Genomic DNA, 57671 nt, shown 5'->3' on the forward strand with positions numbered 1-57671 from the left:
ACAGGAAATCCGTCAGTTTTAGGACAATTAGCGACGTCAAGTTCTGGACAATATAGAACTTCATTAACAGTTAGGGATGAAACTATGTTCAAAACATATATGGATTATCTCAATAAAACCGCTTTAACGTTTTCTGAAACCTTCATTGATGTAAAAACCGGCAACAATACGCCCGTATCACCCAAAGTTAAGGAGCAAATCGAATACCATGCAACAAATCAGACATTGATGCATCTTGTCCTTTCAGCTCTTCATAATTACCTGCATCCTAAAACATCAAACAGCAACAATGAAAAGATTTTAGCGGAGATAGCTGAACTGAGAAGGCTTATAGAGGGAGGTTCCATTCCATCCAATCGTACCAGGAATCATGAGTTTACATTTAAAAATAATACAGAAAAAGCAGATTTAGACATTAATGAAGTAGTAGATGTTCTTGAAGCATTTGGCGGATAAAGTAAAAAGGTGTACTCAACTAAGGTACACCTTTTTACTTTATTTCTCATTTTTTTATTCAAACAGATTTTATGAATGGATTTTTTGCAAAATAGCTGCAAGATTCTTTTAAAGACGGACTGCAGGCAGACATGTTACTGCACAGAAGCATGAATGATCCACATTAATGCAAATACCAGTACGAATCAAATCTTCTACATTTTCATAATCAACTTGGGCACAAGGAGAACAAAAATCTTTTAATGTGTTTTTAAATGGATCCTTTGATGATTTGCATTGCTTGAAAGTTAGCAATTCAAGAACTGCACATTTGCCATCAAATTCTTTTATCATAAAAATAAATGAAGTTATACAGGCAAACTTTTTCTCCTTAGAATGGTGGGTAAAGGTTGTAACACCTGTAGCCTTAAACGGCTCACAGTCTCCACAATAAAGGATAAACGGAATTATGTTCTTCTTTGGTTTTTTCGACCCGCCCAAAATCTCATCTATAGAATCCTTACATGAAGTCTTGCAGTCATTCTCTTTTTTCACCCTTTTCTGTGCTTTATGGATAGCCTCAAGTACCTCACCTACGCAACTCTCATGAAAATTGCCGTGATCTTTCTTTTCCTCATATTTATCTTTCTCAGGTTTCCAGGAACATTCGCAGCCAAAGACTGGATCTTCGCAATGGTCCTGATGCTTTTCATAATCTTTACATTTATTTTTGCCGTACATACCCATGTTTTTCTCACTCCCTTAAGTGTTTTTCCTTCATTAGCATACGGTTCCGACCGCTTTTTGGAGTGAGAATACAGCCTAAAGAAATTAAAATATTTAGTATCATATTAAAACAGAATTGAACCTTATATTTGACCAGCCTACGATGGACACTCCTTAAAATAGGTTTTAAAAAAATATTTATTTTTATCCCTGTGTTTGCATCTGCAATTCGGAACAATAAATAGCAATTAGATAGATTGTGCTTTTTTCCTAATGAAATAGTACAAGCTATTTTTCCAAACAAACATAACATATATAAAACTTGAATTGAGAGTTAAATTTAAAATAAAAGATCTCTTACTTTGTTAAAACTTTGAAAAAATATATAAATTTGTCCTGCAGTATCCTTACTCTAAGAAAATCAGGTAAGTAAAAATCAAAAAAGGATGTGAATAAACATTGAAACTATATTTAGATCCAGGGCATGGTGGATCAGACCCCGGTGCTCAAGGAAATGGATTAAAGGAAAAAGATATTACTCTTGATATAGCAAAGAATATTAGGAATATATTAGAGCAAGGTTATGAGAATATTGATGTAAGAATGAGCAGAACCTCCGATATAACAAAAAGCTTAAGCCAAAGGACAGAAGAGGCAGACAGTTGGGGAGCCGACTTTTATCTTTCCATTCATTGTAACGCTTTTAACGGTCAGGCTCGTGGATATGAAGATTATATTCACAGCAGCCTTAGTGATACTTCCCTGACAGGTAAGTATCAGGATATTATCCATACAGAAGTCACTAAGCTGAACAATCTTATAAATAGAGGACAAAAAAAGGCTAATTTCCATGTTCTCCGTGAAACGGCTATGCCGGCACTTTTAAGCGAGAATGGCTTTATAGATAATCCAGATGATGCAGCATTTATGAAGGATCCTTTATGGAGGCAAAAAGTAGCTCAGGGACATGTAAATGGGATAGTCAAAGCATTTAAATTAAAACCTAAAGAAGTAATGCCATCTGCTATTTATAAAGTAATATCTGGTTCGTTTAAATCGAAAGAAAATGCAGATGAACGGGTAATTTTCCTAAAGGCTAAGGGGATAGAGTCGATTGTTGTCACAGCTTCAATAGCGGGTGCAGTATGGTTTAGAGTTCAGGCAGGTGCTTTTAATGAAAAAGAAAATGCGGAAAAACGCTTAGCTGAAGTTAAAAGTGCAGGCATTATAGGTGCTTTTATACTTAAAGAGAATACAGCCTCTTTACCTGCAGAGTCAAAAGATTATCCAATTGTCGGTAAAACCCTTCTATCACCAGAACAAATGAATAAGTATGCTAAAAAGGTAAATCCAAATGCTATTAATCTGGGGTTTTACTATACTTCTTTTGGTGAACACTACGGAATTAGAGGGGATATAGCTTTTGCTCAAGCTATGCTTGAAACAAATTTTCTCCTATTCACTGGTGATGTAAAGGCAGGACAAAATAATTTTGCTGGGATAGGTGCTACAGGTGACGGAGCATCAGGTGCAAGTTTTGATTCGCCAAAAGATGGAGTTCTTTCTCATATCCAGCATCTTTTCGCTTATTCTTCTTCTAAGCCATTGCCTCCTGGGTATCCGCTTGTGGACCCTCGTTTTCATCTTGTTGAGAGAGGTGTTGCTTCAGCATGGACAGGGCTAAACGGAAGATGGGCTGTTCCCGGTAAAAACTATGGTGAATCCATTCTTAATATTTACAAATCAATGTTAAGTGACTCCATACAAGACCTGGGAGATGTTTTAAAGGAGATAGACAGGTAATCCCTCTCCTAATAAAAAAAACTGGAGATACTTTAATTTAAGATGAGTCCGGTTTAGCAACAGTCGTTAACAGTCTTAGAAACCATTCGTTTTGAAGGATAAAAATGACTCCAGAGCATTTGCTGGAGTCATTTTTATTAAAGATAACTTCATAAAACATACATAAACACACAAAGAAAATGCGCCATACTCCCCATCATAATAAAAATGTGAAAGATCTCATGAAACCCCAAAAGCTTAAACTCCAGGATTTTAGGTTTTACAGCATAAATAACTCCGCCAATTGTGTACAGGATTCCGCCAAGAAGCAATATACTAACGCCAGCTGTGCTTAATATCTCAGATAGGGGAGAAAAGGCAAATACAATGATCCACCCCATAGCAATATAAAGCATTGTAGACAGCCAGCGCGGACAATTAAACCAGACCATTTTAAACAGAACACCTGCCACAGCCACCGCAGTTACGATTGAGAATAGTACCCAGCCAGTCACTCCATTTAAGGTAATAAGGCAGAAAGGTGTATAGGATCCAGCAATTAAGACAAAAATCATGGAATGGTCAAGTTTACGTAAAAAGGCAATGACTTTATGCTTCGCAATCACCATATGATAGGTAGCTGAAGCTGAATACAGCAGGATCAAACTGATGCCAAAAATCGCGACAGATGCAATGGCAAGCGGTGAAGACGTCGTCAGCGAAGCCTTAATCACCATGGCAAGCAGACCAACAAAGGATAAAATAGCGCCAGCTAAATGGGTAAGGCCATTAATGGGCTCCCGAATGTAAGAATTCATTAATTTTCCCTCCTAATGTTCCGGTATGTAGTTTTTATAACTATATTTAATAATATAGATAATACGTAAGGTAGTCAACATTTACATCTTGTCCTTTTTCCAGTAAAATCTAAGTAACTAATAGCAATGATTTGAGGGATCGAAATGGATTTGGAAAAATGGATCGCGGATAGTCAAATTCAATTGGAAGACATACCACAACTAGATTTATATATGGACCAGGTCATTCAGCTTTTTGAAAACACATATAGCAGCGCCAAACGCAATGAAGATGAAAAAATTCTGACGAAAACGATGATTAATAATTATGCGAAGGGGAAGGTTTTTTTTCCTGTTAAAAATAAAAAGTACTCAAAGGAGCACTTAATTCTTATTGCCCTCATTTATCAATTAAAAGGGGCTTTATCGATTAGCGATATTAAAACATCCTTGAGTGTAATTAATGAGCAGACAGCCCATGGCGATTTTGATCTTGAGCATTTTTATCAACTATATTTGGATTTGTGTAAAATCAATCTTGAATCGTTTAGGGAAGAATTGCAAAGCCAATCGAAAAGGGTAGAAGACGAAGCGAAGGGACTCAATGAGACTGCATCAGTCAAGGCTGAAAAAGTGCTCCTTTTAACTTCATTAGTCCATATGAGCAATTTATACAGAAAAGCGGCTGAACGACTGGTTGACGAAATAATTGATGAATCAAATCAAAAATAGACAAGCGGGATTGAAAATAGACAAGAAATACCAAAGAGTAAAAGGCCTTTTTCGGTCACTCATTGATGAGGTCCGTGATTCAGTCATTTTTTCTGTCATAGCAGAGATTATTTTCTGGATTCTAAGGGGATTTATAAGGCTTTTTAAAAATTTTTTTTAATATGAGAAAGGAGAACCAGCATAAAGTGGCTCTCCTTTTTTACAATTCTCCAGACTGACCGGTCCAATTCTATAAAAATACGAAATAAATCAATCCTGCCAGCACAATTCTGTAGATGGCAAATGGAATTAATTTTACTTTATTAATCATCTTCAAAAAGAAGCGAATGGATAGCAGCGCAAACACAAAGGCGCTAAGAAAACCTGCAGCAAAGAAGGGCAGGGCATCAATCGAAAAATACTCAAGATTTTTTACCAGTGAAAGCAGACTTGCTCCAGCCATGATTGGCACAGCCATTATAAAAGTAAAATCTGCTGCGGCACGATGGCTTAGGCCCAGCAAAACTCCTCCGGAAATAGTTGAACCTGAACGGGAGAATCCCGGCCAAAGTGAGAAACATTGAATCAAGCCAATCGAGAACGCTTGTTTATAGGTGATTTGGTCAACAGCAGTGGTTCTCGGATTTTTCCCTCCAACAATATCTGCAAAGATCATCAGTAATGCCCCAATAACCAATCCTATCAATACAGTCTCAGTAGAAAACAAATATTCATCAATATAATCCTCAAATAAAATCCCCAGAACTCCCGCTGGTATCAATCCAACAATTACTTGGGAAAGTTTTAATCGGCTTTGTCCATCTGATTTCTTCTTGCCGCTTCCCAGTCCAAGCATTTCTAAAAAACGGTCTTTAAAAATAATAACAACAGCCAAAATCGAACCAAGCTGAATGACAACCTTAAAAGTGTTAGCTTCATACTTTGATAAAAACTCCTTAGAGTGAAGCCACATATCATCCACAATAATCATATGTCCCGTAGATGAGACAGGTGCAAATTCTGTCATGCCTTCTACAAACCCTAGAATGATTGCTTTAATAATTGCTAGCAAATCCAGTTCCACGTATAATTTCTCCTTTAATAAAAATTAAAATCTCCATTCATTGATTATAAACATTTCAAGAAATAATAGGTATATTTTTTTGCTATTGTAACAATGTTTTAATCTGGCAAATCTAGTTAAAAAAATACGATCACTAATTCACAAACTCTTCACAGATAAATGAAGTCTTGTGAGAAATATCACCAAAAAAAATCATCCGTTTTCATATGATAAAAGCAGATAAACCAAAAGATTAAGAGGAGGACTAGAAGATGAAAAGAGGAGCAAAATATTTCGTTACTTCTGCAATCGGATTAAGCTTGCTGGCAGGATGCGCCCAGGGGGCTGTACCTGAAAAGACCCGGCAGCCGGAAGAAAAAGTACTGGCGGCAGAAACGAATAAAGCCGAAGCCATAGCACCACATAAGGACCTGAATCAGGAACCGATCCCATTGAAGGTGGAGAGGGCAGGACCCAATGAAGTAAACGTTGAAATGACATCCCAGATTACAGACATTGAAATTGACAAAGGAAAAATGTACAAAGCCTGGACCTTTAACGGTGAAGCTCCTGGTCCGGTAGTAGTAGTCAATGAAGGAGACACCATTAATTTCACGCTAAAGAATATGGACCCTGCAATCCCGCATAGCATGGATTTCCATGCAGTTCACGCGGCTCCATCAAAAGACTTTGCCAACGTGCAGCCTGATGAAACTGGGACTTTCAGCTATCCGGCTAATAAGCCTGGGGTATTTATGTATCACTGCGGTACATCACCAGTCCTATCGCATATTGCAAATGGAATGCACGGGACCATTATTGTAAAACCGAAAGATGGCTATCCGACGGATAAAGAGATTAATAGAGAATATACGATTATCCAAAATGAGTGGTATAAATACAATGATCTAGATGATTTCACAAATGGAGTTCCTGGCCATGTTGTCTTTTCCACAAAGGCTCTAAAAGAAGGAGATCCTAATACGAATGGGGATACGTTCACATTAAAAGACAAGCCGCTGCTTGCTAAGGTAGGAGATAAGGTGAGGCTATACATTAATAACGTAGGGCCGAACGAAGTAAGCTCATTCCATGTCGTTGGAACGGTCTTTGATGATGTATATATAGACGGTAATCCATTTAATCGATACAAAGGGCTGCAAACAGTTATGCTTCCGGCAAGCGGCGGTGCTGTTGTTGAATTCACCGTAACGCGTGTTGGCAGCTACCCTATTGTTACTCACCAGTTTAACCATGTACAAAAAGGAGCCGTCGCAATCTTAAAGGTAACAGAGACCGGAGAAGACGACGGCAAGGCTACAATGAGCCATTAAATATAAATAAAAAACTCAACTAAAAATAATTATACAAGAAAAAAAGAGAAATGTGAATCATTTTTCCGGACCTCCATCGAGAGCAACGGAGGTCCGGTTAATGGAAAGTTCCGGTTTCAGCTAAAAAGCTTCCCAAAGGACATGAAGATTCGAAAAAAGCGATTCCGGAATCAGGATCGCTTTTGCCTATTCTAGAAACTATTTTAAATAAAACGAATATCCTTCAACGTCCTTAGCCCATAATTTTGCCTGTTTGCCGTTAAGATCAGCTATCCAGATATCACCCTCTGCATCGGCAAGCTTCTTTCGAATCCATACAAGCTTATTTGCGCTTTTTATATATAGCGGATTATAGTCTCCAATAGATGGTGTAGGATAGGTGATACGCGTTTGATGAGTCTTTTCCAAGCTTACTAAACATAGTGTGGGCTCTGGCCGCTTCTGCGGATCGTTGGACCATTCGCTTTCATCTACTCTCGAGGCAATCAGCGTTTTATTATCCACCCATGTAAAGCCCATCTCTGCAAATTTGGGAGGAGTCAGATTCATGGTCTTATAAGCTGGCAGCTCGGTTACTTTCAGCTTTTTATTCTTGAAGCCCATTACAATTCTGCCCCCGCCTGCAATATAGCCCAATAAATTTTCAGATGGCGACCATTTAGGAATATCCAGATGAAGAATCATTTCATCCAGGACTTCAAAGTGTTTTCCATCTGCAGCTATGACACAAACCATATCGCTATCCATTGACAAAGATGCTGTGGGATTAACAATAAAAGAGATCCACTTGCCATCCGGCGAAAATTTGAGAGTCGTGGCATTAATGGACATTATGGTCGCTTTTCCGTTACCGATTTCCTTTGGTATGGTAAAAATCGGCTCGGCATTCTCAGTCAGATTGATCGCTTCCAAATCCTCTGGCAATGGAATCCTGTAAAGCTCAGGGCTTGTCCATCCATCAGGCCTCGGCACAGCACTTGAAGAAGCGATAAAGCTTTTGCCGTCAGGATACCAATTAAAATCATCAACCCCTAAAGCCACATTGTAAAATTGCTTCAAATCTGAAATATTTAATACCCCCCCAGCGGTAAAGGCGATTCTGTTGTCAACAGGAGACCATTTGGCATTGCCGCCGTCGCGAAAGATCAGCTTGTGCTTTCGTGTCTTGAGGTTATAAACCCAAATATCGAATTGTCTGTCCAAATTGGGGCTAATCGGTTCTTTCGCTTCTTTTTCATACAGAATCCATTGCCCATCATAAGACCATTTGGGTGAGTTATCGTATTCTGCAGATTCTTTTGAGATTTGTTCTTCTTTTTCTCCGGCTTTTACCCATAAATGCCCATTCCGTACAAAAGCAGCTTTAAGATGCTTTCCATCTGTTTGCCCCCATACCACAGCTGGAAAAAGGAGCATAATACAGCTGATTAGCAACCGCAGCTTTTTCATTTTTTCTTCCTCTTTTCTATAAGTTTTTCACACGCATGAATTAGTATTGGCTATGAAAAGCCTATTATTGAAAAATACGCTTGGAAAATGAAAAGGATTCATTCCTCGTATATAACTAGTCATTTCATTTTAATCCTGCCTTCATTTGATATATACTATTAATCATGATTTATCACCTCTATGAAGGTGTTAAGCCAATACAAAGTGGGTAATAAAGGAAAAGCGAAGGCGACTGCTTAGGGACGAAAAGCATAAGATGATTCTCGCAAGAATGGGTTTTTTTGTGAGAAGCGGCTTATGACCTCGAGTCCCTAGGAGCCGCTGCTGTACACTAAAATTACACGCGTACTAATATTGGAGGCAACGAACTTTGTTTATCGCTATTTTGTTTTTTATGCTAATGTCATTCTTTCTGTCAGGAAGTGAGACGGCATTAACAGCAGTCAACAAAATGAAATTGAAGTCAAAAGCTAAAAACAATGATAAAAAAGCACAAAAACTTTTAGAGCTTGTATCTAAACCGGATGAATTAATCACGGGAATATTAATTGGAAACAATGTTGCAAATATTATGCTTCCAACACTTGTAACAATCATTGCCATAGATTATGGCATTAACGTGGGTGTTGCAACGGGAATTTTAACTGTTGCGCTTATTATATTCGCAGAAGTAATCCCAAAGTCTATTGCGGCTACATTCGCAGATCGCATTGCATATTTGGTCTATCCGATTATCAGGCTTCTATTAATCATTCTAAAGCCTTTAACCTGGCTGTTATCGAAACTGACAAGGGGCATTATCAAAATATTGTCAAAGAATCAGATAGAATCTGTATCGGTATCAAAAGAAGAGCTTATTACCATGGTAGACATTGCTAGAAGTGAAGGTACTTTCCACGAGGAAGAAACGCAGCGAATCAAAGGAGTGATCGATTTTTATAAGCTGGATGTCCGTGATGCGCTGAAGACTCCGCGAATGGAAATAGAAGGCATTCCATTTGATGCAGCCATTGATGAGGCAAAAGATATCATTATGGACAATCGTTATACAAGGTATCCCGTTTACAAAGAAAACATGGATAATATCGTTGGTGTGTTTCATTCTAAGTTGTTGCTGGCCTGGTCAACCCAGCCCGATAAAACCTTAAAAGACTTTACAGATCTTGAACCTTTGTTTGTATATGAGTTTCACAGCATTGATAAGGTTTTTAAAATGATGATGAAGGAACGAAAGCACCTTGCGATCGTTCTTGATGAATACGGCGGTACAAAAGGAATTATCTCCCATGAGGATATCCTTGAAACCATGCTTGGACAGGAGATCGAGGACGAGACGGATGAAGACAGTGAGGTACTCATTGAAGAATTGACAGATCACCATATCATTGTTCACGCAAAATTGGCAATCCGCCGAATTAATGAAGCATTTAAAACAAAAATACCCGAAAATGAAGACATACTGGCAGGCTTCCTGTTAAAAGAGATGGGGCATTTTCCTGAAGAGGGAGAAACATTTGAGTATCATCATTTGCATTTTGAGATTAAATCAATTGAAGATAATAGGCTTAAACTGATAGAAATTAAAAAGAAAACACCACTTTAAAAAAGAAAGCATTATTTCCACTTTGGAGATAATGCTTTTTCATAAAAAGGAATATTGAGGGGAATATATAACCAGGAAAATTTATAAAAAAATTAATTTTCTGAATAAATAAGTCTATTTTAGTATATAATGGAAACAGTAACTTTTATGAGGTGATGATCAATGAGCCAAAAGCCTTATCATTATGACGGAAGCGTACAAATGAACTATGAAAAAAATGAAGAAACGAACACCAATATTCCTTTTGAAATGACTGATGAAATGAGAAAGAGCATTGGGCACAATCCATATGCTCCAAAGGATCAAGCTTAAGGGACCCTATATGGGTCTTTTTTTTGATTTCAGAATTATATCCCTTTGAACTTAGAGAACTGTCTAGCGCAAGCAGCCTTCCCCCTCGAGATCAAGGAGCCCTGCGCTTTTCTAAAATTTTTACTATTTAGGATTATTTTTCTAAATGAAGGGTAAATAAAGAAGGGTATAAGCAAATCATTTGAACTTATGATTTATTTCGAATAAGATTATCTCGAATTCAGAATAAAATTTGTTCAACCTGCAGGTGAATACATAAGGTGTTTCTGATTCAAACTAAACTATCTTAAAAATGGAAAGGTGATTGATTATGGCGCAAGTATTATATATTACAGCCCACCCGCATGATGATAAGATGTCATATAGCATGGCAGTCGGCAAGGCATTCATAGATGCCTATAAAGAAGCAAATCCAAATGATGAAGTGGTTCATATCGATTTATACAAAGAAAACATACCGCAGATTGATGTAGATGTATTTAGCGGATGGGGCAAGCTCCAATCCGGCAAAGGATTTGAAGAACTTTCCGAAGAAGAAAAAGCAAAGGTAGGCCGCCTATCTGAATTAAGCGAACAATTCGTGGCAGCTGATAAATATGTTTTCGTTACACCGCTTTGGAATTTCTCGTTCCCGCCGGTCATGAAAGCGTACCTTGACTCTGTTGCAGTAGCAGGGAAGACATTCAAATATACTGCTGAAGGCCCAATCGGCTTGCTTACAAATAAAAAGGCGATTCACATTCAGGCCCGCGGCGGATTCTATTCTGAAGGACCTGCTGCTGAAATGGAAATGGGACACCGTTATCTTAATATCATGATGAACTTCTTCGGTGTACCTTCATTTGAAGGAGTATTTGTAGAAGGCCATAATGCGATGCCTGATAAAGCAGAAGAAATTAAGGCAGATGCCATTGCCCGTGCCAAGGACAAGGCTCAAACATTCTAATAGTCATTAAAGCAGCGGATTCCGCTGCTTTTTATTTTTTCTCAAATCATAGGCATTCCCATTAAAGCCTCTTGTCCAAAATGAGTATAATAAAGGAGATTAAAATTGGATAAGAAAGGGGGAGGGCGAATGAAAATTTCTGAACTCGACCCTAATCATTTGAGTGATAAAGAAATTGCAGCGCTGCTATACTCTAATCTTAACGATGACATGAAAATGGGAGATTGCATCTTTGTACCTGGAAGCAGCAAAGCGGCTGAGTACCGGCTTCCAGAAGCAGTCAGACTATACAGAGCTGGCAGGGCAAAAAAAATTCTGTTCTCAGGGGGAGTAGTATGGCCAGGCAGCTCCTTATCAGAAGCAGAAGTGCTAAAAAATAAAGCCATTCTTATGGGTATTCCCGAAAAAGATATTTTAACAGAAGAAGGATCACGCCACACAAAAGAAAATGTGCTTGCTTCGATGCTAGTTCTGGACCGGGCAATAGGTCTTCATAATATCAGCCGCATCATCATCGTAACCGCTCCTTTTCATATGCGCAGAATGTTATTAACGATGAAGACCTATATGCCAACGTGGATTAATTATTCTTTAGTAATTGCCAACGATGGGACGACAAGGGCAGATAACTGGCATTCCAATCCCTGCGGGCGGAAAAGAGCAGAAGACGAGGCGAAAAAAATTATTCATTATGTCAGATCTGGTGTTCTGAATGATTTACTGATTTAATAACGTCTGAAAAAATCCTGCCATGTTGATGATGGCAGGATTTTTATTAAAAGGTATTATAAATGTTTTCACATTCCTGACCAGTAGGCTCATAAAAACAGTGAAGCTTAAATCTGCCAACGAGCGGCTGGTTATACCAGGTTGGCGGGCAATTACCAGGGGGCCTGAAATACCATAAAGCAAATTTGGAAGGCCATATCCTCTCACCTTTTACTGCTCTCCTTGCAAGCCTTTTCTCGACTTCTCTGGCCCTCTGATAAAAATATCCTTTTTGAACCGCTTCAAAAGCGTGTGGCTGATAAATCATTTCGGGAATCGTGCGCAGTCCTTCAAAATCTGAACAATTAGCGCGAATCCGGTTTATTCCCACATTTCCGACCATCAGCATCCCCTGTTGTCCTTCACCTTCAGCTTCTGCTCTAAGAAGGCGTGCCAATAAATCAATATCTGCTTCTCTCGCATTTACAACTGCCATTAACTCACCGCCATCTCGAAAAATTGTTCTGGGCTGTAATAGGTTATGCATGTAATAAAGGAAATGTTCTAAGTATGCATTTTGCCAAAACAAAAAAAAAGCTCCAAAAAGGGAGCTTTTTATTAATCAGCATAAAAGTTTTCAGTGTAGTATGGCTGTGACTGTTTATTGAAGGCAACTCCTACACCAAGGTATTCATATTCGGAACGCAGAATATTTTCTCTGTGTCCCATTGAGTTCATTAATCCTTCATGTGCAAAAATACTGCTGAATTGACCGGAAGCGAGATTTTCACCTGCTGCCATAAAGGAAACTTCATCAGCTTTCATGCGGTCAAAAGGTGAAAGACCTTCCAAATTGGTATGGTCAAAGTAATTATTTTCTGCCATATCGAGGCTATGTTTGCGGGCAGTTTCTCTCACGTGATCATCCCAGGTTAAAATTGGTACTCCATGATTTACTCGATCTGCATTCGTTAAATCAAACAGCTGATATTCCAAGCCCTCCTTAAGTGCATTGCTTGCCTCTGCATAGAAGGATGATTTCTGCTTCTCAAGGGATTTGCTGATGATTTGAATGGAGGTTACTGTGTTATCCCTGTGCTTATCATAAAAAACGGTGACATAATTATCATCCAGGTCAAATAAATCATAGTCCCTTTTTTCTTCCAGCTGGTAAAGGACAAATCCTTTTCTCATTTGATCCAGAGGCTTGCCTAGCTGTTCGGCAACAGCTTCTTTTGGTGTTCCGTACCCAATTTTCTTCGTTGAGGAAACGAGATCCTGATTTGTATACATCCCGGATACTTTATTGTCCTCGTCATAAGAAATCATGACGAAGTTTTGGTATTCAGAATGATAAGCATGCCATTCAGTGCCATATTCATTCAGTGATGATCTCTTTGGCTGGCCTAGCTGGCTTTCGACTTCTTCTTTGGCATCTCCTATTTCAAAATTGTGTATGGAAAAAATCTGCTCTTCCGGGGATTTCAAAACGGGCTTTTCTGTTTCTGCATGCGGTGTTTGATTTTTTTCTTCAGAGAGCATCTCAAATTTCTGTGTCAGTTCATTCGACCAGACCGTTACTTGATTAAAAAATTCATTCAAAGCTTCAGACACTTCAGAGTTGTTTTTCAACGATTTTATACGATCTATAACAGTGGGCGCATTCGAATTTTCAGCCATTTTTTCTTCTGGCTGTGAAAAAGCGAAACCCAGGAATAATAGAATAAAGATAAATAAAAACTTCCTCAAGCTGACCCATCCTCTCCATGCATACGTTGCCATTCAATTATCAAAAGGTATGCCCATTCATTATAGATTTTATAAACCCTCTTTGGCAAAGGATGAGGGCTTTCCTATTTTTACTACCCTATTTAATAGGCAGAATAACCGTATTTTTTGATTCCGACTTCGACAAAACCGTTTTTTACAGAAAAGTTTGGGTAATATAATATAAAAATGATGAGATGCTGAGCAGAACAAAAGGGGGAAGACAGTTGAAATTAACACAAGAACAAAGAATTGAACTGCATGGTTTTAATAACCTGACCAAATCGCTTAGTTTCAATATGTATGATATCTGCTATACGAAAACAAGGGAAGAACGTGAAGCATACATCGATTATATTGATGAAGAATATAGCGCTGATAGATTGACAAAAATATTAAAAAATGTATCGGATATTATTGGCGCACATGTCCTAAATGTGGCACAGCAGGATTATGTTCCACAAGGGGCCAGTGTGACAGTCCTAGTTTCAGAAGGGCCAGTTGTGGAGGTGCCGGATGAATCCTATATCGAATCTCCGGGTCCGCTGCCGGACAATGTTGTTATGCAGCTGGATAAAAGCCATATCACCGTTCATACTTATCCTGAATATCATCCAAATGAAGGCATAAGCACGTTCAGAGCGGATATCGATGTTTCAACATGCGGAGAAATTTCACCGCTTAAAGCTCTTAATTATCTGATCCAATCTTTTGATACTGATATCATGACCATTGATTACAGAGTCAGGGGATTTACAAGAGACAAAGACGGACAAAAGCTTTACATTGACCATGATATCAATTCTATTCAAAATTACATTCCTGATGAAGCCAAGGAGGATTTTGACATGATCGATGTCAATATTTATCAGGCTCATACCTTTCTTACAAAGTGCAAGATTCGTGATTTTGATCTGGATAATTATTTATTCGGCTACACCAAGGACAAGCTTGATCCCAAAGAAGCTGAAGAAATTACCGAAAGGCTAACGACTGAAATGGATGAAATTTTTTACGGAAAAAACATTATGCCCGGTTCTATACAAGAGTAAATATAAAGCAGAAGCTCCCTGCCATGGGGTCTTTTGTATAATATCAGAATTTATCTCAAGCCCCTAACGCCTGACTATGCCGTTAGTTCCAGTACGATTTCTCCCTTTTCAGAGCGCTTAATGATGCAGCTTATGTCGCTTTTAAGTGCACTTGAAACTGGCAACTGCGCTGCAGCAGCATTAGCGAGCCAGAGGAGTAATCTTTTCATGAACTATGAAAGATTGTCACTCGAAATTGCCCAATTTACCAAAGATGGGGCAGACGTCATGATCAAATATAAGTGGCTTGAACAGCCGCTTGCCTTCCCAAACAGAAAAGACCTTGCCAAGAAGGAAAACTAAAACCAGGAGAACAAACTCCTGGTTTTGTGTTTAAAAGAGGGAAGGGGCAGCAGTAGAACTGCTGCCCGGACGGAATACAATTTGAGCTGTACCGTTTTCTCCCATTATTGATTTTTATAATGACTTTATTCGCTTCCAAAAGGCTTCATGTATCATCTTACCTTAAGTATTAAAATCCAAATTACCATTTCAAGACATCATGCAAAGAGTTCTACACCAAGCCTTACTCCACACCTACAGCCGAATCAACCTGGATTACTTCCAAACCTCCCACCACTTTTTGGTCTTTTCCTGTGCCGCCGCGGCATTTCGGAAAGAGACAATCATGTCCTGGAAGACATCTTCTCTTTGCTTGACTTCATGCCAATATTGTTCTCGTTCTTTATTAATCGTTTCGATATAGATTTCTCTGTCTGTGTTGAGGGTTTCAATTAGCGAGCTGATTTCAGTGCTTGTGACTTCAGCAGAAGAGGAGATGTATTGAATCATGGTTTTGAATTCTTCGGAAGAGGCTTCCGAGGATTCTGCCAGTTTGTTTTTTAGCTGATGAATTTGGTCGGAGGTGCGTTTCGAACTCTTCGCAACCCTCTTGGAAAGCGTTCCGACTGTTTCGGAAGTATCTTTTGATGTCTCCTGAATCTTCGATGAGAGGTCTTCAATTTCAGCTTTTGTCTTTTCGCTGGATTTATAAATAGAGTCTGAAAGGCTTTTAACAGTGTGCAGGGATCCTTTTGAAATCTCTTTTTTCACTTCTTCTAATACTTCCTTTCGAATTCCATTGCGGATTTCATTTCGAACCTCAGTGATCAAACGATCCTTAAAGGCCTCCATCCAAACGATGAATTGCTCTGCATCCATGACTGATTGCAGTTCAGTATGTATCCCGTGATCCTGCTGGACTGGCTTAAGTGAGGTTTCGAATGGTTCGGAACCACCTTCCGAAAAGAGGTCCATATGTTTTTGCATTAATTCCCGAATCATTTCTTTGCTCAAATTTTTATCGCGCATTTGCTTTACTTTTTCAAGCAAGCTTATTTCAAGGTCTGTATAAAACCTGGCACCTTGTTTTGACCTTGGTATTAACAAAAGCCCGTTTAAATCCTTTTCCCATTGGCGTAATGTGCCAGGGGGAACATTCAAAATTTTAGAAACCTCTTTAATTGTGTATGCCTTCATGTATTGTGTATCCATTTCAATCAGCCCTTTCATCTTATCGTTGTATTCTGAATGTTTCGGAAGCCAGTTGCGAATATTGCTTTTAACGTATTCAGCAAAGGTTCCCCCTTTTTCCTGCCTCATGACAAAAGCTATCAAAAGAAGATGTTTTTCATCAGAATGAAACAAAACAGACGTTTTCTGACAAAAATAGTAAAGTTATTAGCAAAGAGCCGGCTTATTTGTCATATCTTCCCCGATATGGCACAATGTATCTTGGAGTTTAGTAAACTAGTAAAGCATTCATATATATAGCTTGAAAAAGGGAGTAGGTAAATTGAGTAATAGGATTCTTGCTGTATCGATCGCAGCCGCGATTGGTTTATCGCTGACTTTGGGAAGCATTCAGCTGGGAAATGGCGAAAAATCAGAGGAAAAGGAGATACAATATACAGCAGTGCCACATGCTGAAGCAAAACATCTGCCGCTCAAAAAAGAAGAAATCAAGAAGTCCATTCTTCTCGATGTCCCTATGTTCAATCAAATGGATCATCCGCGTTTATATAATGGATGTGAGGTAACAAGCCTTGCCATGATTCTGAAATATGAAGGCGTCGACGTGACAAAAAATGATTTGGCCAATAAAATTAACAGGGTGCCTCTCCGTTACAGCAGCGGAGAGTACGGAAACCCGAATGCTGGCTTTGTAGGAAACATGGAAGATGGACCGGGTTTAGGTGTTTACCAGGCTCCTATATTTGAACTGGCAAAAAAATATTTCCCTGACCGCTCAGAAAATTTGACTGGAAAACCATTTAATGTGCTTCTTCAAAAAGTAGCAGATGGATCTCCTGTCTGGATCATAACTACCGCCAGCCTGTCGCCCGCAGCATCATTTGAAACCTGGAACACACCGGATGGACCGGTTGATGTGACGTTCCAGATGCACAGTGTTGCCCTTACTGGCTATGATGAGAACTTCGTCTATATAAATGATCCATATGGGACAAAAAACAAAAAAATCGCAAAAGAACCATTTAAACAAGCATGGGAGCTAATGGGCTCTCAGGCTGTTGTCATTAACTAAAGAAGGGACTGCCCGATAATGGGGCAGTCCCTTTCTTCGAAAAACAAATGTGCTTCCCGAGCAGTCAAGGCGCCCTGCGCTTGACTTACTCTGAAGCTTCCATTTTTCTAAACTTGTAAAATATCCATTTTAAAAATGGGGGAACGACAAAAAAGATAAAAAACAATCGAAAAAGCTGATACCCCGTCACGATAGCTAAATTGCCCTGAATCTCATGGGCCACTATCGCCATTTGATCCATTCCGCCAGGTGCTAGACTTAAAAAGCTTGTAGCAGGGGAGAGGTGGAAGAATCGCATAATCAGCATACTCAGCAAAAGGGAAGCAACAATGAGAAGCAGGCCGCTTAAGGCAGCAAGTGAAATGGTTCTCACTTTATGCGACAGCTTTTCAGGCTTCATCATCAAGCCTATATGGGCACCGATTAAGAGCTGGGAGAAATCAAGAATAGCCGGCGGAAGCTCAGGACCATTCATACCAGCAATGACAAGGCTGGCTGTTCCCATAATCGGGCCCAGCAAGTATGGTGTGGGCAGATTAAGGCGCTTGCTTAATAAGATGCCTATGAAAGAAAAAAGGGCAAAGAAAAGGATATTCGGAAATAAATCTCCCCATACAGGTTCCGTAGCCTGGATAGAAAAACCCGGCGATGCGTGGAACCATGGGCCAAAAATCAAAAAAGGAACGATAAAGATTATCATCGTCAGCCTTGCAACCTGCATAAACGTCACAACTGTAATATCGATTCCCTTTACTTCCTCAGCCAAAAGAATCATTTGCGAAAGACCGCCTGGAATGCTTCCAATCAAGACTGTAGGATAGTCCATTCTCATTAACTTAGCAATCCAGAGAGCGGACAGGGCACTGAAAAGAATCATGCAAACAGTCACAAGAAGGATAAAGGGGAGCTTTTGCAGAATTAATAAAACCGCTTCCTTTGTAAAAGAAAGGCCAATACTGTATCCAACTATTGCAATTCCAGCATCCCTAAGCTTAACAGGCCAATAAAAAGGAGTTCTGCTTACACGGCTGCCAATCAGCACAGCTGTCATCGCACCAAGCAGAAAAGCGACTGGAATACTCAATAATGAAAACAAAAAAGCTCCAATCGAAGCTGCTGTTAAGGTGATCACGAAATTTTTCTTCACTCAAAAACCTTCTTTAACAAAAACAATTTTAAAACCCTAGTTTTACCATATATAAACATTGAATTAATTACAAGTTTTATACAGAAGGATTTATTCATACATTTTACAAAACGGAAGATCATTAAAAGAATATTAGAAGAAAGGGGGACTAACCATGCCGGAAAAATTAAGCCATTTTGTTTTTATCCTCTCGTTTATTTGTCTTGGTTTATTTTTACTGCTCGGTTTTTCACCTCTATATGATATTTATCTGGATAAGGTAGGGCAGAGGCCATTTTCTGTCCTGCTTGTTATAACAGTCAGCGTTTTCCTTCTAAGTGTGTACGGCCTGAAAAAGGCGGAAAATTGGCAATCAGGATTTCACGTTTTATTTTCCATTATTCTAAGCTTGTTTCTTTCCTCCGTTTTGGCAATCATTGTTTTCTTTGGAAGGCTTTTTATGTGACATAAAAAAGCTGGCCCGTGCAAGGTACAAGATGCCTGAAGTTTATTTCCCCTTTGTGCGTCCTCTTTGAAATGAAATGTTATTTCTATATATAATGACTTTATTGTTTAAAGAAAGAAGGAGATTAACATGACAGAAAAAATGAAGGTTCCACAGATAAAGCTAATCGCTCTTGATATGGACGGAACATTATTAAATTCGAATGGTGAAATTCCTGAAGAAAACCGCAAGGCCATCCGGGAAGCAAAAGATAAAGGAATAGAGGTGATCCTGAGCACTGGCCGCTCCAGGCTAACAGCCCGTGATCATGTAGATTCTCTTGAATTGAATTCTTATTTAATCACGGTAAACGGAAGTGAAATTTTTGGGCCTGAAGGGGACTTAATCGCGAGAATACCGGTTGACTCGAAAGTGATGGAGTGGATGTGGAATTTATCGCAAACTTATAAAACCCATTTCTGGGCAACAAGCTGCGACCGGGTATGGATGAATGAAATGCCTGAAAACATCCATGATTATGAATGGCTGAAATTTGGATTTGACATTTCTGATGATAAAGTGAGAGACATGATCCATCAGGAGCTCCATTCACAGGGAAATCTGGAAATAACCAATTCCAGTCTCACCAATATAGAAGTGAATGCGCTCGGCATTAATAAAGCAAAAGGAATCCAGCAGGTAACCGATATTCTCGGAATTTCCATGGAAAATGTCATGGCTATAGGCGATAGTTTAAATGATATTGCCATGATTGAGGAATCAGGCTGGGGTATTGCAATGGGCAATGCCCAGGATATAGTGAAAGAGACAGCCAATGCAGTGACAGCGACAAACGATGAAAACGGCGTTGCCAATGCGATAAGGAAATGGGCATTATAAACGTGAAAAACCGGCAAAATGCCGGTTTTTCTTATAATATCAGAATTTATATCCCTTTAAACTTAGATACCTGTCTAGCGCAAGGCGCCTACCCCCTCGAGGTCACAAGCTTGTGCGGCATCCACCATGAAGAGCCGACGCCCGAATTACAAGACTTTACAGATTTTATTTTTCAGGCTAAGATGAAATCAGCCAACTGAATAGTTTTACTGCTAGGGGTGCCCGTTGCGCGGGCTGAGAAAGAAACCGATCTGTTTTTTACCCTTCGGACCTGATCTGGATTATGCCAGCGGAGGAAAGTAGTTATTAGGGAAAGTATGTTTATTCTCTTATATGATTCAACCAGGTCCATTCATGGATCTGGTTTTTATTTTGTCCGAAAAAGCAGAGCGGGGCTGGAAGCTGCATTGATTATTCTTTCGCAACGCCATGGGGCAGGGAGGTTACTGGCCAGAACCTTGTGGTTGCCGGAGGACTTGTCATGAACTAACTAAATGATTGAGGAGGAACAAGAATGAATATTTGCGAGGTTGGGAGTCTATTAGAAAAGGTAAGGGCGGAAAATCCGCTGGTACATAATATCACAAATGTCGTGGTAACCAATTTTACCGCAAACGGCCTGCTTGCAATCGGTGCTTCGCCAGTTATGGCTTATGCACATGAAGAAGCAGCTGAAATGGCTAAAATAGCGGGGGCATTGGTTCTAAATATGGGTACTTTGACTGAAAAGGAGGTACAAAGCATGCTGATTGCCGGAAGGTCAGCAAATGAGCATGGCGTACCGGTCATCTTTGATCCGGTCGGGGTTGGAGCAACCGCTTATCGGACCGAAACCGCTAACAGGATCGCAGGAGAATTGAATATTTCAATCATAAGAGGAAATGCAGCAGAAATAGCTAATTCTGCCGGCCATCATTGGGAAATAAAAGGGGTGGATGCCGGTGTAGGGAAAGGCAGCACCATTGAACTCGCCAGGACAGCTGCCAAGGAACTTAAGACAGCTGCAGTCATAACAGGCAAACAGGATATCGTTTCAGATGGCACTTCCACTTATGCCATCTATAATGGCCATCCTCTTCTAACAAAAGTGACCGGTGCAGGTTGTTTGTTGACTTCGGTTATTGGCGCTTTTGCCGCTGTAGAGAAAGATCCCGTTAAAGCAGCTGTTTCTTCCCTGGTCGTTTACGGTACTGCTGCGGAGATAGCTGCAGAAAATACGAATGGAAGAGGCCCAGGCACTTTCCAGATTGAGTTTTTGAATAGCTTATATAACATTTCACCATCAGATGTCGAAACGCGCGGATCTTTTGAAAGCATAAGTGAATAGGAGGGAGCTAGGATGAGAATAAGCAAAGCCTTAACGATAGCAGGTTCAGATAGCGGAGGGGGCGCTGGCATCCAAGCGGACTTGAAAACATTTCAGGAACTTGGTGTTTTTGGAATGTCTGCGCTAACTGCGGTTACTGCCCAAAATACAACAGGAGTTCAGGGAGTATATCCAATACCCGCGGCTGCTGTCATTGCACAGATTCAGTCAGTGGGAGAAGATCTAAAGCCTGATGCAGTTAAGACTGGGATGCTTTTTAGCGCAGATATTATTGAGAGTGTTTCCCGTGAGGTGAAGCGTTTCCAATGGAAGAATGTCGTGATCGATCCTGTCATGATTGCAAAAGGAGGAGCAAGCCTGCTGCAGGAAGAAGCTATTACGGCTCTGAAGGAATATCTAATACCTCTATCCACTGTTATTACACCAAATATTCCAGAGGCTGCGGTTTTAACTGGATTGACGATTAGAACAGAAGATGATAAAAAAGAAACCGCAATAAAGCTTCATCAACTCGGCGCAAAGAATGTCATCATAAAAGGCGGCCATGAGGAAGCTGAAAAGATGGCCGCGGACCTTTTATTTGATGGGCAGAACTTTTATGAGTTTAAGAGTGAAAGAGTTCACACGGTAAATACGCATGGTACGGGATGCACCTTCTCGGCTGCCATCACTGCTGGCCTTGCAGCAGGAATGCCCCTTTTGAATGCTGTAGAACGTGCCAAGCAATTTATTCAAGCTGCCATAGAGGATGACTTGCAGCTCGGAAGCGGGCACGGACCGACCAACCATTGGGCTTATAACCGCCGGAAGAAGGAGCGTTTCGTTCATGGCAGTTAAAACGGAAGAACTGAGAAAATTGTTAAAGGTATATTTTATTATGGGCAGTACAAACTGCAATGAGGATCCTGAAAATGTTTTGCGATCAGCCATTGAGGGCGGCATCACTCTCTTCCAATACCGGGAAAAAGGAGAAGGCTGTCTAAAAGGGGAAGAAAAGCGACAGTTGGCTAAAAGGCTGCAAGCTATCTGCCGAGGGAATCATATTCCTTTTATTGTAAATGACGATATAGATCTGGCCTTGGAAGTGAATGCTGATGGAGTTCATATCGGCCAGGAAGACGAGCCTGCTGATACCATCCGCCGAAAAATCGGCAATAAAATCCTTGGTGTTTCTGCACATAATTTAACTGAAGCGAGGAAAGCAATTGCGGAAGGCGCTGATTACCTCGGTATCGGCCCCATTTATCCGACTTCCACTAAGAAAGACGCCAAGGCAGTACAAGGATTACGCTTTTTAAAAGAATTGAGAGCTTCTGAAATCCAAATTCCATTAGTCGGCATAGGCGGCATAACGGCTGAGAATGCAGCTCCCATTATCACAGCAGGTGCTGATGGCGTATCTGTTATAACGGCAATCAGCCGTGCCGATTCACCCGAAACAGCGGCACTGCAGCTATATAATACTGTTATGAATAAGCGAAAAATGCCCAGTTAGTTGGGCATTTTTTTATATGTTGACCGATTTTTCGCCTGAAAATGAATAAGAAGATAGTCATTTAATAAAAATAGGAATTATGGCTTTGAATTCTCGGAGTTTTTACGTAATGTCAGAATTCTCTAGCACAAGGCGCCTTGCGCTTATCTTATGAAGAGGTCTACGCTGAAGACAATATCATCAACTTAGGCGAAAATGGCGTCACCTAACGAATTATTTCATCAACTTTCTTTAATTATCATCAACTAAGCCTATTATATCGTCAACTGCAGCAAGAAGACGATTTTCTATTCTAAATATTTGATTTAAATGTTTGAGACCGTCCCATTTAACCCATTCTATTGAGGGGAGCTTTTTAACAAACAATGGTAAATGAGGGATGGACATTTGAAAAAATGGATAGAAATCGGTCTTTATGTTCAAGGCTTCGGTTTAATGTTAGTCGTATATTATGGCTTTTTCACCGGTCTTGTAGCAGCCGAGGCAAAAATAACGGAAATTGAAGGAAGAGTTGAAAATAAATTTCTTCAGGCATCGGTTGACAACTACTTAAGTAATTATCAAACCCACCAGGAATACTGGGTAAGGCTGGAAGATGGGAGAAACGTGAAACTGACAGCCTCCTTGTATGAAAGCATTAAGCCGGGGGAGGATATCAAAGTGGTTCGAATGAAGGCAGGAACCATGATCTTTCAGCAATAAGGTCTGTTCATACGGAGCGGGCCTATTTTTTGGTCCCTCGTTCCCTTGTCAGAGTAGTTTCTATATTTTACAATACCAGTACTGGCGTTGATCGTTCAAGTTATGATGCCTAAATACTGCAGAAGAATGTTATACATGGTAATCTAGTAATCTGGCAGACTTCAATGTAAGGAGATTTCGTTAACTATGAAATTTGTTTCATGGAATGTAAATGGAATCAGAGCCTGTGTGAAAAAAGGCTTTGTTGATTACTTTAAAGAAGTGGATGCGGATATTTTCTGCATTCAGGAATCCAAGCTCCAAGAGGGACAGATCGAGCTGATCCTCGAAGAATATCACCAGTATTGGAACTATGCAATGAAGAAGGGATATTCCGGTACAGCCGTTTTTACAAAAAAAGAGCCGCTTACTGTCCGTTATGGCTTAGGCGACCAGGCATCAGAGCCAGAAGGCAGGATTTTGACGCTTGAATATGACAAATTTTATCTTGTGAATGTATATACTCCAAATTCACAGCGGGATTTGGCACGGCTTCCTTACCGTCTTGAGTGGGAAGACAGAATTCAGGAATATTTATTAGAGCTCGATAAAGTGAAACCTGTCATTTTATGCGGGGATTTAAATGTTGCCCACCAGGAGATCGATTTGAAAAACGCGAAGTCCAATCGAGGCAATTCCGGCTTTACCGAAGAAGAACGCGGAAAAATGACTGGGCTGCTGAATTCCGGCTTTGTCGATACATTCCGTTCCAAATATCCTCAAGCAGAGGGGGCATATACCTGGTGGTCTTATATGGCTAAGGTGCGTGAGCGGAATATAGGCTGGCGGATTGATTATTTCATCGTTTCCGAACGGATTAAAGACCGAATGATCGATGCACAGATCCATTGTAATATTATGGGGAGCGACCATTGTCCGATTGCGCTCAAACTGGATATTTAATATTGGAAACCCCTGTTTTGCAGGGGTTTTTAATTTTTCAAAATCCGGCAATACTCTTATTAATCATGTTAAAAGGACTGGTAATATGAACAAAACGGAGATGCTTAAGCTTTTTGTTCTTATAGAAAGGGTCTATCCTGGTTTTAGAATAAAAAATGATATAGTCCATTACTATTTCGGCAAATGTGAAGAACTGGAATACGAAAGGGCACTTTCCTGCATTAAGGGTCATATCAGAAAATACCCGTATCCGCCCTCGATCAGCTCTATTGCAGCGGAATGCTTAAGACAAGAAACGTCATTAGCCTTAAGATCAATAACCTGGCAAGAAGAGTATATGCCTGCTTCCGAACTTTCTTAACGAAAACCATCTGTGGGTCTTCCTGTCGAAGCCATTGCGCTTGTATTGGAAGTAGACCGCCTGCTTGATATGTGCAGAACAGCGGTGAACATTACCGGTGACGCAACATGTGCAGTGATTGTTGACAGGGGCGAAAAATCAGCGGAAGCTACCAGTACCAATAAGGAAGTAACTGCATAACTTGGAAATGCAGTGATTATTTGCTATAATTCTAAGGATAATAATAAAAGGTTTTCTAGGGTTCCGCAGCACTAGCTGGCCTGGTCCGAGAGAAAACTCATAGCTGTGAAGCTATGCCACGGAAGGACAAAAGCCTGGGAGATACTGTTAATCAGAATCTTCCGGGCCTTTTCTATTTCTGCGGATACTTTTTATGAAGGAGTTGATATTATGCATTGGCTGAAAGTATTTATTGCCGCATTTTTTGAGGTGTTTTGGGTCATCGGATTAAAGTATGCCGACAGCCCATTGACATGGACAGGCACCATCATAAGCATTGCAGTCAGTTTTTATTTAATGATTATGGCAGGGAAAGTGCTACCGGTCGGAACCGTATATGCTGTTTTTGTTGGAATGGGCACTGCTGGAACCGTCCTATCCGAAATGATATTTTTCGGGGAACCCTTTAAGTTGACTAAAATAATGCTTGTACTCATGTTATTAATCGGTGTTCTTGGATTGAAGCTTGTGACAAAGGAAGGAAAAGCAGAAGGAGCTGAGAGTTCATGAGCTGGGTATACCTTATCCTTGCAGGCCTGTTTGAAATGACAGGCGTGGCCATGATCAACAGCTGGCACAAAAACCGAAATTGGCAATCCATGCTCATGTTATTAGGAGGATTTGGAGCCAGTTTTTTATTCCTTGCACTAGCCATGGAGGAGCTTCCGATGGGAACAGCCTATGCCGTCTGGACTGGAATTGGCGCAGCAGGCGGCGCCATACTTGGGATGATTTTTTATGGAGAACCAAAAGATAGGAAACGAATTTTCTTTATTAGCTTGGTGTTAAGCGCTGCTATAGGGCTTAAGCTGATTTCCTAAAAGAGGCCGTTCACAAATAAACGGCCTCTTTCGTGCTTCTTCCTCCTCTTATTTTTAATTCTATAGGTACGAGTTTTTACCCTCTCTTGTATCTCCCCATAAATTATAATGGTACTAAAAAGCAATAATAAGCAGGTATAAAATAACCAAACAAACAATTTTTCAGAAGCTTTCTTGCTTCCAGTATCAATCAACCTATATCTTCCTTCTTAAAAAAACCATGAGCTGTTTATATTAAAAACGATAGGGTAATGTTTAATACCCCTTTCGGTTAAATGGGGTCATAATCAAATAAAAAGGTGGTTGCCATGAATTTTGCTTATACTGTAGAAACCAAAAAGTCAATTGATGAAGCAATCTCTGATTTGGAGAAACAGCTGAAGGAAGAAAAGTTTGGCATTTTATGGACGTTTGATATTAAAGAAAAGCTTGAAGAAAAGGGTTTCCAGCTCGATGAAGAGTATAAAGTTTTGGAAGTGTGCAATCCAAAAGAAGCGGAGCGGGTTCTTAAAGAGGAAAAGATGGCGGGGTACTTCCTTCCTTGTAAAATTGTTGTTTACAAAGAAGCTGGTAGCACAAAGATTGGCCTGCCGAAACCGACAGCACTGATCAGCATGATTGATAATCAAAACCTAAAGGAAATGGCAGCAGACATTGAAAAACGTCTGATCGGCTGCCTGGATAAGACAGTTTAAGAAGGCTCAGATTGGGTGTTATTCTCTAGTGCTTTATTCTTTTTTACGTTTATTTGAAAATCTGCTTCAAAAGCCCAATGGTTACCAGGAAATCCGCGAAATCAATATGGGTAAAATTGACCTGGATTTCTTGAAAAACAATGCGAAATGGAAATTGGTCCTAATCGTTGTGCTGTGCGATAAAACTTTTAAAACAGACAGCCATTGGTGCTGTTTGTTTTTCTTTTTATGCTTTACAATAGAGTGAGAATTCAAACATTACAAAAGCTAATTTTTGTCAGCTCATTGTTTGACCAAAACATACATAAAGCTGCACTAGATAACAGAAGGCCAGGATTGATATAAAGATTGTAAAAACACACAGCAGCTAAATCTGTGTGTTTTTTAAAGTGAATATTTTTTTGTATAAGGATGATAAATATGAAGCATAGATACGCAGTCATTACAGGCTGCTCAAGTGGATTTGGCGCTCTAATGGCGATTGAATTAGCAAAAATCGGCTTTCACATTATCGCAACAATGAGAAACACGAAAAAAAGAGCGTTCTTAATGGATAATGCAAAAAGGGAAGGAATCCAAGAGCAAATAACAATTCACGAATTGGATGTTACTTCTTCTAATTCTATTGAAGAGCTGAAATTTCACCTGAAACAGCTTCCGTCTGTTGATGTCCTGATTAACAATGCCGGTTTTGCCGGTGCGGGTTTTGCTGAAGAAATTCCGCTCGATGAATACAGAAGGCAATTTGAAACCAATGTTTTTGGAACGATCGGAGTCACACAAGCTGTGCTGCCATTTATGCGTACACAAAGAAAGGGAACCATAATAAATATTAGTTCTATTAGTGGACGAGTGGCATTCCCGGGATTATCGCCGTACGCAGCTTCAAAGTTTGCAGTAGAAGGATGGAGCGAATCGCTCCGCCTTGAAATGAAGCCTTTTGGCGTACATGTCGTGCTGTTGGAACCAGGATCCTTTAAAACAGGTATTTGGACCACAGGCAAACAAGTAACAGAGAAATCATTGGAAAAAGACTCCCCCTATTATCCTTACATGCTAAAGATACAGGGGTATCTTGATAAAAATGCCCCTTTCTATGAAGAGCCCATAATTGTTGCAAAAAAAGCAGCCAGCATTGCCATGGAGGATGAACCTTCTCTAAGATATCCGGTTGGGAAAGGGGTACAAACGAAGATCAACTTAAAAAGCCTGCTTAGATGGAAAACCTGGGAAAAGGTGATCCTCAAAACTTTGTACAAAAATTAGATATAATCAAATATAGTGTAATACTTTTTCTGATGTTTCCCAATCCCTGATTAATTTTCAAATATCAAGAGAAAATAAAAAAACCAGCCAATAATCATCAGGGGGGAGATAGAATGAAAAAAGGTATAAGAAAATCGTTCATTATTTTTCTATCGTTCATGACCATGCTGATGGTCTGGAATCAAACACAAGCAACAGTCTCGGGGCCTCCGGCTATTCATTTGCGCATAATGGAAACGACGGATCTGCATGGAAACATGATAGGGTATGATTATGAAGATCGAAAAAAAACAATCGAGTTTGGGCTTTCCAGAACAGCAACCCTGATCAAACAGGCGAGAGAGGAAGTGCCAAACTCCGTTCTTTTTGATAATGGGGACATACTGGAGGGAAATGCTCTTGACGAGTATGCTTACAGGAGCCGCCCATTGGACCTTGCAAATGTCCATCCCGTATATAAAGCCATGAATACGCTGCTCTATGATGCAGCTACAGTAGGGAACCATGAATTTAATTATGGGATTGATTTTATGGAGGAAAGCATAAGGGGAGCAAACTTTCCTTACATCAACGCCAATATATATGTAGAAGACCGAAACAGCATTGCAAATGATGATCTTAATTATTTCAACCCATATACTATTTTAGAAAAAGAAGTTACGGATACGGCAGGGGAAAAGCACAAACTGAATATTGGCGTGATCGGATTTATAACACCAATTGTCGCAGAATGGAATAAGGAATATTTTCACGGAAACCTGAAAGTGAAAAATATAAAAGAATCAGCGGAGCATTTTATTCCGATTATGAAGAGTAAGGGAGCAGATATTATTGTCGCGCTTGCCCACACCGGGCTTCAATCGGATAGGGGGCTGGCTGAGAGGAAAGGAAACTCGGTTTATGATCTTAGTAAAGTGAAAGGGATTGACGCCATTCTGTTTGGTCACAGCCATTCTATTTTTCCTGTCAGGGATGAACTCCAAACGCTGCCCGGGATTGATTTGAAAGCAGGGACCATTAACGGTACAGCTGCCGTGCAGCCCGGTTACTGGGGGAATCATCTGGGACTCATTGATTTAAAAATGATCCAGCAGAATGGGACCTGGAAAGTTAAGAGCAGCCTTTCCTCCATCAGGCCGGTGTACCGCAAAATCAATAAAAAAAGCAGGCCGATTATTCCGGCAGACCCGCTTATTGAGGAAATGATGAAAAAGGACCATAAACTAACGGTGGATTTTTTGAAAAATAAACATTAGAAGAAGGCGCCCATTCACATGAGCGCCTTCTTCCTATAAAACGGCAAAATCCTCACTCTTCAGATCGGTTATAAACATATGCCCTGGTGAATGAGTAATCATGATTTCAGGTTTTACATGCATAGCAACTGCCTGCGGGGTAACTCCACATGCCCAAAATACTGGAACTTCTCCCTCTTTAATTGTCACAGAGTCGCCAAAATCAGGCTGATTGATGTTGTTTATTCCAATCGTTTCAGGGTTGCCAATATGGACTGGTGCACCATGGACAGAAGGGAAGCGGCTTGTTACCTGCACAGCTCTGATGGCATCTTTCTCTGACATGGGCCTCATGCTCACAACCATTGGGCCTTCGAACCGGCCTGCTTTTACTGATTCCAGATTTGTTTTATACATAGGAACATTCCTGTTCTCCTCAATATGCCGGATTGGAATATGATTTTTCAGCAGTGCTTCTTCAAATGTAAAGCTGCATCCCAGCAGGAATCCGACCATATCATCATTCCACTGCGAGCTGATGTTTGTCAGCTCTTCAGCCAGCTCCCCGTTGCGATACACCCTGTATTTGGAAAGATCTGTACGAATATCAGCATCCGGAGCTGAAAGTTTTGGGATAGGGGAACCGGGCTCCGTAACATCAATGATCGGACATGATTTAGGGTTCCTTTGGCAAAAAAGCAAAAATTCAAATGCAAGCTCTTTCGGCAAAATAGCGAGGTTTGCCTGAATAAAGCCGTTCGCCATTCCCGCAGTAGGCTTGTCCCATGCTCCGCTTCTAATCGACTTGCGTGCGTCTGAAGGGCTCCATAAAGAAAGTTCGATCATAAATCATTCACCCTTTTCTCTTATTTAAATAGCTGTGGAATACCATTTATCAATGAATAAACACCCATATAAGACATGGCAACCACGATGATGACACCAAAAATCGTCATCCAAAGCGGATGCTTATAGTCTCCGACAATTTTGGTTTTATAGGCTGCCACCAGCATTACACCCAATGCAATCGGCAGGATTAAGCCGTTTAGAGATCCTACTAAAACCAGAATTTTAACCGGCTTTCCAATGATGACAAAAACGAGCGTAGATAAAGCGATAAACGTAACAATCAGCCATTTTTGATATTTTTCCAGAACAGGGCTGAACGTACGGATAAAGGAAACAGAAGTATAGGCTGCGCCAACCACTGATGTTACGGCAGCGGCCCACATGACAACCCCAAAAATCCTATAGCCGATATTGCCTGCGGCGAGCTGGAAAACGGAAGCTGGAGGATTGGATGGATCAAGAGCCAGTCCCTGAGATACTACACCTAAAGCAGCAAGGAAAAGGAAAATGCGCATGATGGAAGCAATCCCAATCGCACTGATGGAGCTTTTTGTCACTTCCGGCAAAGCTTCTTTTCCTTTTACACCTGCATCAATCAAACGATGCCCGCCAGCGAAGGTAATGTATCCGCCTACTGTTCCGCCTACTAAAGTAATAATGGCCAGAATATTAATTTTATCCGGAACAAAAGTTTTTGTCACAGCTTCGCCAACTGGAGGCTGCGCCGTAAACATTACATAAATGGTCAGGGCGATCATGACAAACCCTAAAATTTGTGTGAATCGGTCCATAAGTCTTCCTGCTTCTTTTACAAGGAAAATTCCAATCGCAAGGATTCCGCTCAGCAGTGCACCCATTTCAGGCGAGATGCCGAAAATAACATTCGTACCCAGGCCGGCCCCGGCAATATTCCCAATATTAAAAGCCAATCCTCCCATCACGATTAAAGCAGCAAGAAAATAGCCTAGGCCAGGCAAAATATCATTGGCAATATCCTGGGCACGCTTCTCGGAGACCGCGATGATCCGCCAGATATTCATTTGCGCACCAATATCAATGATAATGGATATTAAAATAACAAAGCCAAAGCTGGCTAAAAGTGTTTCAGTAAATACAGTAGTTTGTGTCAAGAACCCCGGTCCAATGGCAGATGTCGCCATCAGGAACGCGGCACCCAGCAAGAGACTCGCATTTGTTTGCTTCTTCATTCATTTTCCCCCTGATATATATCGTTTATGGACCGTGTTTAGTTTTCCAGCAGTCTAAGAAGCGGACCAAGGAAAGAAAAGTTGGAATAATGATCAACTTTCAAAAAATCTTCAAGTTTCAACAGAAATCGTCAACTTTGTATTATTATCTTCAATTTAAGCCAAATATCATCAACTTAGGCCAAAATAAAGGCATTTTCCCAAACGAACTTATCAAATTATTCATGATTGAAAAATTGCAGCTGAAAAAGCCCGCTTTTCGCTTGGGTCAGCGCACAGTCACCATTTGCATAGGGTGATTCCATGAAGGGACCAATCTAATCCCAAAGAGATCAACAAACCCTTATTTCAAAAAGTCTCCAATCTTGGCTACTTGAATACCGGCATCCTGTAAAGCTGTCGGAATATATTTGGCAAATTCGAGTGCACTTTCACCGTCGCCATGTATGCAAATGGTGTTGGCTTCAATCGAAACATCTGTACCCTGGACAGAAGTCACTTTGCCTTCCTTCACCATCCGGATTACCTGGTTGACAGCAACCGTGTGGTCTGTGATGAGAGCGTTGCTTTCTCTTCTTGAGGTAAGCGATCCATCCGCCTGATAAGTACGGTCAGAGAATACTTCATGGGCAGAGCGCAGGCCGATTTTCTTCCCGGCTTTTACCAGTTCACTGCCGGCAAGTCCAAATAATATCAATTCCGGATCTATCTTATAAACGGCTTCTGCAATGGCATCTGATAAAGAAGCACTCTTTGAAGCCATATTAAACAGGGCACCATGCGGCTTCACGTGCTGAATTATGCCGCCTTCGGATTTAACGAACGCATATAAAGCACCAATCTGGTAGACAACAAGATCGTAAGCTTCCTGCGGTGTAATGCTGATGTCGCGCCGGCCAAACCCAGTTAAATCCTGAAGGCCAGGATGAACGCCGATTCCAACATTTTTCTCTAAAGCCATCTGTACCGTTTTTCTCATGGTTGCAGGATCGCCTGCATGAAAACCGCAAGCAATATTCGCAGATGTAATATAATCCAGAATTTCTTCATCCCGTCCCATTTTATATGCGCCAAAGCTTTCACCCATATCACAATTAATATCAACAATATGCATTTCCATTTCCTCCTATCTGGTTTTTAAGTGGATACCTTGCTTTAGTTCTTTCAATTTCAATTCTCTGTCAAGGTATAGACGCTGCGCCTCTTCATGGGAAATTTCAGCAAATTTCAGCTTATCGCCAGGCTTGGCTTGTGCAAGAAGAGGGAGATCGGCGAATGCCACCTGTCCGATTTTTGGATAGCCTCCGGTTGTTTGCCTGTCAGCGAGCAAAACGATTGGATTGCCATCCGGCGGAACCTGTATCGAACCAAAATTAACTGCCTCTGATATTAATTCGGCAGGTTCTGATAATGTTAACCCCGGACCCTTCAGCCTATAGCCCATTCTATCCGACTGTGCTGATACTTCAAAGGCATGATCAAGCAATGTTTCCCGGCTTTCTTTTGTAAATAGTTCAAACTGCCGGCCTTTTGTCATTCGGATCGTCGGCACGGCATTCGTGCTCGGGAGCAGATCAGAAGTGATCGACCAGTCATTTTCAATAAAGGATTGGTTTTGTAACTGACGTGAAAGGTAATCCATCATTCTCTTTGATTGACTGGACGGTTTCCCAAACACAAGCTGGTCACCAGCTTTTAATGCCCTTCCTTCAAAACCGCCAATGCCTGCACGCAAGTAAGTCGCTTTGCTTTTCATTACATAAGGTACGGAAAAGCCGCCCGCAACAGACAAGTAAGCACGGCAGCCCTGCAAACAATGGCCAAATTTTAGCTCACTGCCTTTTTTTACATAAATAGATCTCCACAAGCGGACAGGCTGGCCGTTAATGGAAGGGGATAGATCCCCGCCGCAAATGGAAATAAGGGCATCTTTTTCAAAGGTTATTGCTGGCCCAATCATGGTCATTTCGAGAGTTGGTTCGCTTTCGATGTTCCCCGTTAGCAGATTCGCCACTCGATGCGATAGAGGATCCATCGCACCGCTGGCAATCACGCCAAACTTCTGAAACCCTGTTCTCCCTAAGTCCTGAATGCTCGAAAGGAGACCAGGCTTTATTATTTTCAGCATGATTCCGTCTCCTTCCATTTTTCGTACTCTGCCCGGCTGATTGGCTTAAATTTGATTTTATCTCCTGCCTTTAAAAGGGTAGGGGACTCATCATGCGGGCGAAATAATCTTACAGGTGTGCGTCCAATGAGCTGCCAGCCGCCAGGTGTTTCAATCGGATAAATGCCAGTCTGCATTCCAGCAATTCCAACCGATCGTTCTGGAATTTTTAAGCGGGGAGATTCTCTCCGTGGGGCTGCGATTTTCTCAGACATTCCGCCAATAAATGGGAAGCCTGGAGCAAATCCAATCATGTAAACCAGATAATCGCCCGAAGAGTGAATATCAATCACTTCTTCAGGTGAAATTCCATTATGCTTTGCCACATAATCAAGGTCCGGCCCAAATTTTCCGCCATAGCAAACTGGTATTTCCACTAGTCTGGATTCAGCCGTATTGCTTGCTTCAAGATCCTTTATAAGAGGCTCGATTAGCTCACAAGCATAATCAAAAGGAAGCTTTCCTTCTGAAAGCTGATAGATTGCAAGAGGGTCATAAAAAATTGTTACAGTCGTATACGCTGGAATGTATTCATTCATCCAACCGGGCGGCTGATCTTCAAGAACATCTGTTAACGCCTGAACCTTTTGATGAGATTTCTCGCTGATTTCGTTCCCGAGTTCAATAAGGACGGCATTGTCACCTAAAGGGTGTAGTGTATAATCCATGTTTTCACCTGCTTTCTTTTTAAATAAAGGCTTAGGTTTGCATCATGTTCATTCAGCGCATAAATTATTCCTACAATAGTAATTCGCATTCATTGATCAATGAAAATAAGATAATTATTATTTACAAACCTTGCCCTAATCAAGTTTCCAATTTAAAATACTTTTTCGCTTTAGCAAGATAGCCAATTAGAATAACGAAATATATTATTCTATAATAGACTGAAAATTCTATTTGTGCAAATTATCTAGATATCCCGGTGAAAAAAACGGCTAAAATATTTTGGCTGGCTGCTTTTATGATATCAACTGCTTCCTTGTCCCAATATCATCATAGTTTACAACTCCTCCAAAACTGGGAATAAAGTATGGACATTACGAATTAGGGAGAGATTATTGTGGGTGCCAAAACGGAAACGAACCTTTCAGAAAGATTTGAAGCGGCTTTTAACCGTATTCATAAATCTTTAAAACAATCCGCCAAAAAAGCCAGAACAGATAAATTTTATAAATTGATTGAAATCCAAAAAAATCATTCGCTTATCCGGTTATATCAAAATGACTTGCATCAATTTGCCAAATTGAGAAATGCCATCGTTCATGAAAAAATCGATCTTGACTATTACATTGCCGAACCTCACCTGGAAACTGTGGAGAGAATTGAGAGGATTGCAGAGGATTTTGAAAAACCGAAAACGGCACTCTCAATTGCTGCATCACCGGTTTTTTACTTTTATGAAGATGGCAAGCTTTCAGATGTATTGGCCATTATTAACAAATTTTCACACTCCCAGTTTCCGATCTATAACGGGAAGGAAGAGTATTCCTGGCTGCTGACTTCAGCAGATATTGTGAAATGGATGAGCGAGCATTTTACAGAAGACGCAATTCAGCTGAAAAAAATACAGATTAAGGAGCTTTTCAATAAAAAATCAAGGCATCAAATAGCATTTGCCAGCAAGGATACCTCTATTTTTGAATTAGAGGATCTTTTCGAAGAGTACCGTTCCAGAAATGAAAAACTCGAAGGAATCATCGTAACAGAAAAGGGGGAACCGGCAGAAAAACCAAAGGGGATTATTACAGCCTGGGATCTTCTTGAAGCGGATGCAGAAAATTAACCATGAAAAAAGGTGCAAACCAACTGTTTGCACCTTTTTTCAGTCCCGATAGGACTTTAGGAAGCCTATTGCATCAGGCCGAAGCGGAGTAGTGTGGGCCTGTGCTGCACTTGCATACCTGCTGACCTCCGTGCAAAGGTTCCTTTTTTTGCAACGCCAAACGAATACCGTGAAGTCGCTGTAAACCTGATCATGGCTTCAGTCCCTCCTTTTGGTTTTGGCCTTGCATTATTACCTTTTCCACGAATCTGAAAAATAAAACATCTTCTTCTTCTCTTATAACCCGCCTGCACAAAAGCTAAAAATGTGATAAAATAAATTGTTAGCTAAATAGAAATCCGTGTGAATACGGTAGAGGTTCTAGCTACCCTCTTTAAAAAACTAAGGAAAACAGGTCTGCTTTCTTAGTAGTCCTTTTTTCTATTAAAAGGAGAATTTTCTTATGAAAAGTGACAAAGCGCTCGTTGTTTTCAGCGGCGGCCAGGATAGTACCACTTGCTTATTCTGGGCTAAGGAACGTTTTGCAGAAGTAGAAGCGGTAACTTTTAATTATAACCAGCGGCATAAACTGGAAATTAACTGTGCAAAGCAAATTGCGGGTGACCTCGGTATCAAGCATCATATCCTTGATATGTCTTTGTTGAACCAGCTTGCACCAAACGCCTTGACACGCAATGATATCGAAGTAAAAGATGGGGAAGAAGGGGAACTTCCTTCTACATTCGTACCAGGGAGAAATCTTTTATTCCTTTCGTTTGCTGGTGTTCTTGCAAGCCAAATAAGTGCGAAGCATCTAATCACTGGGGTCTGCGAAACAGATTTTAGCGGATATCCGGACTGCAGAGATGTTTTTATAAAATCTCTTAATGTCACGCTCAACCTTTCGATGGACCAGCAATTCGTCATTCATACACCGCTTATGTGGCTAAATAAAGCAGAAACTTGGAAGCTGGCTGATGAATTGAGTGCACTTGACTATGTGCGTGAAAAGACTCTTACATGCTATAACGGCATTGTGGCTGACGGCTGCGGTGAGTGCCCAGCCTGCCGCTTAAGGCAAAAAGGGCTTGAAGAGTATCTTCATGAAAAGGGGGAGCTTTAAGCCATGTACGGATTCAGGATCGTCGATAAACTCCAGAAAATTGACAAGGATATTAAACGCGATCAGTTAAAATACCACAATAAACGTGTTTTGATCAGCAAGGAATTTACTTTTGATTCCGCCCATCATTTGCATAGCTATGATGGAAAATGCAAGAATCTTCACGGGCACACATACAAAGTCATATTTGGCATTAGCGGATTGGTGGATGACCGTGGACTAATGATTGACTTTGGCGATCTAAAAGAAATGTGGAAAAATGAAATTGAAATTTTCCTTGACCATAAATATTTGAATGAGACGCTTCCGCCGATGAATACGACAGCAGAGAATATGGTTGTCTGGATTTATGAAAAAATGGCGGAATCCCTGTGTAACCGAAAAGAACAGTATATCGGGGCAAGGGTTGAATTTGTCCGACTCTATGAAACTCCTACAAGCTATGCTGAAGCGAGAAGGGAGTGGATGGAGGTTGAGTAAAATCCCTGTTCTTGAGATTTTCGGCCCAACTATTCAGGGGGAAGGAATGGTCATCGGCCAAAAAACAATGTTTGTCCGCACGGCTGGCTGCGATTATGCCTGCAGCTGGTGCGATTCGTCCTTTACCTGGAATGGAAGCGCCAAAGACAGCATCCGTCAAATGGAACCAGATGAAATTTGGAAGGAACTGAAAGAGCTGGGTGGTAACGGATTCTCTTTCGTAACAATCTCAGGCGGCAATCCCGCTCTATTAAAGAACCTGAATGAGCTGATTTCTTTATTGGAATCAGAGAGGATTAAAGTCTGCCTGGAAACCCAGGGCAGCCGCTGGCAGGATTGGTTTTTTGACATCGATGAACTGACGATTTCCCCTAAGCCTCCGAGCTCGGGTATGGAAACAGATTTCGAAGTACTTGATGGAATGATTGAAAGACTTCAGAAAAGAGGAGACAAAGATAAACATGTTTCCATGAAAGTTGTGATCTTTGATGACAAAGATTATGCGTACGCTAAAATGGTCTATCAGAGATATCAGGGTATCCCATTCTTTTTGCAGGTTGGGAATGATGATACCGGAACTACGGATGACAAGGGCCTTATCCAAAAATTGCTTGTGAAATATAATTGGCTGATTGAGAAAACAATGAAAGATCATGATTTAAAAAATGTTAAAGTCCTTCCTCAGCTCCACACGTATATCTGGGGCAATAAGCGAGGGGTATAGATTTTTCCAGAAATCCGCACCAGCTTGGTGCGGATTTCTTAGTGAATACACAACCGCGCATATTACAAAACAGGCTGATAAACTAGCTGAAAACCTTGTAAAAGGCGAACGCATCATCGCAATAGGGCATGTTGGCATTACAAGGCCCAAAATGGTGTCAGTCTTAAAGGAATAGATCCCTGTTTATAAGCAAAGAGCCGACATCGTCCCTCTCAGATCTAATCCCTGACTACCATCTAATCGATAAAGGTCCTTAAAAAACAAAGCTGCAAACCCGGTTTGGTTTGCAGCTTTTATGGTGTGTATGAAAGTGGTCTAGTGGTGGTACAGATACATGGTACAAAAAAAGGGGGCCGCCTACATTCCGGTCTGGTTAGTCCCGCAACGAAGCGAAGTTAGAAGAGGTGGGCGGCCGTGAATTTAGTATATGCAAACAATAAAAAAAGATGCAAAAAACCTTCCTGCATCATGGCAGGAAGGTTCAGCTTTTTAGACTACTGGTCTAAGGTGGTATAGGTAGCTGGCACCTTTTTGAATGCCAGGTACATCATCGGCACTATGATCAAGGTTAGGATAACCGAGAACATGATACCTGAGATGATGGTGATGGCGAGCGGCATGAAGAGGGTGTCTCCGCTTGCTGCTACTGGCACAAGCGCTACAATGGATGTAAGAGCGGTGAGCAATATTGGGCGGATTCTTGTGCGGCCCGCTTCAACAACAGCTTCTTTGATTGGCATACCACTTCTTAACCCCTGTTCCATAAATTCAATTAGTACAACAGCGTTTCTGACTACGATTCCTGTTAGTGAGACCATTCCCATAACGGCCAGGAAACTAATTGGCGTCTGCGTAACAAACAAGCCAAGAATAGCACCTGCAAGAGCCAGGTAAACAGCAATCAGAACAAGGAATGGCAGTCCCAGAGAATTAAACTGGAAGGCAATCAGCAAGTAAACCAGAAAGATGACGATGATAAATAAAACGGTAATTTCAGCAAAAAAATCGTTTTGTGCCTGATTTTCGCCGCCTATTGAGATGCTGTAATCTTGATCATCGAGCTTTTCGCGTTCCTTATCGACGACCTTCTGAATATTATCTTTAAAGTTGTCTTCATCCTTTGGAAATGCTCTTAGAGTGATTGCACGGTCCCCGTTCAGGTGGGGGATTCGCTGTATTTCCTCAGTCCTTTTTTCATCAACCAATGTGTCAAGGGATACTATAGAAGGAGAACCTCCAGCTGCACTCCCTGCTGCAACCTCAAGTTTAGTTAAGTCAAGCGGTTCATCTTTTTCACCAAGAAGGATGCTCATATCCCTTTTGGCAACGCCATTATCAAATGCTTTCAGTGGAATTCCTTTTGTGGCAAGACGTATTTGCTCGCTGATTTGGTTAACCTTAATGTCATAGTCCTTTAATAGCTCTCGATTAGGCACATACTTTAATGTTGGTTCAGGTTTTCCGATATTATCAACCACGAAATCAGCACCTGCGCCTTCCATTTGAGCAGTAAGACCGTCTCTAATTTCCAGCAGCTTTTCGACTTCTGGCCCTTTAACCGTTACAGTTACCGGAGCACCCGCAGGAGGGCCTTGCTGAATGGTTTCCATAAAAATTTCTGCGCCAGGATATTCCTCACGCAGAACGGATATCCAATCATCAATCAGACCCTGTGCTGTCTGTTTTTCCCGGTCAACTCGTACAGCAATTTGGCCTGTATTAGGACCCGTCACATTGAGTGAGCTATTAAATAAGTAGGGCAGGCCGGTTCCTGCAAACACACTCGTTTCCTTCACACCTTCATCAGTTAATAGCATTTTTTCGATTTTTTCTAGTTCGCCAGCTGTTTCTTCAAGAGTAGTTCCAATTGGCAGTGACACATCTATAGTCACTTCCTTGCGGTCAGCAGCTGGGAAAAACTCAAACGGAGTAAATGCGGCAAGGCCAAAAATAGCTGTAGTAAAAACTAAGCCTAGAATGCCTGCCAGCTTCGGTTTCTTAGAAAAAGGCTTCAATATCTTATCTGCATAAACATCTGCAGCCTTATTCAACGGTCTCCCCAATAAACCGGGAGCAACGGGTACTTTCTTGCTTGTTTTACGGTATAGCATAAAACGCAGCATCGGCACAAAGATCAGAGCAACCAGAGTGGAAGCAAGAATCGTGGTAATCAGGACCGTTGGCAGCGCCCGGATAAATGCACCATTGCCTCCGGATAAAAAGATAAGAGGCATGAAGGTGAATACGATTGCCAGGGAAGAGGTGACAATGGAAACCCATATTTCTTTTGTCCCATTTACAGCCCCGTTAAAAGCGTTATCCCCCAGCTTGTAGCGCCTTTGAATATTATCATTTACAACAATCGAGTCATCCACTAGAATGCCAAGTGCGATGATTGCTCCAATTACAGATATCTGGTTTAAATCCACCTCAACAAATGGCAGGGGAATCAGTCCCATTAAGACAGAAATCGGGATAGCAAGGGCCACCACGAAAGCACCGGATGCCGTTAACCCAAGAGCAGTAGTTACAATGACTGCTATGACCGAAATGGCTAGTGAAAAGAATAAGCCGTCAAACACATCTGTTACAAGACTGGCTTGGGAATAGTAATTGATAAGCGTTACATTTTCAGGCAATCCCTCACTCAGCTCTTCTACTTTTTCGCTGACTCTTTCATCCACAGTGGGGATATCCTGGCCTTCTTCTACAAAAGCAGTAAAAGAAATAGAAGGTTCGCCGTCCAGTGTGACAATATCCTCTTTTTGCTTTTGAACAATTTTAGCCTTTCCCACATCTCCAATCACAACTGGTTCTCCTAGAGGAGACTTACCGATATATACATCCTCAATTAGCTTATCAGATGTATAATGATCGACTGTCAGTTGGACAACTTGTTGATTGATTTCCTGTTTGCCTATTGGTGTCGGATAATATTCCTCATTAATCGCATCGATGACATCAGGAAGGATGATACCATTTTCCTTTAGTAAATCAAGATCCAGCTGAATCACTATTTCCTCTTCAGGAAGCCCTTTGATCGTTACACTGCTAACACCCTTTATGGACTCAACTTCTTCTTTCCACCGTTCTAAATCTTTTTGAAGAGGAAGGAGATTCTCCATCTTCTCACTCGTCAAATGGTAAGAAACAACTGGCATTTTAACCGTTGCCTCATTAATCTCGGGTTCAAATGCTTCTTCCGGAAATCCAGCGGCAGCATCAGAAACAGCCTGACGAATATTGCTGAACACTTCTTTTTTGTCTTCACCGTCAGAAACCGTTACGATTAGAGTAGAGAAGCCTGCGGCAGATGACGAGCTCACTTCTTCAATTCCATTTAAGGACAGCAGTTTGGATTCTAAAGGGTTGGTGATCGTCCGTTCCACACTGTCTACAGTCGCACCAGGATACACCGTATTTACGGTACCGATATTGACTGTGGTTTCAGGAATCTCCCTTTGCGGAAGCTGCATGAACGTAAACACTCCGATAATGACAAATAATACAAACAAAATGATGAAAATTTTGGATCGCTTTAGAATCCATCCAAGCATAAAAACTCCTCCTTAAATTTTTGACTCGATGGTCAAATAATAAATAACAGAAACAAAAACACCCATATATCAATAAAAATCATTTGACTCATTAGTCATTTTGCCTTTTTTTACAGGTGGAGTCAAGAATGAATGTGCCGAGCAAGCACAATCATATAAATGAAAGTCTGAGGTGCTGAAATGAACAAAAGGGAAGCTATATTGGAGGCAGCAGTTGAGCTTTTTGCCGAAAAAGGATACAGCCAAACTTCCATGCAGGAGATTGCAGATAGAGTAGGAATCTCGAAAGGATCTCTGTATTCTTTTTTTACATCAAAAGAAGATTTGATAATTTCGATTTATGAACATTATCAGCAGCTTGTATTTGAGCGGGTTTTTATCGTCGGGCTTGATAGGCATCTGCCTCCTCGTGAAAAGCTCGAAAAACAGTTTCAGGTTCAGTTTGAAGGAATTCTGGAGTATAAAGCCTATATGAAAATGCATATGAGGGGGGAAACAGCTGCAAATAGCCAAAAGGTTTCAGCTATGGAACACCGAATGAGAGGGAGGCTATTTTCATGGCTGCAGAATCGTTTACTGGAACTTTATGGGGAAGGTATTTCCATTTATAAATGGGATTTGCTGTTCATGGTTCAATCTATTTACCGAACCTATATGATGCTCATGGTAAATGGGCAGGCTAATGCAAAACCGCTTGACATTGGCAAGCATATCGGCCGGCAGCTGGACCTAATGGCTAAGGACTTTCTTAATGGAGACAGCAAACCGATCTTGAATGATGAAATGCTGAGGGACTTTATTGTAGACATGGACAGGGAAGGTGCTTTTGTATCCTTTGAAAAAAGGGAACAGGCCTGGAAAGTGCTTTACGAAAAGCTAAACAGGCTTGAACCGGAACAATCCTTCCCTTTAAAAGAAGCTGCTAATCGCATTTCCGAAGAAACTAGGAAAGCACGACCGGAAAAATTAGTGCTAAAGGGACTTTTCGCCCTCCTTAAACAAAACAACGAAATTATCATCGAAGCGAGAGCCTTGGAAGAAGAGATCCTTCCTGTATAAATAAGACCATTATATGATATGTAAAAAATAACATTGCCAACAACTGCGGCAATGTTATTTTTTATTGAATTTTTTTCGTAAACTTTCTTAAACAAACAAAAAGCCTCTTTATATAATGCAATCAGCGGAAGTTTGTACATTGCTTTAGAGGGTATATATGCAATATAAACAAAACCAGAAAGGGGAGGTAATGATGCTCTGGACAATTGCAGGTATACTGCTGGTATTGTGGATACTTGGATTAATATTTGAAGTAGCAGGCGGGATTATACATCTGCTGCTCATAATTGCAGCCATCATAATTGTAGTTAACTTTATCAAAGGCCGTGCATCTGGCAGAGGATAGAGAGAAAGCCTTCATTGAAGGCTTTTTTCTATTGCCTGATACTTTTTGAATCGCAAGTGTATATAAAAAAGGATAGATAAAATACCGGCCAAATTGGCACATTTACCGGCCAATATTACATAAATACCGGCCGAAATCGTGATTTTACCGGCCAAAACTGCCACTTTACCGGCCAACATAGTTCGGCCGTAAGAATCGAAATCTGCATCTCATCCTACTAACAACAAAACCGGCCCCCAATCGGGACCGGCTCTTATTTACGCAATAACCATGTCAGGATTTAATTCTCCTGCAATTTCCTGTACCTCAGAACCTTCCATTGTTTCTTTTTCAAGAAGAGTTTCCACAAGGGTTTGATATTGTGGCTGATGATTTGCAATAAGCAATTCACATCTTTCCAGCGCTTTTTGGAATAAATCCTGCATTTTGGCTTCTTTTTGTCCTTTATTAAAAGTCAGTTCAAAGCCGTTATCAAGAAGTCCAGTATCGACCATTTGCTCAATAATGTGCTTGGCTTGCTTCACGTCACCGCTGACACCAATGCTGTGCTCTCCAAGGATCAATCTCTCAGCAACACCGCCTGCTAGTATCATAGCAACCTGATCGAGCAATTCACTAGTAGTAGACAAGTGAAGTTCCTTATTTATAGGCGCAACATATCCAAGTGCTTCACCACGGGGGATGATCGTAGCCTTTCTCACAGATCCAGGCTTTGTCAAGGCTGCTACAAGTGCATGACCGGCTTCATGGATGGCTACACGCTGCTTCGTTCCAGGATCCTGAAGGGCACGTGTAGTTGTTCCAAGTATCGTGCGGTCAAGCGCATAATCCAAATCTTCTTTAGAAATAATCTCCTGGCCATTTCGTACAGCTCTTCGGCTTGCTGTTTCAAACAGGGAATGAAGATCTGCGCCTGAGAAGCCAGAAGTGCTTTCTGCCAAAACACCAAGAGTCATGAAAACATCCTCAGCTAGCAATCTATTTTTCGTATGGATATGAATAATCTCTCTTCGGCCCTTTGTATCTGGAAGCGGTACATTGAAAGTGAAGTCGATGCGTCCGGGACGAAGGAAGGCTTCATCCAGCATATCTTTTCGGTTCGTTGCTGCAATAAACAAAATGCCATCATTTGAATGTCCGCCATCCAGCTGAACAAGCAATTCTGTCAAAGTTTTTTCACTTTCCTCTCCGCCATGCTGCTTCCGGCGGCCAGCAAGGGCATCCACTTCATCAATAAAGACGACAGCAGGCGAATGCTTTCTTGCGTTTTGAAAAAGGTTTCTTACACGGGATGCACCAACACCGACAAACAATTCATTAAAGCCGGATCCGCTGGTTGAGAAAAACGTTGCACCAAGTTCTTTGGCAATAGCCTGGGCAAGAAGCGTTTTTCCTGTTCCAGGAGGTCCGTATAAAAGAATTCCTTTCGGCGGTTTTATCCCCATTTTCAGGGAGCGTTCAGGTTCTTTTAAGATAGAAAGAGTCTGCATGATTTCCTCTTTCATTTCTTCCTGAATTCCGCCAACATCTTCTAGTGAAATGGAAGGAAGAGGCTTAGGCTTGGAAACACTTTGCTTCATTGTATTTGTAGCGCCCATTCCGCCTTTTCCTGCCTTATATAGATAGAGCCCAATAGCTATGAATAATAAGACCACCCCAGCAAGAATCCAAGGCGTAAAAGGTCCTGTAGGTGCAAAAGTATACTGTATATTATAGGTTTCTACTAATTTATCTACTATTTCACTATTAGGAGGCACATGTGAGATGTACTCTCCATCAGGGGCAGAAATTAGCAATTTACCGTTTTTATATTCCTGTATTGAAACAGTTTTTCCATCTTGGGAGGCAATAAGCTTTTCCACAGTGGAAAACGAGACAGTCACATCCTTATTTCCTGCTTGCACGGTCCATATAACCGCTGCCAAAATCACCGTGACCACCAATAAAAGCGAAACAACCGTTGAAGGTTTCTGTAAACGTGATTTCAACTATTTCCCTCCTCATTGAACATAACTACATTATAAGGAAAAAGAAAGGTTATTTATAGGTTTTTAAAGTTTTTAAACGTTGTAAATTATGGAAAAATAGTATTATTGCTGTGAAACTGTGTTATAACAGGGTTTTGCTGGGGTAAATTTGTGATAGAAATGTGACCAAACAGAGGAGTAATCAGGAACCTATGAAAATATTCGTTGTATTCTGCGAATCAGCCGGATCCGATTTTGTAATCAATAAAACCGTTTAAAAGTCTTAGTCCACCGCTTTTATGGCGGGAATGACGGCTGATTCTTCGTAAGAATCTTTCTCCTTTCACCATCCCGGCAAGGCCGCAGAAGGAGGAAGCAGCCTTACTATTCAAACTCGGCATCCCCTCTGGGAATGGGTGTCAGCTTTACCATCAGCAGTGTGATTGCTTTCTTTTATTACCGATATGGCAAATGGCATGAGCAGGAGTTATTCGTAAAAGGAAAATAATCCTTTTCATAGACAAAAGTATACTTTATACTTATATCGAATAATTTCATAACGCTACCACAAGGGGAGCATATTGCTGAGAGTGAACAGTTTTGCTGTTCTGACCCTTTGAACCTGTTAGATAATGCTAGCGCAGGAATGTGGAATAAAAGGCAGCAGGATGCATCCGCTTCTGCCTGCTTGTTCTCCCTTGGGGTATCGTCAAACGATTTAAGGGGGATTTTTTTATGAAAAAATTAAGTTTAGCAGCCATGATCGAAGCCTCATTTTTTGCAGCATTTGCCGTTATTCTTGATTTTCTGCCATCCATTAAGCTGTCGCCATCGATTTCCATATCTGCAGCCATGATACCTATTTTTATCCTGGCATTCAGATGGGGCTTTAAAGTCAGCTTCATTGCCGGCCTCTTATGGGGCATCTTGCAGATTGCCATGGGGGATGCGTGGATTGCAACGCCGCTTCAGGCATTTATTGAGTATTTTGTAGCATTTGCCTGTATCGGGTTTGCCGGTTTGTTTTACCGCCCAATTCAAAATCAGCTGTGCAGAGGGTACAAGAAGAAGGCATTGGCCTGGGCAGTGGTAGCGGTGTTCGCCGGTAGTCTTGCCAGGTACTTCTGGCATTTCATTGCAGGTGTGCTTTTCTTCGGAAGCTATGCACCAGAGGGAATGTCACCCGTTCTATTTTCCTTCCTGGCAAACGGCACAACCATGCTTGGAGCTGTCATTCTATGCTCGATTTTAGCAGTGTTAATCATTTCTTCGGCCCCAAGATTAATCATTAGAAAATCGGATGAATTTTTAGAATCTCAAAAACGTGCTTTATAATAGCATCAGCCTCTTTGAATATATTTTCAGAGAGGTTTTTTTCATAAAATAGAAAACTGCTCCTGAAAATTGGGTATATTACTCAAAAAGGGGAGTGATGACTTTGTCAAACACATTGCATGGAAACATCATTGCAGGTGTATATGATGCAAAAGCCAGCGCCTTTGAAATTCAAAGAATAAAAAATTTCAGCACCCAATCTATCCTTAACAAAAACCAGTGTGAAAATTTGTATAATTATTTATCACTACATGAAGAGGATGAGGGAGGACAGATCATCACACTGTACGATCAAATGCCATTCATGCTAACCAGGCAGGAAATATGCAGTCTGAAAAAGGATTTAGAAAACATTAAAAAGCTATATCAGTAGAAAATCACTTTGCATCCGCAAGGCGATTATTTTTGCAAAAATAAATTTGACAAATTTGTGAACATAGTTAGAATATTAAATAAAAGGGGATGAAAAAATGACACTTAAACAGCAAAAGGTTTTGCATTTTTTTAGGAATATAACAGCTGCCGGAATCATGTTAGGACTCATTGTTTTTATTTCAAGCTTCTTTGTAAGCGGTATCGCCGGCGAGTATGTTTTATCAATCGGCTTAAGCATTATGGTATCATCCATGCTGATTTTTGGATTCGGATTTTTCATCAATGTAATGGAAGAAATGACAAAGGGAAGCAAGGGAATCAGACAATACAAATAAAACCGGCCTCTATAAGGGAGACCGGTTTTTTATATTGTCTTTGGAAAGCTTAATGAGCAGCGTGTCCAGAGGTTAAAACCCATATAGAACCAACTACAATAACGATAACCATAAATACGGCATAAATCATATTTACTAGGTTCGTCTTGCCGTCTTCACCTTCTCTTAAGTGCATGAACATGAACAGCTGCATGCCAGCCTGTATGACAGCCAGAGAGCCAATAATCCACATGATCACTTTAAATGAGAGATTCGTTTTTAAAGTAATACCTGCTGCTGCAAAAGTCAGCACAAGGGAAACAACAAATCCAATGACATGGCTTATCGGGAAACTTTTTGATTGTTGATGTTCCATTTAAGCCACCAGTCCTTTCAAATACACGAATGTGAAAATAAAGATCCAGACTACATCAAGGAAATGCCAGTAAAGTCCGATAATGAACGTCTTTCTTGCTGTAGTAGGGGTAAGGCCTCTTTTTAAAAGCTGGATAATGACCATAGTTGCCCAGCCAATTCCGAGTGTTACGTGGGCTCCATGTGTTCCCAGCAAAACAAATAAGCTGGAAAGGAACGCGCTTGTCTGCATCGTTGCCCCTTCATGCGCATAATGAATGAATTCATTAATCTCCATGAAAAGGAAACCTGCGCCAAGGGCAAGGGTTATCACAAGCCAGATGATCAGCCCTTTTAAATTGTGGCGGCGCATTTCAAAAATGGCGATGCCCATTGTAAAGCTGCTTGTCAAAAGGAGGACTGTCTGAATCATGACATCCTTGATCACAAAAATGTCTTTATGTGTTGGACCTCCTGCAAAGCGTTCATATAATACACCATATACTCCAAACAGCGTGGCAAATAGAACGATTTCAGCGCCAAGGAAAACCCAGAAGCCAAGAATATTCATCCGATCCTGTTCAGTTTGATATTCAAGGGGCAAGGAAGTATCCACTTTAGCTGACATGATCATGCACCTCTCCTTCTGTTTTTCTCCAGGCATTTTCAATTCTGTGAATTTCATCTTTTTTAACATGGAAGCCTTCATTGTAATCGAATGAACGGATGATCAAACCAGCAAAAATGCCGATGGCAGCTAAAGCTGCAGCAATGTGCCATTCAAATACAAGGAGGAAGCCTGCGATGCCAAAGATGACACCCATATAAATCGGAAGCCAGGAATTGCTTGGCATATGAATCTCTTCAATTTCACTGTCATATAACGTTAAGCCTTCATTCTTTTTCTTCATGTGCCAGAAAGGATCAAGGGATTTAACCTCCTGCAGCTTTGCAAAGTTATAGAATTGAACTGGTGAAGCAGTAGACCATTCCAATGTTCTTGCATCCCATGGATCGCTTGAGATGTTTCTGTCCGCATAGCGGATGCTCCAGTAAATGTTGTAGCAGAATACCGCGAATCCGGCTGCCAGAATGATCGAGCCAATGGCAGATAGCATGAAGAGTGGTGCAAATCCAGACTCGGCAGAGTATGTGTAAGCACGTCTTACAGCTCCGTTCAGACCAAGGAAGAACATAGGCATGAATGTTACGTTAAAGCCAATAACGAATAGCCAGAAATGCCATTTCCCGATTTTTTCATTCAGCATGAAGCCGAACATTTTTGGCCACCAGTAGTAAAGACCAGCAAATACCGCAAATACGACACCTGGAATTAATACATAGTGGAAGTGGGCAACAAGGAATAAAGTGTTGTGATATTGATAATCTGCTGCGCCCATTGCAAGCATGACGCCTGTAACCCCGCCAATAACGAAGCATGGGACGAATGCCAAGGCCCAAAGCATGGCGGAAGAAATTTTTATGCGTCCTTTCCGCATGGTAAACAGCCAGTTGAACATCTTGACTCCAGTTGGAATGGCGATTGCCATTGTGGTAATGGAGAAGAAGGAGTTAACAGCTGGTCCTGAACCCATTGTATAGAAATGGTGAACCCACACAACCATACTTAAAAGCGCAATCCCAAGGATGGAGAATACCATTGATTTGTAGCCAAATAAAGATTTCCTTGAGAAAGTCGAAATAACCTCTGAGAAAATTCCGAAAGCAGGCAGAGCAACAATGTATACTTCCGGGTGGCCCCATAGCCAGAACAGGTTAGCCCAAAGCATATCCATGCCTCCGCCTGATACTGTAAAGAAATGTGTGCCATACAGGCGGTCAAAAGTCATCAATGCCAATGCAACTGTGAAAATAGGGAAAGCAGCCACAATTAGAATGGATGTTACAAAAGTAGTCCATGTAAACATCGGCATTTTCATCAATGTCATGCCTTTTGTTCTCATTTTTAAAATCGTGACGATAAAGTTAATACCTGTCATCAATGTCCCAATACCGGCAATCTGCAATGCAACCGCATAAAAGTTATTTCCGATTCCCGGACTGAATTCCTTGCCTGCTAGAGGGAAGTAAGAAGTCCATCCTGCATCAGGTGATCCTCCGATGACGAAGGAAATATTAAATAGCATAGCTCCACTGAAGAACAGCCAGAAGCTTAGTGCATTCAACTGAGGGAAGGCGACGTCACGCGCACCGATCTGCAGCGGAATGACTACGTTCATTAAACCAATCAAGAACGGCATCGCCATGAAAAGGATCATAATGACTCCATGAGTTGTAAAAATTTCATTGTAATGCTGTGAATCAAGAAATCCCATTTCCGGCTGTGCTGTTTGAGCTTTCATTAGCAAGCCGTCCATCCCGCCGCGAAAAAACATCAATACAGCGGAGATGATATACATCATACCGATTTTTTTATGATCAACGGTTGTAAGCCATTCTGTCCATAAGTACTTCCACTTTTTCAAGTAGGTAATTCCTGCAACTGCACCAATCATGGTTAGAACAATAGCAATCTGTGAACCTAGTATAAGGGGATCGCCGGTTATAAAAAACTCATCCCATTTAATGCTCATTATGGTCACCTCCATGGTTATCTTCGCTTTCATCATGTCCGCCTTGGCCATGATTTTCCATTACATTTGGCTGGTTACTTTTATAATTATCTTCTTCTTCAAACGTTTTGCCTTGATATCCATGGCCTCTATATAACTCTGGATTCGTATAGGCTTTTGAATGGGGATCTGCATGGTTTACCCATTCGAGATGTGTGTTTGAAAACGTCAATCTTCCCATATGGGTTGGCTTCAGCAAGTCGTCATACTCAGATTCCGTTAATTTAGGAGCTGTCTCTTTAACGTCTGCAAGCCATTCATTAAATTTTTCGTCGGTTTGAGCAAGCACTTCAAACTTCATATCCGCATAGCCGCGGCCATTAAAGTTCGTATTCTGGCCATCATAAGATCCCGGATTATCCGCAACTAAATACATTTCTGTTTCCATTTTAGGCATGGTGTATTTCTGTCCGCCTAAAGCAGGAACCCAAAATGATTGCATTGTACTTGCAGACGTCATTTTAAATAAAACAGGAGTATCTTCCGGAATATTTACGTAGTTAACAGTCTCAATCCCTTGCTCAGGGTAGCTGAATATCCATTTCCAGTCAGCTGATGTTACATGGATCGTAATCGGCTCTTTTTCTTCATAGCCTTTAGGTGCTTCCTCAAGTGCATAGAGGGTTTTAACTGTCGGGATTGTTAAGGCAATAACAATCAAGATTGGAATCCCAGTCCAAATAATTTCCAAAAGAGTGCTTCCGTGCTCCTCGGGCGGTTCATAATCCTTATTTTCAGGCCGTTCTCGATATTTCCATACGATATAGCCGAATAAGCCAAAAACAACAACCACAACGAGAAGCATCCAAATCAGGGACCAGTTAATCAAATCAGTTATGCTTCGTGCAACAGGCCCCTGGGGTTCGAATACAACCATATTGCATCCGCTAAGAACGAGCAGAGGCAATAAAGCTGTTAAAGAGAGCAGAATTTTCTTCATCAGATTTTCATCTCCTTTTGTTTAAGAAAGCTATTGCTAAATAATTCACATATAATGTGCGGTTTTTCACAAAATCGTCAAAAAAAATATTTTTAAAAACCGGACACTCGTTTAACACTAAGTAAACTTAGATATCACTGTGAAAATGATAATAACATGGAGAAAAAAGAAAAGTTGTGACAAAAGTGAGAAGGAAAATAATGTGAAAGAAGATATTGCTAAATATTTATGTACAAATAGCTTAGAATCAAGGTTTTGAATCGCAAATTCTATTTTTGAACAAATTTTGAACTTTAATAAACTGTATGTCAAAGAGCCAAGCACGTAATCGTGAACCTGCCCATATCCTAAATATTGAATTTTAAAGGAGGTTTACTTGTGTATTCATATTATTACGATCCTCAAAATAGATATTATCGGCAAAATGATAAACTGCTCAGCGATATCGCCAAAGCAATTAACGCAGAATACAGCGCAGTACAATGCTATCAAAAACTTGCTCAAATGGCGCCCAATTCACTGGAAAAGGAACAGATTGGTGAAATAAGTCGGGATGAAATGCAGCATTTTCGGCTCTTTAATCAAATTTATATGAACCTGACCGGCATGGAGCATAAGCCGCAGATTTCTGAAGAATGCCCGGATAATTATAAAGAAGGATTGGATTTTTCTTTTAAGGATGAACAGGAGGCAGTTGATTTCTATTTGGACATAGCTGATCAAACGGCTGATCCATATATTAAGGAAGTTTTTAAAAGGGCGGCAGCGGATGAACAAAACCATGCTGTCTGGTTTTTATACTTTATCAATAATTAAAGGTAAGGTCCTTATTCCTCAGGCTCTTATTTTTATTGAAAAATACAGAATAGTAAAGTAATATGAACTAAAAAAAGGATTGGCAGGGTGAGGAAATGATTGATTTAAGAAGCGATACAATAACAAAACCAACGGAGGATATGCGTAAAGCAGCATATGAAGCAGAAGTAGGGGACGATGTATATGGGGAGGACCCATCCGTAAATCGCCTGGAGGAAGCTGCTGCTGAAATGTTAGGAAAAGAAGCCGCCTTATTTGTCACAAGCGGGACCCAAGGAAATCAAATTGCCATACTGACGCATTGCCAGCCAGGAAATGAAATCATACTCGAAGCTGATAGCCATATTTTTTATTATGAATCAGGTGCTGCTTCTGCATTCGCTGGTGTCCAGACAAGGACGATAAAAGGGAAAAGAGGTGCCATGGATCCGGAGGAAGTCATGTATGCCTTAAGAGGTGAAGATCAGCACTACCCGGAAACCGGTTTGATATGCCTTGAAAATACTCATAACAGGGCGGGAGGTGCGGTCCTTCCTATCAAAAATATAATGAAAATATATAATATTGGGAAAGAACATCATATCCCCGTTCATATCGATGGAGCAAGACTATTTAACGCTGCTGCAGCATTAGATAAGCCAGCTGGCGAACTTGCTCAGTATTGTGATACTGTCCAAGTTTGTTTATCCAAAGGACTTGGTGCCCCAGTTGGCTCCATCCTTGCAGGAAGCAAAGAGTTCATCTCTTCAGCCAGAAAGTGGCGCAAAAGACTGGGCGGGGGACTCCGCCAAGCAGGAATATTAGCTGCACCAGGTCTTTACGCATTAACCCAAATGCAGGAACGCCTATCAGAAGATCATGAAAACGCCTTATTCCTGGCCGGAAAACTAAGTGAGATCAGTGGTCTAAGGATCGAAAATCAAGTGGATACAAATATTATTGTGGCAGATGTTAAGGGCTTAAACATGGATTCTGTCCAATTTGTTGAAAGATTGAAACATGAAGGAGTGCTATCTGGAACATTTGGCCATTCATCAGTTCGTTTTGTCACACATTATGATGTTTCCAGAAAAGAAATCGAAAAAGCCATCTTAGCCATCCAAAGAGCGGCAGGCTAAGGGCGGCAGACCTTTATTCCTAACTAAAAGGATCGAAGATAGTGAAAAATGGCGGCGAATGGGACACCGAATAAAATGTTGTCTTTAAACATGGGAAAGGCATGGAATAGAGAGAAGTGTTCGAAAAGAATGTTTCGCATTACGGAATGCGTCTCTCATTATAATTGGTCTGATAATTCTTGGATAATTGGCTAAAAAACGCATGAATCTACATGCGTTTTTTTTAGCAATTAAAATCTCTCTTGCCCTGAAGGTATGGGTAATGATGATAATGGGAATGAGGATGACTTTGTTCCCAAATGCTATGATAAGGATAACCATGGTGAGCTGGCTGAAACCATGGACCATATGGCTGTGGATATCCAAAGTAATACGCTCCATTGATGCCTGTAATCACATATTGCCTCAATGTATCCCTCCTTCCTATTGCTTCCTATAAAAAATGCTAAGCAAATAATGAAGTTCTCTTGTGCTTTGGGAATTTCTCTTTATTTCCAACTATACTTTCTGACCGACTCCGTATGATAAGAAAGTAAAATTAATTATTAAAGGAGATAAGAGAAAAAATGAAAATAGTCATCTGGAAACATTTTCTGCTTAGTTTGTTTTTTGTACTATTGCTTACAGCCTGCAATAATACAGAGCAGGGGTTGAATTCCCGGGAATTGACAGGAAATGACCTGGAGGAAATCAGCAACACCAATAATGCGAATGTTGAAAGAGAGAGACGCGGAAGCTCTCCAATGGAAATCCAAAGGGTCCATAATGGCTATTTGACGATTGACCCCAATTCATATAGCACCTCATTGCCTAGTGAAAATTTCCCTCACAGCCAATTGACAGAAGATGGCGGATTACCTTTTTTCCAGTTTGGTGAGGACGAACAGGGAAATCAAGGGATGGCTCCGGGACAGCCTGAAGGCGGCCAATTTGCACAGCCGTACGGCCAGGGAGGAATTGGCGATCAGCAGCCTGAAGCACCTCAGCCTAGAGAAGAGGCCGATCAGATACCGGCAGTGCCGACGCCGCGTGGAGGAGCTGAACAGACACCGGCGGCACCTGCACCACGAGAAGGTGGTCAGGCACCTGCTTCACAAGCTGGTGGAATCAATAATTTTGAAGCAAAGGTCATTGAATTAACTAATGCGGAACGCTCAAAAAATGGATTATCTGCATTAAAAGCAGATAACCCATTAAGCAATGTTGCTCAGGCAAAATCGAATGATATGCAGCAAAAGAATTATTTTTCCCATACCAGTCCAACTTACGGTTCACCATTTGACATGATGAGAGATTTTGGTGTCGCATATAATAGTGCCGGAGAAAACATTGCTATGGGACAGCAGACACCATCAGAAGTTGTACAGGCTTGGATGGATAGTGAAGGCCACAGAAAAAATATACTGAATGGCACATTCACTCATATAGGGGTTGGCTACACAGAAAGCGGTTCTTATTGGACTCAAATGTTTATCAGTAAATAAAAAAGAAATCGGCTTAGCCGATTTCTTTTTTATTTACTAAAGGTTCCAGCTGACATTTAAGATCATCTACCAATTCATTGATTGTCAATTGATGGTCGGATTGTCCTTTATCCAGAGCCGATTCCAAAACCTTAGCAAAATCATTAAAATTCACATCCATTTTACGCACCTTCTAGCAAGTATTTGGTTAGTGAACCTATTCCCTGTAAAAGATTAATTAAAACTTCAGACACTATATACTATTTAAACAAAAGAAAGTGCGTGACACTTTGTGAAAAGCCAGCCATGCAGCAATGGTTTAAGAATTGTAATTCGTGGGTACGAAGTAAAAGAAAAAGTTTTTCTGCCACCCCCACACCTGGTCAAATAACAACGAATAGTATAGCAGAAAAGAAAATGAATACATAAAATTTTTCTAGGAAAAAACTCTGTTAAATTTCCTGCTGATTTCAGCTCAATGAAAAAAGTTGCCAAAAATCCACAAAAAGCTTAACACAATCCAGGAAAATGCAAAAATGCAATAGGAGGTCTGATTATGAGATTGGTGCAAATGGATATTGACCAAATATTGGAAGCTACATTGGAAATTGCTGAAGATGATCTTGGTTATCTGATCAGACAAGTTGAAATTGATTCTTTACTTGAAAGAACCCAGGATTGGTAGAATATAAGAAAGCTCCCCTTAATACGGGGAGCTTTTTATTGGCCTTTTGAATAAATGCCATCCTGCTTTAAGGCTTCCTTCTTTAATCTGAAAGAGGGTACAGAAGAAAGCATGACGCCAAAAATGACAATCCCTCCGCCTATAGCCTGATACAGATGCAAGGATTCAGCTGTGAACAACACAGCAAAAATGACTGCAAAAAGTGGGAGAAGATTAAGAAAGACGCCTGCTTTTGAAGCTCCTATTATTGAGACTCCATAATTCCAGGACAAAAAAGCAACAATTGATGCAAGAATGCCAACATATAGCAGTATTCCAGCAGAAGCAATCGAGAAAGCCGGCTCGACTCCAGTTATTTTGTACTCAATCAGGCTTAATGGAGCCAATAGTAAGATGCCAATAAATGAAGTTATATACAAAGTAGATAGACCCGGAAGCATACCTGAATATTTTTTCCCTATAACAGAGTATAATGCCCACATCACGACTGCCATGAGTACGATCAGGTCTCCCGGATTGACGCTCCAGGAAAGAAAAGCATCAAGCGATCCTCGTGTAATGATGAATGTAATTCCGAGCACGGACAAGAGTATACCTGCTGTCCTTTGCCATGAGAGCTTTTCTTTTAAAATAAAAACGGCAAAAATGGCGATGAATAATGGTGTTGTACTATTTACGACAGAAGCATTGATGGATGTGGTGTATTGCAGAGCAAAATAAATAATCGTATTATAGCCTGCCACTCCTGACACAGCTAGCAGCAAAAGTACAGGTTTATGCTTGCGCAGTCGTTTCCACTCCTGTTTAAGCGGTTTGACCATAAAAGGCGTTAAAAGCAAAAAAACAAGCACCCATCGCAATAAAGAGAACAGCACAGGGGGGAAGTACTCAACGCCGATTCTCCCAATAACAAAATTCCCGCCCCAAATCATGTTTGCCAATATCAATAATAGATAACCGTATTTTTTGTTCGGTGCCTCCACAAATAAAAACCTCTTTCCCGCCTAATTTTATAATCTATTTTACATTAATTTCTGAAATTTTATCAGGTTAAAGTTGTAACAATTGGAAGATTCAACCCGTCAATAAGTCAAGAGGGGTGTCTAAAATGAAAAAAAAATGGCTTTGGATTGGCGGAATGATGGGCATTTTGATCCTAATAGCTTCTTTTGCAATTGGATCCCGGCTAAAGATAGTCAGTGATCTAGCTGAAATGAAAGAAGAGCTTATTGTACTAAAAAACAAAGTGTGGGAAGTCGAGTTTTCAAAAGAACTGGATGCTCAAAGCATTAACAGCCAGACAGTCTATGTTCTGGATCAAGAAGGCAAAAAACAGCCTGTTGATCTTTTATTAGCAAAAGACCAAAAAACGGTGGTCATTCATCCACCGAATGATGGCTATAATGTAAAGTCTCCTCATTATTCATTAACTTTCACAAAGGGTATCAAAGCAAAGTCAGGAAGCAATTTAATAAATACGGTGGAAGCCAAGTTCACAGTCATGGAAACGCTGCCGACAATCGAATCGCGAGAAAAGCTAAATGCCTATTTTAAAAAATTGCTGAAGGAAGAGCGGACGTTTTTTACTGGAAGGGATATGGCAGTAAGCGAAGAGAGCAGTTCCGATAAAAGTGCTGCCGATTCGGCCCAAGGGGGATTCTCGGAGACAAATGTCCAAGTAGAGGGAATTGACGAGGCAGACCAAGTCAAAACGGATGGAACACATATCTATAAGATCAGCGAAGGAAAAGTTCAAATTATTAAAGCTGTTCCAGCTGGTAAAATGGCTGTAGATTCTGTGCTGCCTTTCAGTCATTCATTTTCTCCTTATCAGCTTTTTTTGGAAGGAAATCAATTGGTCGTCATCGGACACAGTTTTAAAGAAATGAGAAAAAGCCAGGGGAAGTCTGCTGCTGATTTAATGATTGCACCTGCTTTTCAATCGACAAAAGCGATCGTTTATAACATTCAGAATAAACAACAGCCCCAGCTTGTGAGGAAAATTGAAATGGAAGGCAGTTTGCTTGCATCCAGACTAATGGACGGCAAGGTATATATGGTTACGAGCCATTATCCCGAAATATGGATTCTTGAAAGAAATAAAGAAGCGGATCTTCGTCCAAGGTACTCTGACTCGGCAGAGAATAAGGACTTACAGGTGATTGATTATAATAAAATCGAATATTTTCCAGACTCTAAACATGCACACTACACCAATATTGCTGTTATGGATTTGCAGGAGCCAAAATCTAAATTGGGACTGACAACATACCTGGGAAGCGGAAATGAACTATTTATGTCGAAAAACAATCTGTATTTGGCTATTGCCAATTATGAAGATGCTGCATTAACAGCAGGGAGAGGATTCAGCCCTAATACCAGCATCTATAAATTCTCTATTAACGGCAGAAATGTGGAATTTCAAAGTTCCACTGATATAAAAGGAACGGTATTAAACCAATTTTCAATGGATGAGTATAAAGGAAACTTTAGAGTTGTCACCACAAAAGGGCAAGCTTGGGATAATCAAAATCCGTCTTCCAATAACCTATATATTCTGGATGAAAATTTAAAGCAGATAGGAAAGCTTGAAGATCTGGCGAAAGGGGAGCGAATTTACTCAGCCCGATTCATGAACGATCGGATTTATATGGTTACCTTCAAAGAAACCGACCCGCTCTTTGTCATTGATGGCTCTAATTCGGAAAAACCCGTAGTGCTCGGCGAATTGAAGATTCCGGGTTTCAGCAATTATTTGCATCCATTGGATGAAAACCATTTAATAGGCTTTGGGCATAATACCAAAGTGATGAGCGGAAAAGGAGAAGGGAACCAGCCAATTATAACAACAGAGGGTGTTAAGATATCACTTTTTGATGTTCGTGACACCACTAATCCCATTGAAAAGAATACAGAAATCATTGGCGGCCGGGGTACTTACACTCCTTTAAATCATGACCATAAAGCTCTTCTCGTACACAAAGAAAAAAATGTATTTGCTTTTCCTATTACCGTCTATCAAAATGCAAAAGGCAGCCAGTTTGAATCACAGTATGAATTTCAGGGTGCTTACGTTTATAAAATAGATGCCAGGGATGGAATTCAATTGCAAACGAAAATTACCCATCAGGATGAAAATGCAATCTATGAGGAGTGGGAAAATACAATTGAACGGCTAATTTATATTGGGGATCAAATCTATAGCATCTCCCCCAAAAGGATAGATGCCTATCATCTGGATGAATTCACAAAGACAGGAGAAATAAAGCTTGATTAATTCTTGTTAGGAGGGCTAGACATTTCAGGTTGGCTTTTTTATTGGAAAACATTTTCCAATAAATCGAATGAAAAAGGATCGATTAGTCAAACATAAGAGTTGTTAGTATATAAATATAATATTATATAAAGATAATATTATATAAAGATGGCTGGTGAAAATATGAATGGCAGCAGTATTCCTAAATTAAATTCCTCTGGAATAAATATTAGAAAGGATCTTGTTGTCCGTTATGCAAAAATGATGGCAGAAGTCGGAAATTATGCAAATGAGGGCGCCAAAATAATGATTGACAATGGATGGCTAGAAAATC

Annotated in this window: 61 protein-coding genes, 1 pseudogene and 4 riboswitches (1 of these 66 running past the window's edge); of the genes and pseudogenes, 39 read left to right on the forward strand and 23 right to left on the reverse strand. The window is 40.7% G+C overall.

Annotation, left to right across the window (positions count from 1 at the left end; genetic code table 11):
* Positions 1 to 456: hypothetical protein (locus tag NCCP133_RS14095; protein WP_264805666.1), on the forward strand; the 456-nt coding region annotated here is incomplete at its 5' end.
* A gap of 108 nt (positions 457 to 564) precedes the next feature.
* Here NCCP133_RS14095 and NCCP133_RS14100 read toward each other — a convergent pair.
* The gene (locus NCCP133_RS14100) at positions 565 to 1182 is read right to left on the reverse strand and encodes a CotY/CotZ family spore coat protein (protein ID WP_264805667.1); all 618 of its coding nucleotides are present in this window, start codon (positions 1180 to 1182) and stop codon (positions 565 to 567) included.
* Between the two features lie 438 nt (positions 1183 to 1620).
* Between NCCP133_RS14100 and NCCP133_RS21980 the strand changes: the two genes are divergently transcribed.
* Positions 1621 to 2964, forward strand: coding sequence for an N-acetylmuramoyl-L-alanine amidase (locus tag NCCP133_RS21980; RefSeq protein WP_442874268.1), 1344 nt, complete (start codon positions 1621 to 1623; stop codon positions 2962 to 2964).
* 149 nt (positions 2965 to 3113) lie between these two features.
* On the opposite strand, the gene trhA is transcribed toward NCCP133_RS21980, so the two are convergent.
* Positions 3114 to 3761: a PAQR family membrane homeostasis protein TrhA gene (gene trhA, locus NCCP133_RS14115; RefSeq protein WP_264805671.1), complete on the reverse strand. Its 648-nt coding sequence runs from the start codon at positions 3759 to 3761 to the stop codon at positions 3114 to 3116.
* A 144-nt stretch (positions 3762 to 3905) separates the two neighbouring features.
* On the opposite strand from trhA, the gene NCCP133_RS14120 reads away from it, so the two are divergent.
* Positions 3906 to 4472, forward strand: coding sequence for a DUF1836 domain-containing protein (locus tag NCCP133_RS14120; RefSeq protein ID WP_264805672.1), 567 nt, complete (start codon positions 3906 to 3908; stop codon positions 4470 to 4472).
* A gap of 229 nt (positions 4473 to 4701) precedes the next feature.
* Here NCCP133_RS14120 and NCCP133_RS14125 read toward each other — a convergent pair whose 3' ends face one another.
* Positions 4702 to 5529: an undecaprenyl-diphosphate phosphatase gene (locus NCCP133_RS14125; protein WP_264805822.1), complete on the reverse strand. Its 828-nt coding sequence runs from the start codon at positions 5527 to 5529 to the stop codon at positions 4702 to 4704.
* Between the two features lie 257 nt (positions 5530 to 5786).
* Between NCCP133_RS14125 and NCCP133_RS14130 the strand changes: the two genes are divergently transcribed.
* On the forward strand, positions 5787 to 6848 hold the full coding sequence (locus tag NCCP133_RS14130) for a multicopper oxidase domain-containing protein (protein ID WP_264805673.1): 1062 nt from the start codon (positions 5787 to 5789) through the stop codon (positions 6846 to 6848).
* 198 nt (positions 6849 to 7046) lie between these two features.
* Here the strand turns inward: NCCP133_RS14130 and NCCP133_RS14135 are convergent, their stop codons facing one another.
* Positions 7047 to 8297 (reverse strand): TolB domain-containing protein, encoded by a 1251-nt coding sequence (locus NCCP133_RS14135; protein WP_264805674.1) that lies wholly within the window; start codon positions 8295 to 8297, stop codon positions 7047 to 7049.
* A gap of 370 nt (positions 8298 to 8667) precedes the next feature.
* Between NCCP133_RS14135 and NCCP133_RS14140 the strand changes: the two genes are divergently transcribed.
* The 4 genes from NCCP133_RS14140 to NCCP133_RS14155 all read left to right on the forward strand — a co-directional run bounded on the left by NCCP133_RS14140 (position 8668) and on the right by NCCP133_RS14155 (position 11887).
* The gene (locus NCCP133_RS14140; protein ID WP_264805676.1) at positions 8668 to 9900 is read left to right on the forward strand and encodes a CNNM domain-containing protein; all 1233 of its coding nucleotides are present in this window, start codon (positions 8668 to 8670) and stop codon (positions 9898 to 9900) included.
* 162 nt (positions 9901 to 10062) lie between these two features.
* Positions 10063 to 10212, forward strand: a complete 150-nt coding sequence (locus tag NCCP133_RS14145) for a hypothetical protein (protein WP_264805677.1) — start codon at positions 10063 to 10065, stop codon at positions 10210 to 10212.
* Positions 10213 to 10522: 310 nt separating this feature from the next.
* Positions 10523 to 11158, forward strand: a complete 636-nt coding sequence (locus NCCP133_RS14150; RefSeq protein WP_264805678.1) for an FMN-dependent NADH-azoreductase — start codon at positions 10523 to 10525, stop codon at positions 11156 to 11158.
* Between the two features lie 129 nt (positions 11159 to 11287).
* Positions 11288 to 11887: a YdcF family protein gene (locus NCCP133_RS14155; RefSeq protein WP_264805679.1), complete on the forward strand. Its 600-nt coding sequence runs from the start codon at positions 11288 to 11290 to the stop codon at positions 11885 to 11887.
* Between the two features lie 46 nt (positions 11888 to 11933).
* Here the strand turns inward: NCCP133_RS14155 and NCCP133_RS14160 are convergent, their stop codons facing one another.
* Together NCCP133_RS14160 and NCCP133_RS14165 are read right to left on the reverse strand one after the other, a co-directional pair.
* Positions 11934 to 12362 (reverse strand): cell wall hydrolase, encoded by a 429-nt coding sequence (locus NCCP133_RS14160; RefSeq protein WP_264805680.1) that lies wholly within the window; start codon positions 12360 to 12362, stop codon positions 11934 to 11936.
* A gap of 122 nt (positions 12363 to 12484) precedes the next feature.
* Complete coding sequence (locus NCCP133_RS14165) at positions 12485 to 13615, reverse strand: CAP domain-containing protein (protein ID WP_264805681.1); 1131 nt, start codon at positions 13613 to 13615, stop codon at positions 12485 to 12487.
* A gap of 245 nt (positions 13616 to 13860) precedes the next feature.
* On the opposite strand from NCCP133_RS14165, the gene speD reads away from it, so the two are divergent.
* A complete protein-coding gene (speD, locus tag NCCP133_RS14170; protein ID WP_264805682.1) occupies positions 13861 to 14685 on the forward strand; it encodes an adenosylmethionine decarboxylase in 825 nt (274 codons plus the stop codon).
* 33 nt (positions 14686 to 14718) lie between these two features.
* Complete coding sequence (locus NCCP133_RS14175; protein ID WP_264805683.1) at positions 14719 to 15027, forward strand: DUF3231 family protein; 309 nt, start codon at positions 14719 to 14721, stop codon at positions 15025 to 15027.
* 255 nt (positions 15028 to 15282) lie between these two features.
* On the opposite strand, the gene NCCP133_RS14180 is transcribed toward NCCP133_RS14175, so the two are convergent.
* Positions 15283 to 16326 (reverse strand): MerR family transcriptional regulator, encoded by a 1044-nt coding sequence (locus NCCP133_RS14180; protein ID WP_264805684.1) that lies wholly within the window; start codon positions 16324 to 16326, stop codon positions 15283 to 15285.
* A 193-nt stretch (positions 16327 to 16519) separates the two neighbouring features.
* On the opposite strand from NCCP133_RS14180, the gene NCCP133_RS14185 reads away from it, so the two are divergent.
* Complete coding sequence (locus NCCP133_RS14185) at positions 16520 to 17269, forward strand: C39 family peptidase (RefSeq protein ID WP_264805686.1); 750 nt, start codon at positions 16520 to 16522, stop codon at positions 17267 to 17269.
* Positions 17270 to 17354: 85 nt separating this feature from the next.
* On the opposite strand, the gene NCCP133_RS14190 is transcribed toward NCCP133_RS14185, so the two are convergent.
* Entirely contained in the window at positions 17355 to 18416 is a 1062-nt protein-coding gene (locus NCCP133_RS14190) for an AbrB family transcriptional regulator (protein WP_264805687.1), read from the reverse strand.
* Between the two features lie 154 nt (positions 18417 to 18570).
* Here NCCP133_RS14190 and NCCP133_RS14195 point away from each other — a divergent pair, with 154 nt between their 5' ends.
* The 13 genes and pseudogenes from NCCP133_RS14195 to NCCP133_RS14255 all read left to right on the forward strand — a co-directional run bounded on the left by NCCP133_RS14195 (position 18571) and on the right by NCCP133_RS14255 (position 28824).
* Complete coding sequence (locus NCCP133_RS14195) at positions 18571 to 18861, forward strand: hypothetical protein (protein ID WP_264805688.1); 291 nt, start codon at positions 18571 to 18573, stop codon at positions 18859 to 18861.
* 129 nt (positions 18862 to 18990) lie between these two features.
* Positions 18991 to 19740, forward strand: coding sequence for a Cof-type HAD-IIB family hydrolase (locus NCCP133_RS14200; RefSeq protein ID WP_264805689.1), 750 nt, complete (start codon positions 18991 to 18993; stop codon positions 19738 to 19740).
* Between the two features lie 204 nt (positions 19741 to 19944).
* Positions 19945 to 20055: riboswitch (TPP riboswitch) on the forward strand.
* Positions 20056 to 20254: 199 nt separating this feature from the next.
* Positions 20255 to 21067, forward strand: coding sequence for a hydroxyethylthiazole kinase (thiM, locus tag NCCP133_RS14205; protein ID WP_264805690.1), 813 nt, complete (start codon positions 20255 to 20257; stop codon positions 21065 to 21067).
* A gap of 12 nt (positions 21068 to 21079) precedes the next feature.
* Positions 21080 to 21904: a bifunctional hydroxymethylpyrimidine kinase/phosphomethylpyrimidine kinase gene (gene thiD, locus NCCP133_RS14210; protein WP_264805691.1), complete on the forward strand. Its 825-nt coding sequence runs from the start codon at positions 21080 to 21082 to the stop codon at positions 21902 to 21904.
* The gene (gene thiE, locus NCCP133_RS14215) at positions 21894 to 22562 is read left to right on the forward strand and encodes a thiamine phosphate synthase (RefSeq protein WP_264805692.1); all 669 of its coding nucleotides are present in this window, start codon (positions 21894 to 21896) and stop codon (positions 22560 to 22562) included. Before thiD ends, thiE begins: the two co-directional genes overlap by 11 nt.
* A 387-nt stretch (positions 22563 to 22949) precedes the next feature.
* The gene (locus NCCP133_RS14220) at positions 22950 to 23264 is read left to right on the forward strand and encodes a hypothetical protein (RefSeq protein WP_264805693.1); all 315 of its coding nucleotides are present in this window, start codon (positions 22950 to 22952) and stop codon (positions 23262 to 23264) included.
* A gap of 186 nt (positions 23265 to 23450) precedes the next feature.
* Positions 23451 to 24206, forward strand: coding sequence for an exodeoxyribonuclease III (locus NCCP133_RS14225; protein WP_264805694.1), 756 nt, complete (start codon positions 23451 to 23453; stop codon positions 24204 to 24206).
* Between the two features lie 370 nt (positions 24207 to 24576).
* A pseudogene (locus tag NCCP133_RS14230) lies at positions 24577 to 24747 on the forward strand (cation:dicarboxylate symporter family transporter); the annotation flags it as partial.
* 44 nt (positions 24748 to 24791) lie between these two features.
* A riboswitch (guanidine-I (ykkC/yxkD leader) is annotated at positions 24792 to 24890 on the forward strand.
* A gap of 67 nt (positions 24891 to 24957) precedes the next feature.
* Complete coding sequence (locus NCCP133_RS14235; RefSeq protein ID WP_264805695.1) at positions 24958 to 25296, forward strand: DMT family transporter; 339 nt, start codon at positions 24958 to 24960, stop codon at positions 25294 to 25296.
* The gene (locus NCCP133_RS14240) at positions 25293 to 25607 is read left to right on the forward strand and encodes a DMT family transporter (protein WP_264805697.1); all 315 of its coding nucleotides are present in this window, start codon (positions 25293 to 25295) and stop codon (positions 25605 to 25607) included. The genes NCCP133_RS14235 and NCCP133_RS14240 overlap by 4 nt, the downstream gene beginning before the upstream one ends.
* A 308-nt stretch (positions 25608 to 25915) precedes the next feature.
* Positions 25916 to 26302, forward strand: coding sequence for a DUF302 domain-containing protein (locus tag NCCP133_RS14245; RefSeq protein WP_264805699.1), 387 nt, complete (start codon positions 25916 to 25918; stop codon positions 26300 to 26302).
* Between the two features lie 420 nt (positions 26303 to 26722).
* On the forward strand, positions 26723 to 27568 hold the full coding sequence (locus NCCP133_RS14250) for an SDR family oxidoreductase (protein ID WP_264805700.1): 846 nt from the start codon (positions 26723 to 26725) through the stop codon (positions 27566 to 27568).
* A gap of 113 nt (positions 27569 to 27681) precedes the next feature.
* Entirely contained in the window at positions 27682 to 28824 is a 1143-nt protein-coding gene (locus tag NCCP133_RS14255; RefSeq protein WP_264805701.1) for a metallophosphoesterase, read from the forward strand.
* A gap of 33 nt (positions 28825 to 28857) precedes the next feature.
* Here NCCP133_RS14255 and NCCP133_RS14260 read toward each other — a convergent pair whose 3' ends face one another.
* The 5 genes from NCCP133_RS14260 to pxpB form a co-directional block, all read right to left on the reverse strand.
* Positions 28858 to 29649 carry a putative hydro-lyase gene (locus NCCP133_RS14260; protein ID WP_264805702.1) on the reverse strand — a complete coding sequence of 264 codons (792 nt, stop codon included), beginning with the start codon at positions 29647 to 29649 and terminating at the stop codon, positions 28858 to 28860.
* 20 nt (positions 29650 to 29669) lie between these two features.
* Entirely contained in the window at positions 29670 to 30860 is a 1191-nt protein-coding gene (locus tag NCCP133_RS14265) for an NRAMP family divalent metal transporter (RefSeq protein WP_264805703.1), read from the reverse strand.
* Between the two features lie 343 nt (positions 30861 to 31203).
* Positions 31204 to 31974, reverse strand: coding sequence for a LamB/YcsF family protein (locus tag NCCP133_RS14270; protein ID WP_264805704.1), 771 nt, complete (start codon positions 31972 to 31974; stop codon positions 31204 to 31206).
* A gap of 12 nt (positions 31975 to 31986) precedes the next feature.
* On the reverse strand, positions 31987 to 32988 hold the full coding sequence (locus NCCP133_RS14275) for a biotin-dependent carboxyltransferase family protein (protein ID WP_264805706.1): 1002 nt from the start codon (positions 32986 to 32988) through the stop codon (positions 31987 to 31989).
* The gene (gene pxpB / locus NCCP133_RS14280; protein WP_264805707.1) at positions 32982 to 33695 is read right to left on the reverse strand and encodes a 5-oxoprolinase subunit PxpB; all 714 of its coding nucleotides are present in this window, start codon (positions 33693 to 33695) and stop codon (positions 32982 to 32984) included. Before pxpB ends, NCCP133_RS14275 begins: the two co-directional genes overlap by 7 nt.
* Positions 33696 to 34090: 395 nt before the next feature.
* Here pxpB and NCCP133_RS14285 point away from each other — a divergent pair, with 395 nt between their 5' ends.
* The 4 genes from NCCP133_RS14285 to queE all read left to right on the forward strand — a co-directional run bounded on the left by NCCP133_RS14285 (position 34091) and on the right by queE (position 37119).
* A complete protein-coding gene (locus NCCP133_RS14285; protein ID WP_264805708.1) occupies positions 34091 to 34813 on the forward strand; it encodes a CBS domain-containing protein in 723 nt (240 codons plus the stop codon).
* A 348-nt stretch (positions 34814 to 35161) separates the two neighbouring features.
* Positions 35162 to 35204: riboswitch (PreQ1 riboswitch) on the forward strand.
* Positions 35205 to 35255: 51 nt separating this feature from the next.
* Entirely contained in the window at positions 35256 to 35915 is a 660-nt protein-coding gene (gene queC, locus NCCP133_RS14290; RefSeq protein WP_264805709.1) for a 7-cyano-7-deazaguanine synthase QueC, read from the forward strand.
* Positions 35916 to 35918: 3 nt separating this feature from the next.
* Entirely contained in the window at positions 35919 to 36395 is a 477-nt protein-coding gene (gene queD / locus NCCP133_RS14295; RefSeq protein WP_264805711.1) for a 6-carboxytetrahydropterin synthase QueD, read from the forward strand.
* Complete coding sequence (queE, locus tag NCCP133_RS14300; protein WP_264805712.1) at positions 36388 to 37119, forward strand: 7-carboxy-7-deazaguanine synthase QueE; 732 nt, start codon at positions 36388 to 36390, stop codon at positions 37117 to 37119. The genes queD and queE overlap by 8 nt, the downstream gene beginning before the upstream one ends.
* A 494-nt stretch (positions 37120 to 37613) precedes the next feature.
* Here the strand turns inward: queE and NCCP133_RS14305 are convergent, their stop codons facing one another.
* Entirely contained in the window at positions 37614 to 40676 is a 3063-nt protein-coding gene (locus tag NCCP133_RS14305; RefSeq protein ID WP_264805713.1) for an efflux RND transporter permease subunit, read from the reverse strand.
* Positions 40677 to 40856: 180 nt separating this feature from the next.
* Between NCCP133_RS14305 and NCCP133_RS14310 the strand changes: the two genes are divergently transcribed.
* The gene (locus NCCP133_RS14310; protein WP_264805714.1) at positions 40857 to 41735 is read left to right on the forward strand and encodes a TetR/AcrR family transcriptional regulator; all 879 of its coding nucleotides are present in this window, start codon (positions 40857 to 40859) and stop codon (positions 41733 to 41735) included.
* A 157-nt stretch (positions 41736 to 41892) separates the two neighbouring features.
* Positions 41893 to 42081 carry a lmo0937 family membrane protein gene (locus NCCP133_RS14315; RefSeq protein ID WP_442874269.1) on the forward strand — a complete coding sequence of 63 codons (189 nt, stop codon included), beginning with the start codon at positions 41893 to 41895 and terminating at the stop codon, positions 42079 to 42081.
* 257 nt (positions 42082 to 42338) lie between these two features.
* On the opposite strand, the gene NCCP133_RS14320 is transcribed toward NCCP133_RS14315, so the two are convergent.
* Both NCCP133_RS14320 and NCCP133_RS14325 read right to left on the reverse strand, forming a co-directional pair.
* Entirely contained in the window at positions 42339 to 44069 is a 1731-nt protein-coding gene (locus NCCP133_RS14320; RefSeq protein WP_264805715.1) for an AAA family ATPase, read from the reverse strand.
* Positions 44070 to 44287: 218 nt separating this feature from the next.
* A complete protein-coding gene (locus NCCP133_RS14325) occupies positions 44288 to 44440 on the reverse strand; it encodes a hypothetical protein (RefSeq protein WP_264805716.1) in 153 nt (50 codons plus the stop codon).
* A gap of 168 nt (positions 44441 to 44608) precedes the next feature.
* A riboswitch (TPP riboswitch) is annotated at positions 44609 to 44712 on the forward strand.
* 71 nt (positions 44713 to 44783) lie between these two features.
* Here NCCP133_RS14325 and thiT point away from each other — a divergent pair.
* The 3 genes from thiT (at position 44784) to NCCP133_RS14340 (ending at position 46093) form a co-directional block, all read left to right on the forward strand.
* Positions 44784 to 45383, forward strand: coding sequence for an energy-coupled thiamine transporter ThiT (gene thiT / locus NCCP133_RS14330; protein WP_264805717.1), 600 nt, complete (start codon positions 44784 to 44786; stop codon positions 45381 to 45383).
* 97 nt (positions 45384 to 45480) lie between these two features.
* On the forward strand, positions 45481 to 45756 hold the full coding sequence (locus tag NCCP133_RS14335) for a hypothetical protein (RefSeq protein WP_264805720.1): 276 nt from the start codon (positions 45481 to 45483) through the stop codon (positions 45754 to 45756).
* 97 nt (positions 45757 to 45853) lie between these two features.
* Positions 45854 to 46093 (forward strand): hypothetical protein, encoded by a 240-nt coding sequence (locus NCCP133_RS14340; RefSeq protein WP_264805722.1) that lies wholly within the window; start codon positions 45854 to 45856, stop codon positions 46091 to 46093.
* A 49-nt stretch (positions 46094 to 46142) separates the two neighbouring features.
* Here the strand turns inward: NCCP133_RS14340 and qoxD are convergent, their stop codons facing one another.
* The 4 genes from qoxD to qoxA are packed head-to-tail and all read right to left on the reverse strand — an operon-like array spanning position 46143 to position 49999.
* Complete coding sequence (qoxD, locus tag NCCP133_RS14345; RefSeq protein WP_264805723.1) at positions 46143 to 46448, reverse strand: cytochrome aa3 quinol oxidase subunit IV; 306 nt, start codon at positions 46446 to 46448, stop codon at positions 46143 to 46145.
* On the reverse strand, positions 46449 to 47054 hold the full coding sequence (gene qoxC / locus NCCP133_RS14350; RefSeq protein WP_264805724.1) for a cytochrome aa3 quinol oxidase subunit III: 606 nt from the start codon (positions 47052 to 47054) through the stop codon (positions 46449 to 46451).
* On the reverse strand, positions 47044 to 49020 hold the full coding sequence (qoxB, locus tag NCCP133_RS14355; protein WP_264805725.1) for a cytochrome aa3 quinol oxidase subunit I: 1977 nt from the start codon (positions 49018 to 49020) through the stop codon (positions 47044 to 47046). The genes qoxC and qoxB overlap by 11 nt, the downstream gene beginning before the upstream one ends.
* Entirely contained in the window at positions 49010 to 49999 is a 990-nt protein-coding gene (gene qoxA / locus NCCP133_RS14360) for a cytochrome aa3 quinol oxidase subunit II (protein ID WP_264805726.1), read from the reverse strand. The genes qoxB and qoxA overlap by 11 nt, the downstream gene beginning before the upstream one ends.
* Before the next feature lie 378 nt (positions 50000 to 50377).
* Between qoxA and NCCP133_RS14365 the strand changes: the two genes are divergently transcribed.
* A complete protein-coding gene (locus NCCP133_RS14365) occupies positions 50378 to 50815 on the forward strand; it encodes a ferritin-like domain-containing protein (protein WP_264805727.1) in 438 nt (145 codons plus the stop codon).
* 95 nt (positions 50816 to 50910) lie between these two features.
* Positions 50911 to 51933 carry a low-specificity L-threonine aldolase gene (gene ltaE, locus NCCP133_RS14370; protein ID WP_264805728.1) on the forward strand — a complete coding sequence of 341 codons (1023 nt, stop codon included), beginning with the start codon at positions 50911 to 50913 and terminating at the stop codon, positions 51931 to 51933.
* A 223-nt stretch (positions 51934 to 52156) separates the two neighbouring features.
* Here ltaE and NCCP133_RS14375 read toward each other — a convergent pair whose 3' ends face one another.
* Entirely contained in the window at positions 52157 to 52342 is a 186-nt protein-coding gene (locus NCCP133_RS14375) for a hypothetical protein (RefSeq protein ID WP_264805729.1), read from the reverse strand.
* A gap of 157 nt (positions 52343 to 52499) precedes the next feature.
* On the opposite strand from NCCP133_RS14375, the gene NCCP133_RS14380 reads away from it, so the two are divergent.
* Positions 52500 to 53417 carry a CAP domain-containing protein gene (locus tag NCCP133_RS14380; protein ID WP_264805730.1) on the forward strand — a complete coding sequence of 306 codons (918 nt, stop codon included), beginning with the start codon at positions 52500 to 52502 and terminating at the stop codon, positions 53415 to 53417.
* Positions 53418 to 53430: 13 nt separating this feature from the next.
* On the opposite strand, the gene NCCP133_RS14385 is transcribed toward NCCP133_RS14380, so the two are convergent.
* Positions 53431 to 53577: a hypothetical protein gene (locus tag NCCP133_RS14385; RefSeq protein WP_264805731.1), complete on the reverse strand. Its 147-nt coding sequence runs from the start codon at positions 53575 to 53577 to the stop codon at positions 53431 to 53433.
* Positions 53578 to 53952: 375 nt separating this feature from the next.
* On the opposite strand from NCCP133_RS14385, the gene NCCP133_RS14390 reads away from it, so the two are divergent.
* Positions 53953 to 54081 carry a hypothetical protein gene (locus tag NCCP133_RS14390; protein ID WP_264805733.1) on the forward strand — a complete coding sequence of 43 codons (129 nt, stop codon included), beginning with the start codon at positions 53953 to 53955 and terminating at the stop codon, positions 54079 to 54081.
* A gap of 35 nt (positions 54082 to 54116) precedes the next feature.
* Here the strand turns inward: NCCP133_RS14390 and NCCP133_RS14395 are convergent, their stop codons facing one another.
* A complete protein-coding gene (locus NCCP133_RS14395; RefSeq protein WP_264805734.1) occupies positions 54117 to 55064 on the reverse strand; it encodes a DMT family transporter in 948 nt (315 codons plus the stop codon).
* A gap of 125 nt (positions 55065 to 55189) precedes the next feature.
* Between NCCP133_RS14395 and NCCP133_RS14400 the strand changes: the two genes are divergently transcribed.
* Both NCCP133_RS14400 and NCCP133_RS14405 read left to right on the forward strand, forming a co-directional pair.
* Positions 55190 to 57358, forward strand: coding sequence for a beta-propeller domain-containing protein (locus NCCP133_RS14400; protein ID WP_264805735.1), 2169 nt, complete (start codon positions 55190 to 55192; stop codon positions 57356 to 57358).
* A gap of 162 nt (positions 57359 to 57520) precedes the next feature.
* Positions 57521 to 57671, forward strand: the 5' portion of a protein-coding gene (locus NCCP133_RS14405) for a DUF3231 family protein (RefSeq protein WP_264805736.1). It continues 41 nt past the right edge of the window; 151 of the gene's 192 nt are visible here — the first part of the coding sequence; its start codon is at positions 57521 to 57523; its stop codon lies beyond the right edge, outside the window.

Source organism: Cytobacillus sp. NCCP-133, assembly GCF_026011715.1.
Lineage (GTDB): Bacteria > Bacillota > Bacilli > Bacillales > Cytobacillaceae > Cytobacillus.

Bases quoted from the DNA above. Each gene is read 5' to 3' on its own strand.
- NCCP133_RS14400 (WP_264805735.1), top strand. From the start codon at position 55,190: ATGAAAAAAAAATGGCTTTGGATTGGCGGAATGATGGGCATTTTGATC.
- NCCP133_RS14225 (WP_264805694.1), top strand. From the start codon at position 23,451: ATGAAATTTGTTTCATGGAATGTAAATGGAATCAGAGCCTGTGTGAAA.
- NCCP133_RS14250 (WP_264805700.1), top strand. From the start codon at position 26,723: ATGAAGCATAGATACGCAGTCATTACAGGCTGCTCAAGTGGATTTGGC.
- NCCP133_RS14380 (WP_264805730.1), top strand. From the start codon at position 52,500: ATGAAAATAGTCATCTGGAAACATTTTCTGCTTAGTTTGTTTTTTGTA.
- NCCP133_RS14310 (WP_264805714.1), top strand. From the start codon at position 40,857: ATGAACAAAAGGGAAGCTATATTGGAGGCAGCAGTTGAGCTTTTTGCC.
- NCCP133_RS14305 (WP_264805713.1), bottom strand. From the start codon at position 40,676: ATGCTTGGATGGATTCTAAAGCGATCCAAAATTTTCATCATTTTGTTT.
- pxpB (WP_264805707.1), bottom strand. From the start codon at position 33,695: ATGGATTATACACTACACCCTTTAGGTGACAATGCCGTCCTTATTGAA.
- NCCP133_RS14390 (WP_264805733.1), top strand. From the start codon at position 53,953: ATGAGATTGGTGCAAATGGATATTGACCAAATATTGGAAGCTACATTG.
- thiT (WP_264805717.1), top strand. From the start codon at position 44,784: ATGAAAAAATTAAGTTTAGCAGCCATGATCGAAGCCTCATTTTTTGCA.
- thiD (WP_264805691.1), top strand. From the start codon at position 21,080: ATGAGAATAAGCAAAGCCTTAACGATAGCAGGTTCAGATAGCGGAGGG.
- ltaE (WP_264805728.1), top strand. From the start codon at position 50,911: ATGATTGATTTAAGAAGCGATACAATAACAAAACCAACGGAGGATATG.
- qoxB (WP_264805725.1), bottom strand. From the start codon at position 49,020: ATGAGCATTAAATGGGATGAGTTTTTTATAACCGGCGATCCCCTTATA.
- qoxD (WP_264805723.1), bottom strand. From the start codon at position 46,448: ATGGAACATCAACAATCAAAAAGTTTCCCGATAAGCCATGTCATTGGA.
- NCCP133_RS14315 (WP_442874269.1), top strand. From the start codon at position 41,893: ATGCAATATAAACAAAACCAGAAAGGGGAGGTAATGATGCTCTGGACA.
- qoxC (WP_264805724.1), bottom strand. From the start codon at position 47,054: ATGTCAGCTAAAGTGGATACTTCCTTGCCCCTTGAATATCAAACTGAA.
- NCCP133_RS14120 (WP_264805672.1), top strand. From the start codon at position 3,906: ATGGATTTGGAAAAATGGATCGCGGATAGTCAAATTCAATTGGAAGAC.
- NCCP133_RS14260 (WP_264805702.1), bottom strand. From the start codon at position 29,649: ATGATCGAACTTTCTTTATGGAGCCCTTCAGACGCACGCAAGTCGATT.
- queC (WP_264805709.1), top strand. From the start codon at position 35,256: ATGAAAAGTGACAAAGCGCTCGTTGTTTTCAGCGGCGGCCAGGATAGT.
- NCCP133_RS14200 (WP_264805689.1), top strand. From the start codon at position 18,991: ATGACAGAAAAAATGAAGGTTCCACAGATAAAGCTAATCGCTCTTGAT.
- NCCP133_RS14150 (WP_264805678.1), top strand. From the start codon at position 10,523: ATGGCGCAAGTATTATATATTACAGCCCACCCGCATGATGATAAGATG.
- NCCP133_RS14240 (WP_264805697.1), top strand. From the start codon at position 25,293: ATGAGCTGGGTATACCTTATCCTTGCAGGCCTGTTTGAAATGACAGGC.
- qoxA (WP_264805726.1), bottom strand. From the start codon at position 49,999: ATGAAGAAAATTCTGCTCTCTTTAACAGCTTTATTGCCTCTGCTCGTT.
- NCCP133_RS14100 (WP_264805667.1), bottom strand. From the start codon at position 1,182: ATGGGTATGTACGGCAAAAATAAATGTAAAGATTATGAAAAGCATCAG.
- NCCP133_RS14195 (WP_264805688.1), top strand. From the start codon at position 18,571: ATGCCGGAAAAATTAAGCCATTTTGTTTTTATCCTCTCGTTTATTTGT.
- thiE (WP_264805692.1), top strand. From the start codon at position 21,894: ATGGCAGTTAAAACGGAAGAACTGAGAAAATTGTTAAAGGTATATTTT.
- NCCP133_RS14130 (WP_264805673.1), top strand. From the start codon at position 5,787: ATGAAAAGAGGAGCAAAATATTTCGTTACTTCTGCAATCGGATTAAGC.
- NCCP133_RS14255 (WP_264805701.1), top strand. From the start codon at position 27,682: ATGAAAAAAGGTATAAGAAAATCGTTCATTATTTTTCTATCGTTCATG.
- NCCP133_RS14160 (WP_264805680.1), bottom strand. From the start codon at position 12,362: ATGGCAGTTGTAAATGCGAGAGAAGCAGATATTGATTTATTGGCACGC.
- NCCP133_RS14270 (WP_264805704.1), bottom strand. From the start codon at position 31,974: ATGCATATTGTTGATATTAATTGTGATATGGGTGAAAGCTTTGGCGCA.
- NCCP133_RS14275 (WP_264805706.1), bottom strand. From the start codon at position 32,988: ATGCTGAAAATAATAAAGCCTGGTCTCCTTTCGAGCATTCAGGACTTA.
- queD (WP_264805711.1), top strand. From the start codon at position 35,919: ATGTACGGATTCAGGATCGTCGATAAACTCCAGAAAATTGACAAGGAT.
- NCCP133_RS14245 (WP_264805699.1), top strand. From the start codon at position 25,916: ATGAATTTTGCTTATACTGTAGAAACCAAAAAGTCAATTGATGAAGCA.
- NCCP133_RS14180 (WP_264805684.1), bottom strand. From the start codon at position 16,326: ATGAGGCAGGAAAAAGGGGGAACCTTTGCTGAATACGTTAAAAGCAAT.
- NCCP133_RS14145 (WP_264805677.1), top strand. From the start codon at position 10,063: ATGAGCCAAAAGCCTTATCATTATGACGGAAGCGTACAAATGAACTAT.
- NCCP133_RS14340 (WP_264805722.1), top strand. From the start codon at position 45,854: ATGACACTTAAACAGCAAAAGGTTTTGCATTTTTTTAGGAATATAACA.
- NCCP133_RS14155 (WP_264805679.1), top strand. From the start codon at position 11,288: ATGAAAATTTCTGAACTCGACCCTAATCATTTGAGTGATAAAGAAATT.
- NCCP133_RS14235 (WP_264805695.1), top strand. From the start codon at position 24,958: ATGCATTGGCTGAAAGTATTTATTGCCGCATTTTTTGAGGTGTTTTGG.
- NCCP133_RS14135 (WP_264805674.1), bottom strand. From the start codon at position 8,297: ATGAAAAAGCTGCGGTTGCTAATCAGCTGTATTATGCTCCTTTTTCCA.
- trhA (WP_264805671.1), bottom strand. From the start codon at position 3,761: ATGAATTCTTACATTCGGGAGCCCATTAATGGCCTTACCCATTTAGCT.
- thiM (WP_264805690.1), top strand. From the start codon at position 20,255: ATGAATATTTGCGAGGTTGGGAGTCTATTAGAAAAGGTAAGGGCGGAA.
- NCCP133_RS14265 (WP_264805703.1), bottom strand. From the start codon at position 30,860: ATGAAGAAGCAAACAAATGCGAGTCTCTTGCTGGGTGCCGCGTTCCTG.
- NCCP133_RS14335 (WP_264805720.1), top strand. From the start codon at position 45,481: ATGACTTTGTCAAACACATTGCATGGAAACATCATTGCAGGTGTATAT.
- NCCP133_RS14385 (WP_264805731.1), bottom strand. From the start codon at position 53,577: ATGGATGTGAATTTTAATGATTTTGCTAAGGTTTTGGAATCGGCTCTG.